Genomic DNA, 57,671 nt, shown 5'->3' with positions numbered 1-57,671 from the left:
GCGTCGGTTGGCGAACTCAAAGCCGCTGACTTCAACGACCGTGCAGCGCTTCAAAAAGGCGGCGAGTTTGAACTCATGGGCATTCGTCATAAAGAATACCCAATCCAAGGCATCCAATTCCACCCAGAATCCTTCGCAACAGAAGGCGGCAAAGACCTGATTAAAAACTTTTTGTTTCAGGTGTAAATCTTTCGATTTTAAAGGGTTGAATAGACAGCACTGAATCAATGAATAAAAAGAGCTGCTCGCTTTGCGACGGCTCTTTTTTGTTTAATTACGCTTTAAAAATATCTTGTCTCTTTTGAGAGACTAAACTATCCTTTATAAAAAACCATAATCGTGAGGTAAGGATGCCTGAGGTTGATGCGTTATTAGGACTCTCATTCTGTTTGTATTTCTTTGATAACAAACAACACAAGTTGCCACATTTACATGTGAAATACGGCGGTTTTGAATTAATTATTGCGATAGAAACAGGTGAATGTTTAGAGGGGTATTTACCCAATAAACAGAGGAAGAGAGCTGAAAACCATATTGCTAAATATAGAAAAGAATTTATGCAGATGTGGTGGAAAGCGGTGAACGGCAAGAACCCTGGGAAATTGGAGGATATATGTTAAAAATTATTGATGTGGATTGGCTTGATCATTGCGTTTTATCTTTATCTTTCAATGACGGATTTGAAGGTAAAGTCGACTTATCTGAACGTTTTTCTCAACCTCCTTTTTCTCAAGTGAAAGATATTAAGCGCTTTTCATTAACTCAAGAGGGTGCATTGAATTGGAGCGGTCACGAGCTGTCAGCGAGCCAATTGAAGTCAATGACACAAGGTGCTTATCAGGCAGAAGCGAAAAGTCTCATTCAAGTTGAGCAGATGGAAGAGGTTATCAAGCAAGCGTCTTGGGATTCTATGGTAGAAGGACGGCCAGATATCCTACAAGCAGCGATCCGTTCCTATGTGGAATTGTTTGGACACAGTGCTGTGATTGCGAGAGTCGGTATTAAAAGCCGAACCAGCGCTTATCGATCTTTAAAGCCTGAAACAAAACCTAACTTCGCCACCTTAGTGCAACTGGCTCACGCTGTGATAGAAATTGCTAAAGAGCGAGTTAATGATCCTTTAATCAATGTGGTAAAGAGCTGATTAATTTAGATAGGAACAATGCGAAGTTCTTTGGAGGTTTAAGTGACTATTCAGTTTTTTTATATTTTTTGACTATTGATTACTTCCAGAGGGTGCTTATAAAAATGTTCTGAAAAGGTTTTTATTAATGCTGCATTTTTGGTGTTTTTGATTAACTGGTTAACATCATTGTTATTTTTGAAATTTATAGTGTACTTACCTGTTTCTACACTTGCTTTTTGAAGTCTTTCTAGAGCATTTTTTTCAAACGTACCTGTAGTCCAAAATTCAAATATTAGGTCTTTATGCTTCCAATCTGGATGTGCTTGTATAAATGCTTTGAAGGTCGGGATTTGCTCGACAAGCCAATAATTGATTTCATCCAAAGTCACTCTTTTGGTTGGATTATATCCTTTTCCTTCAATGAATTTTATTGAGTCATTAGTGGTACAAATGACATCTGCTTCTTTGGCTCCGATAGTAGTTTGGCAAATTTGATTGAGTCTTACTTCACTATGAAATGCATTTCTCATTGCTTCAGCTATGATGTATTCAAAGAATGCACCACGTAACCTTCCAGCAGCACCTTCAATTTTTCCTAGTGAATTAAAAATCTTATCGACTTTTTCTGGAGAGATTGCGTGTAATGCTGCATTTGTAATTAATTGAATTAATTCAGATAAGCCTGCGTTAATATCCTTTCCAAAAAGTGTGGAGACTGTTGTTGGTGAGATTCCCTCAGATTTTAGTTTATTAAATGCATCTTGATGGAATGTATCGGCGACAAAAAAACAGAGCTGTTTACCGACTTTTTTAAGGCTTCGTAATGAGCTTAACTTTAATAAAAACGGTTGAATTCCAGCTAATGAGACTTCTTTCGTAAGAAGGATATCGCATGCAATAAATCCGGGATTCGGAGTATTGTCTTTTTTAAAAGTTACTAAGGGTGATAGATATGAAGGTCCAGCAAGATCCCAAGCAGTTGTGCTAATAATAGGGTTGTGATCGTTTGAACGAGCTTTAATTTGATTATATGAAGCAAATCCCATCTTCCGTAGCCAATCGCTAAAGGCCCTAAGAATTATATCTTCTGCCAATAACCTTGCTTTCATTTCTGGAATTATAGATTGAATATGGTTCACATGAAGGCCTAAGTAAATGCAAGGACCAACACCTTCGATAAAAATTTCTTTTAATAAGTTAGTGTCTTGAAGGCGTTTCAAAATGATAGAGGCAGATAGATGTTTTTGTTGTTTTATAGGGGAACCACAAGCAATCTCAAAATGGCTTCTAGGCATAATTCCATTTCGCTCATTTAATGCTTGCAGTGCATATCCATAAGCTGAATTTGTTCTGAGTAAGGCTTCTTCTAACCTCCGCCAAAAATGTCCTTTTCCAGATTGATCATTCAAATAAAGAAATTTAGCTCTCTTTGGAAAAGAAAGATCTAAGCGACGTACTTTCTTTCCTTCTCTAGATACTCGTTGGCGTGCAGCGTCAGTAGAAACCCCCTGGTTTTTGACTAAATGCTCTGATATTTCCGTGCTTAGGCTAGGGCCATTATCTATAAGGTATTTTTCCACTGAATTCTTCATGTCACACTGCGCTATATATACAAGATTAATATATATTCAACGCTCCTTTAAGAGCTTAAGAGTTATGCCTTAATACTAAAGGGTTGTAGAGGCTTCTACAAAGAGAAAATATGGAAATTGTCACGGTGGTGAAAATTATGAAATTAAAAATTTTAAAAGTGAGCCACTTAATTATCGTTTCTTCTGTTCTACGACAACATAACTTATCTTGTTTCGAACTCTAGCTTTGAAATCTTCCATTTGTGCATTGGCTTCTTCTTGAGTAACAAATTCTACCGCACCTTGATCCAAGCACTCAAAAGCGAGATTTACTTGCTCTGTTACCCACTCATCATGAGGCATGTGTTTTGCCTCTTCGTCGACTTTGAATTGGATTCTAGTGTCCATAGCTTCTACCTGAATGGTCGTTGTCACACAAATGTTAGTGCAGCTTAGTAGTTTCAACAAGTAGCAATAAAATGATTGAAGTTTCAGTATGTTTCGAGTGCTATCCTATTATGAAATTAGTAATAAAAAATTTGGTGCAATGTATGAGTAAAACACCTTCTAGTTCTGTTTTAGCGTTAAACCCAATGCCGCAAGAAGCCGTTTGGTGGCTGCCTCGGCATGAGCAAAAGCTTGCAGAGAAACAATCTATGCCTCGTGTGGATTTGGTGTTCTTAGGCGACTCTATTACTCATGCTTGGGAGAAAGAAGGCACATTAGTTTGGAATGAGTATTACGCAATGCGACATGCGTTGAATTTAGGTTTTGATGGGGACCGTACAGAAAACGTTTTGTGGCGATTAGAGCAAGGTGAAGTAGATGGTATTCAGCCGAAATTATTGGTGTTGTTAATAGGCACCAATAATTCAGGCCATCGACAAGACAAAGCAGAAGATACAGCGGAAGGTATTAAACAAATTTTGTCTGTGTTGGCTGAAAAATTGCCAGACACAAAAATATTGCTTCTGGCTATTTTTCCTCGTAGTGCAAAGCCAACGCAAAAACTACGATTGTTAAATAATGCGGTTAATCAGAAAATACAAAATTATGCAGACAGTGAGCGCGTGTTTTATCTGGATATTAATCATTGTTTTTTAGATGAGGAAGGACGATTAACCAGTAATGTGATGAATGATTTTCTCCACCCTAATGAAAGTCAATATAAAGTATGGGCGGAGGTAATCGAACCTCATATTAAAAGGTTGATGGCATAAAAGGAAAAGGTTGAGGTGATTTTAATAGGATAGCTTTTTAAAAAAAGTAAGTATAAATACGTAGTTGAGTGCGTATTATCCGTCGTCCTGTTCGGTATTCGTACGAATTGTTTACACTTTCAGTAAGAGAGACTATAAATCTTGCTTGATCTCGTTAAACAATATACGAACAGGATAATAAAAATGAAATCCTTAAAAATGACTACATTGGTTGCTGCCGCTGCAGTAACAATCAGTGCTCTTTCTATGCCAGCATTCGCTGCGGACCGAGTTTATAAACTGAAAATGGCCGAAACTTGGTCTTCTAATTTCCCTATCTTTGGTGATGCGCCACGTAACATGGCTAGTATTGCTGAAAAAATGTCTAACGGACGTTTAAAAATCACCATTGACTCTGCAAACAAACATAAAGCACCACTAGGTGTGTTTGATATGGTTCGCTCAGGTCAATACGACATGGGTCACTCTGCTTCTTACTACTGGAAGGGCAAGGTACCTAACACGCTTTATTTCACAACCATGCCATTTGGTATGACTACACCAGAACAGTACGCTTGGTTCTACGAAGGTGATGGTATGGAACTGATGCAAAAAGTGTATCAGCCATTTGGTTTGCTATCTTTCCCTGGTGGTAACACGGGTAATCAGATGGGCGGTTGGTTCCAAAAAGAAATCAACTCTCTTGATGATCTGCAAGGCCTGAAAATGCGTATTCCAGGTTTCGCTGGTGAAGTAATGGCGAAATTAGGCGCTAAGCCAACAAACATTGCATCTGGTGAGCTTTATACTGCACTTGAACGTCGCACTATTGATGCTCTAGAGTGGGTTGGACCATCACTTGATCTACGTATGGGCTTCCACAAAATTGCGCCTTACTACTACACTGGCTGGCATGAGCCTGCGACAGAGCTTCAGTTCCTTGTAAACGAACGTACTTGGAAAAAACTTCCTGATGATCTTCGTGAAATTCTTCGTGTTTCTATGAAGCTTGCTTCATATGACATGTACATCCAGTCTTACCACGAAAGTGCGAAAAACTGGGCGACGATGAAAACGGAATACCCAAATGTTCAAGTAAAAACCTTCCCACGTGAAGTATTGGTTGCAATGGAAAAAGCAAACCAAGAGTTACTTGATGAAAAAGCAGCTGAAGATCCTTTAGCAAAAGAGATTCTTGATTCTCAAGCAAGTTACATGAAACAAGCACGTGTTTGGACAAACATTTCTGACCGCGCATATCTTGATAGTGTTGACGATCTAGCGAAATAAGACCTCTACAGGGTGAGAGTATGCACAGGTGTGCGTCTCTTGCCCTTTGTCATTTCTAGGAGTTTGTTATGTTTTTACTGAGCCTAGAACGAGGTATTACTCGTTTCTCAAATCTACTCGGTGTTGTCTCCACAGTGTTATTTATTGGCCTATTGTTCAACGTGTTCTACGACGTGTTGATGCGCTATGTTTTTAACGATGTGTCTATTGGTATGCAAGAATTGGAATGGCACCTCTATGCAGCCATCTTCTTGTTAGGTATTCCTTATGGAATACAGCATGGCGGACATGTACGTGTGGATTTGATATACGAAAATCTACCTCTTAAAGGCAAAGCATGGATCGATCTACTAGGTTGTGTTTTTCTGTTGATACCTTTTACCTTGCTAGTCGGTTACTACGGTATTGGTTTTGCTCATGAAGCATATGCACTGGGTGAAACAAGTGGTGACCCAGGTGGTTTACCTTATCGTTGGATTATTAAAGCGGTGATTCCTTTTGCCTTTTTCTCTATGGCGATCAGTGGCTTAGGTATGATTATTCGCTCTATTAATGCGATACGTGGTGTGAGTGAGGAAGGTTTTTCTCATCCGCCTATTCAGCATTAATCCAAGTCATTATTTTAAGTTAGTAGGTCATTTATGATTGGCATTATCATGTTTTTTGTTGCTCTAGTAATGTTATTACTGGGCTTCCCCGTCGCTTTTACCTTTGGTGGTATTGCGTTGATCTTCGGTGTTTTTGCCGAAGGTTTCGATATGTTTGCTTTTATGCCGTTCCGTATACAAAGTTATATGGAAAACACTGTAATGATGGCGGTGCCGTTATTTATTTTCATGGGCATTGTTTTACAAAAAACCAAATTGGCTGAGCAGTTACTCGAGGCCATGGGCAAACTGTTTGGTGGTGTTCGCGGTGGTTTGGCTATTTCTACTATTCTAGTAGGTGCTTTATTGGCTGCATCGACTGGTGTGGTAGGTGCGAGTGTTGTGGCAATGGGGCTTATCTCTTTACCCGTTATGCTGAAATACAACTACGATAAATCATTAGCCTGCGGCACTATTTGTGCGTCAGGTACGTTAGGTCAGATTATTCCTCCGTCGATTATCCTAATCATTTTAGGTGACGTATTGGGTATTCCTGTTGGTGACCTTTTCCAAGCTGCTCTTATGCCTGGCATGGTTCTGATTGGCTGTTACATTGTTTATATCTTGATTGTTACTTTTATGAATCCTGAAATGGCACCAGCGATGCCGCAGGATGAAAGTGGTGAGACTCGTAGCGAACAGGTTATCAGCGCATTGAAAGCGATTATTCCGCCATTGGCATTAGTGTTAATCGTATTAGGTTCTATTTTTACCGGTATTGCTACGCCAACAGAATCTTCTGCATTAGGTGGTGTTGGTGCGATTATTCTTGCGTTGATCTACGGTCAGTTCAGCTGGAAAATGCTTTACGATAGTGGTTTAGAAGCCGTTAAAGTAACGGCAATGGTATTTGCAATCCTGATGGGGGCAACAGCCTTCTCTATGGCATTTAGTTATACCGGTGGCGATTACATTGTTGAAGAAGTGTTGTTGAACTTACCAGGTGAAAAATGGGGCTTCATCATTTTAGCTATGATTGCCATTCTGGTTTTAGGTTTCTTCATCGACTTCGTTGAAATTGCTTTCATTATTGTTCCTATTTTAGCGCCTGTTGCAGAAGCTTTGGGTATTAATATGGTGTGGTTTGCGATCTTGATTGCGATGAACCTACAAACATCATTCCTAACCCCGCCCTTTGGATTCAGTCTATTTTATCTCAAGGGTGTGGCACCAAAATCGGTTCGTACCACGGATATTTATAAAGGGGTTATGCCTTTTATCTTGATTCAGATTCTTGTGTTGGCCAGCATCATGATTTTTCCAACTTGGTACGGCATGGGTTAAAATACTCAGGTTAAAGCAGATTGATTCTACGATTAGGTTTACTTTAATTGTTAGTACTCATAATTTTAAAAGCGGACTTCTAGTCCGCTTTTTTTGTTTTTGTTCGTTTTCAGGTTAAAGTGACTCATTATTCTTCATATCATCAATAAAGAAGGTTTGCCGAGTGGGCTTAAAAAGTAAAATTATCTTATTAGCCGTAGCGCCTTTAATTGTCGCAACTACCATTATTATTTACTTGAGTTTACAGTCCGCCCGAGAATTAGCTGCGGAAGAGTTGGCAATTTATGAATACAATCTAGTAAACGCGAAAGAAAAAGCACTTAAAAATCACGTCAATATTGCCTTGTCTGCGATTAAGCCTGTGTTGGAAGACGATCAACTTGATGATGCTATTGCACAGGCTGAAGTAAAACGGATACTTGCAGGTTTACGTTATGACGACGATGGTTATTTTTTCGTCTATGAGATGTCTGGTGTCAACCTTGTGCATCCCACGCAACCCGATTTTGTTGGAAAAGACTTGTGGGCGTTCCAAGACCGTTCAGGTAACTATTTGATTCAGGGTCTGATTAATGCAGCTCAAGCTGGTGGTGGGTTTCATCGTTATGTTTGGGAAAAACCACCTCTGATGCGTTTAGAAGACAAACTTAGCTACGCCATTGCCATCGACCGGTGGAATTGGATGTTTGGTACAGGCTTGTATCTAGATGATGTTTATAAAGAGTTGGAGAAGACTCAAGCGACGATGAATGAAAATATTCAGCGTAGCTTTTTTAATGTCATGATAGTGGTCGTTATTACGGTTATTTTTGTGGTTTTGATTGGTTTAGCGATTAATCTTCATGAGCACAAACTAGCAGACTCGCGATTAAATTCCGTGGCCCAACGTTTTATGCGCTTGCAAGTAAACGAGCGTCGGGGGTTCTCCAGAGAGCTTCATGATGGCATCAACCAATCACTTGTCAGTTGTAAGTTTCGGATAGAGCTAGCAGGAAATAAATTGCGACGTAATGACAGTCATGAAGTTGTGCAAGATGAATTATTCAAAGCCAGCGATTTGATTAGTCAGACGATCAATGAAGTGAGGCAAATTTCTCATAATTTACGTCCTACTTTATTGGATGATTTAGGTTTAGACACGGCGATACGCTCCTTAATTGATCAGTTTTCGGAACGAACGGGTATTAAGGTTGAATATCAATCTGATGTGACAGGTGAAGTGGTAGATGAAGTCGAAATTAGTATTTATCGATTGACTCAAGAAGCTTTGACTAATATTGAGAAGCATGCAGAAGCTAGCGTCGTAAGGCTTATACTACAGAAAAAAATCAAAAGATTGAGTTTGAATGTCGAGATAATGGAAAAGGAATTTCTGATAATCCAGAACCTGGTATTGGTTTTATCAATATGCGAGAGCGATTGGAATTAATGGGCGGTGACTTTCATATTGCATCACAGAAGGGGCAGGGTACTTGGATTTATGCTGCTTTCCCCGTTTAATTTTCTTATTTAATAAAGGGTTAGCCCTTTTTATTGAAACATTAGAAAGAGTTTAGAATATGACTATTTTGCCTCCTTTGTTGCGAGTATTGCTCGTAGATGATCACACTCTAGTATTAGACGGTTTACAGGCTCGTTTGGAGTTAGAGGGAAACATCGACATAATTGGCACAGCGTCCAATGGTTTGGAGGCGCTTGAAAAAGCCAAAGAGCTTAATCCAGATCTGGTTTTGATGGATGTCTCCATGCCAGTTTTGAATGGTTTAGAAGCCACAAAACGTTTTAAAGCTGAGCAGCCTGAGATCAAAATTCTCATGCTTAGTATGCATAATGATAAAGAATACATCATGTCACTGATTCAATCAGGTGCAAATGGTTATGTCTTAAAGGACGTGTCCTCTGAAGAGTTAGTGCAAGCAATCAATACAGTACATCAAGGGGGCACTTATTTTAGTTCTGGGGCTTCCGATGCCTTGTTTGCTCAAGTCAATCCAACGGCGAAATGTGAAGAGTTAACTAAGCGAGAGATTGCTGTACTTACCCATGTTGCTACAGGCTTATCTAACAAAGAAATTGCTCATGCACTGGATATTAGTGTGAGAACAGTGGAAACCCATCGACAAAATATTAAAACCAAATTAGATATTCATACCTCTGCGGGTTTAGTGAAATACGCACTTGCCCATCAATTAGTTGAATAAAATAGGTTGTTGCCTCATTTGTAAGCACTTCTGACAATAAAAGGGTACAGTGAAGCCTACGACAATTTTGTCGTAGGCTTTTTTATAGGCCATTTTCTAAATATGGATTTCGTATGCGATTGTTAGTTGTTTCTTTTATTACTTTATTGTTTGGAGCTTCGCCTCTTTTCGCTGCAGATGATTGGTACCGTCCACCTGTTTCTGTCACTTGGCAATGGCAATTGGATGGTGTGATTAACGAAGGTTACGATGTTGATTTGTACAATATTGATTTATTTGATTCATCTGCTGAACTGATTCAGCGTTTACAGTCATCAGGTAAAAAAGTGATTTGTTATTTTTCTGCCGGTTCTTATGAGGATTGGCGTTCCGATGCTACTTCATTTGTTTCACAAGATTTAGGGAAAACTCTTAGCGGTTGGGACAATGAAAGATGGTTAGATATTCGTTCAAAAAATGTTCATAAGGTTATGTTTGGACGTTTAGACATGGCCGTACAAAAAGGTTGCGATGGTGTAGAACCTGATAATGTTGATGGTTATCGAACGAATACAGGCTTTTCCTTCCGAGCAAATGACCAATTAACTTTTAACCGATTACTGGCGGACGAAGCTCACAAAAGAGGTTTGGCAATTGGATTAAAGAACAACCTTGATCAGGCAAGATCCTTATCTGATCATTTTGATTTCGCGGTAAATGAGCAGTGTTTTGAATTTTCAGAATGTCGTACATTGTCTATTTTTATTAAAAAGGGCAAGCCAGTACTGAACGTTGAATATCGTAAAATCTATTTAGATGATCTGTCTGAAAGGGCAAGTATGTGTAAACAATCTTTAGCATTAGAGTTTAGTTCATTACTATTGCCTTCAGGCCTTAATGATGACTTTCGAGTGAGCTGTCAGCCTTAGGTTGGCTATTTTTTTTATTAATTGTTAGGAGAGCATCATGATTCCTGGGACTTATCCTTTATTTTGGCGAGATGCTTCTTTGCCTTATATCGAGCTTCGACAAGTTTTGGATGGTCGAGATGTCAGCTACGCACCACACTTTCATGAAACTTGGTCTATAGGTGCTATTCTTGACGGTGAAAGTGAGTTTCTGTGCGCTGATTGCTTACACACGGTCGAGCGCGGTACTTTGGTGATGATGAACCCAAACGTGGTTCATGCTTGTAATCCTAGCCAAGATTCGCCTTGGGCGTATTACATGATGCATCTAGATAAAGACTGGTTGGCGGCGTTATTACACGTAAAAAATATAAGAGATACGCCCCATTGGAAAAACAGCTCTCTGGATACTTTAGTTGATAAAATTTTTTATGACGAATTTATAACTTTGTGCGAAAACCTAATGTCTAAAGCATTGGAACCTGATGAGAAAGAGCAATTGTTGCAACGCTATTTTATTGATTTATTTGCTTATCTGGATAATACCACTGAATTCAATGAAACAGGTTTGTCCGCCAATAAGCTGTATAAGGTCGCAGATTATTTGAATAAAAACTGTTTAGAAGAAACATCCATCGACCTTATTAGTGCAAAATTTGGTTTTAGTACAGGGTATTTAGTGCGTGCATTTAAACGCCATTTTAATATGACGCCGCATGCGTATCGATTAAATCGACGGGTTCAATTAGGTCAACGGGCACTAAAAGAAGGACAAGCTATCGCCGAAGTTGCGCAAGCCATTGGCTTTAGTGATCAGGCGCATTTTCAGCGAGTTTTCAAAAAACGAGTGGCAGCCACGCCAGATCAATATCGTCGCTCTGTATCACATATGTAGACCAAAACGCTTAAATAAATCAGACCAGAATCATCACGCAACTCCCAGCCAGTAAAATGGCGAGTGTTTTATTCATTGCTCGCATTTTCGCTGGGCTCTGAAAATATTGCCCCAATAGAATCCCTATTCCAACCCAGACACCTAATGACAACCAACAGATAGGCAAATACAAACTGGCAAACAGCAAAACTTGATCTGTCGTGGCCTCTGGAATGTAAGCGGCAATACCAGACACGGACGCTAACCATGCTTTGGGGTTGAGCCATTGCATCATTACGCCTGTCATAAAAGTTGGTGCAGAGCTAGATGAATCCGCATCGAGATCGCCATTGTCCATAAACAGCTGATAACTTAAATAGAAAAGAAAGGCGATACCGAGCCACTGCAATACCAGCGTTAGCCAAGGTAATGCGCTGATGATATGTTGCAGACCAAGACCAATCATCAGAAAAAGAAAGATAAACCCAATGCTGGCACCAGAAACAAAACGTAAGCCTACTTTTGCGCCATAACGGGCACTGCCACTCAAAGAAAGCAGGTTAATCGGGCCCGGTGACAAAGACGCTGCCAAGGCAAATAAAGACATAGACGTAATTAAAGACAAAGTCATAATATGTTTCTCAGAAATTCAAACAGGCGCTTACTATCGTCTTTTAGTTATCCCGAGTATTGAACAAAATTGACCTTTTAATTATGACAAGGAATCACGTGAATCATTATCGTCTTTGATTACGATCTTTAATAGAGAGTGAAAAATGTCTAGCCCGAAGCAATAAAAAGCCCGTATTAGTGTTAGCTAAAAACGGGCTTTTTCAGTTTCGCTTTAACATTTACTTATTAAGTTGAGCGAGTAATTTCTCTGCAACGAGTTCTGAGCTTGCTGGGTTTTGTCCTGTAATCATCAGTCCATCTTGAACAGCGAAAGCGGCCCAATCCGCGGTGTTTTTGTAGTCTGCACCACGTTTTTTCATTTCATCTTCAAGTAAAAAAGGCACGATATCGGTTAATTGTACGGCAGCTTCTTCACTATTCGTAAAGCCTGTAACGGTTTTACCTTTAATAAAGTATTCGCCATTCACATCTTTAATGTTTAAGAAAGCGCTTGGTGCGTGGCAAACAGAAGAAATTGGTTTGTTGGCTTGTATAAAGCTTTCAATTAAAGCAATAGATTCTGCATTATCCGTAAGGTCCCAAAGCGGGCCGTGGCCGCCAGGATAGAAAACAGCATCAAAGTCATCATGCTTCATATCCGCTAGTTTATGAGTGTTAGCAATAATGTCTTGTGTTGCTTTGTCGTCATAGAAGCGAGTCGTTGCCTCTGTTTGTGCGTCAGGTGTTTCACTATTTGGGTCTATTGGTGCCTGTCCGCCTTTTGGCGTTGCCACGGTAACTTCTGCGCCAGCATCAATGAAAGCGTAATAAGGTGCAGCGAATTCTTCTACCCAAAAACCAGTTTTGTGGCCAGAGTTGCCCAAATCAGAATGTGATGTTAGAACAACTAGAATTTTATTTTTGCTCATGAGGAGCTCCTAATGAAATATGTCGAATGAATTAATTAACTTGTGATTAGTCTATAGAATTAAATTAATAAACGTAATTAGGAGGTATTTGACTTCATTGGTTTAATATTTGATACAATAGAAAGGATAAAAAATTTATTAGATACAGTGAGCTGTTGCTATGGAAGTTTCTTTTGAGCAGTTGAAAAGTATGGTTGTGTTCGCTCAAGTAGTGGATCAAGGCAGTTTAACCGCCGCGGCGAAAGTCATGGGTATTTCTCGCGGCGTAGTGAGCTACCATTTAAAAAAATTAGAAGAACACTTGGGAGTAAAACTACTCAACCGTACCACTCGCTCCTTGTCTTTAACTGAAACGGGAGAAGCCTATTATCAGCGATGTCGCACTATTGCTTATCAAGCTCATGAAGCAAATCAACAAATTGAAAAAGCCAAACAAGAGCCTGTAGGCAAATTAAAAATCACCTGCCCAGTGAATTTGGGCCTGCAAGTTATAGTGCCTGTACTGAATGAATTTCGTCGACTTTATCCACTAATAGAACTGAATGTCTCTTTGAGTGATGATGTTGTTAATATTATTAAAGAGGGTGTTGATCTTGCTATTCGTGGTGCACCATTATTAGATTCAGGGCTACAAGCCAGTAAACTCAAAACGTTTGAAACCTGTCTATGTGGTTCTCCTGATTATTTTCGTCGTCGTGGTCGTCCAACGCAACCTGAAGAATTGTATGATCATGATTGGGTCGTATATACACCAGCGGCGAATACAGTACATCTTTCTCAGGAATCTCGGTCTTTTAGTCTCTCTGTACATGGCAGTGTGAGTACGAATAATGCGGCGGCGCGAACCTTGTTTTTAGAAGGTGGCAATGGCATAGGAAAAATACCTATGTACGATGCGATATCACGTATTAAGAAAGGCAGCTTAGAACGTATTTTGGCGGACTATCATTGCACAGGAATTGATGTTTATGCTGTCTTTCCTCCAGGAACCGCAGAGTCAAAAAAACTACGTTTATTATTAGATTTTCTAAAAGAGTCTTTTTCGCGTTTGCATTAAAAACAAGAGCAAGATTTGATAGTGTGTCATTGTAAATGGCGGTGCTTTTTTATTCTGTAAATTTTCTCGATGAAAATAGGCAAATTCACTCATTAAAAGGAAAGTAATATGCTATCTCGTTTTGTATTAGGTTTGTGTTTTAGTTTCTTTATGTCAGCCTTGATGGCGGCACCTGTTAGTGCAATAGAAGATGAAGAACTGTCAGAAGATAAAAAATTGGCGCAAACTGTTTTCGAGTTAGAACGCAGCGTCGCGATCTTACAGCTTTCCAAAGCCAGCTTAGATGACTATCAAGTAATGAGTAAAAAAATGGCTCACATTGCTTCTCTAGAAGGCCGTGTCGATTTTTTGAGTAATGTGATCTTTTTATTGTGTGTGGCATTGATGATTTTCTTTTTCAATTACGACGTCAACAAAAGCGTTTGTTGTTACTTGAACGACATTCAAAACTTTAAGTAGGACTTTACCAAAGAGTTAGATGCTTTCTCCAGGTTCTATTTTAAAGGGTAAGTTAATGACTCTTTCTGTGACGGCATTACCTTTTAAACGAGATAATAAATGCTCAGCGGCCAAGCGACCGATTTCTTCTCGAGGCGTAATAACGGTGGCTAATAATGGCACCATAACTCTTGCTATATCGTGACCATGAAAGCCTGCAATGCCCATTTCTTCGGGAATTTTAATGCCAGCTTTTTGACAAGCATAGATAGCACCAATGGCTAAATCGTCATTAGTACAAAATACCCCATCTGTATCAGGTTGTTTTTCTAAGGCCTCTTTCATGAATTGCTCGCCTAATGAAAAAGACGAGGCGCTGTCTGTACTGATACAGAGTTCAGTTAGACCGTTATCCTGCATAGCTGCTCTGTAGCCTTGCAACCTTAACAGTGTTCTTTGGTCCATTCGGGCGGCAAAATAAACAATTTTAGAATGACCTTTTTTAATCATGCATTCTGTCATGGCATAAGCGGCTGCTTGGTTATCGATACCTATCGCTTGCTCAATTGGTGGTGATGTGGAATCCATGATTTCAATAACTGGAATACCAGCCACACTGAGCATTTTTCGAACCCTTTCAGTGTGGTAACTTTCTGAAATAATCAGACCGTCAACATTGTAAGAAAGTAAGGTGGCAATACGGGCTTCTTCGGCTTCTTGGCTGTAACCATAATGAGCCAACATGGTTTGGTAACCAGCAGGTTCTAATATGGATTCCACTCCGCGTATAACTTCGGCAAATACATGGTTGGTTAATGATGGCAGTAAGACGCCAATCGCGTGGCTTTTAGATTTAGATAAAATATCTGGTGCGCGATTAGGTATGTAGCCTAAATTATCTAAGGCTTCTTTGATCTTTATTCGTAGAGGAGGAGAGACTTGATCTGAATCCTTAAGGTAACGACTCACCGTCATTTTTGTCACGCCGACTAAATTTGCAACATCTTGTAGTGTGGGGCGTTTACTTTTTATAAGTGAGTTTTTCATACCTGAGCTTTTCATATCAAGAGACGTATCCATGAATTGTTACCTGTAACATTAGCATAAGCAATTCATGGCTAGAAATAAAAAAAGTAATTTAGCGTGATTGTATTCAAAGGCATAACAGCTTGTTATGCCTTTATTTCTTTAATCATTAGATAGAAACGAAAGAGCTTCGTTCAGAACCGCATCTGCATCTTGAGAGATATCAATAACAAATGCTTCTTCTTCTGTCGGCTCGATCAAGGTCGCAAACTGGCTTTCTAACATCTCACGACCGTTAAAATAATGCCCATCGCGTTTTTGGTGACGTTCCCAGATCGTATCAATACTGCCTTTTAAATAGATCATAGCAACATCATCCAGACCCTGACGGAGCATAGTTCGATATTCAGGTTTCAACCCAGAACAAGCAATGACAGCGGTTGGATTATCAATTAATAACCTGTTGAGTGCCGCTAACCAATCTTTGCGATCATCGTCTGTGAGTGGAATCCCTTGGCTCATTTTTGCTACATTGGCTTCACTATGAAAATCATCGCCATCAAAGAAACGATAGCCAAGTTTATCTGCGATATTTTTACCTATTAGTGACTTACCTGAGCCTGACACGCCCAGTACTACAATTTTTTTAATCATCTTCTTAAATCCTTATACCTTGCTGTTATCAGCAAGGTTGTATCGTTCAAAGAACTGCTTGAACGGCATTGTTGTTTGTTGCCTATTTCCACCAAAGCGCCAATTCTGGGAAGAATATAACCAAGGCGAGCACGACAACTTGAATGCCAATAAAAGGAAGCAAAGAGCTGAATATTTCACCTAAACTGATATCTTTGGGTGCAACAGATTTAAGATAAAAAGCCGCAGGGCCAAATGGCGGTGATAAGAAAGAAACCTGCATATTCAAACAGAACACCACACCAAACCAAATTGGGTCTAAGCCGAGTCCGACAATAATGGGTACAAAGATAGGCATGGTTAATAATGCGACGCCTACCCAATCTAAGAACATACCTAAGACAAGTAAGATAACCATCATGATCATAATGGTACCCATAACGCTGCCACCACTTAGAGCCAGAATGATTTCTTCAACAAAATCGATACCGCCCATAAGGTTGTAAACACCAACAAGAGCGGTTGCACCAATACCAATCCAGATGATCATGCCACATGTGCTCATGGTCGCTTTGGCACTGTCTTTGATCATAGAAAAATCAAGTTCGCCACGAATGGCCGCACTAATTAAGATACCGACTACGCCTAGAGCAGAAGCTTCTGTAACCGATGCGACACCTAAATAAATACTGCCAAGAACCGTCATAACAGTAAGTAGAGGAAAGAAAAGCGCTTTGAAATAGTTGATATCATCATCAGCGGCAAGTTCTTCTGCTGTTGGTAACGGCGCGTATTCTGGATGAATACGACATAGAATAAGTACGTAAGCCATGTAGGCAAAAGCTAATATAAAAGCAGGCAGGAACGCCGCTTTAAATAAATCACCAATAGAAACACTTGCCGTTAAACCATAGATAATTAATACGATGCTTGGTGGTAACATGGTGCCAAGTGCGCCACCTGCACAGGTCGTTCCGATTGCTAACTTGCGGTTATAACCAAGGCGTAACATTTGCGGTAACGCTAGAATGCCCAGTAGAACGGTTTCACCACCGATAACACCAGACATAGAGGCTAAAACAATCGCAACTAATAATGTTTGTACTGCAACACCGCCACGAAGCTTACGGCCGAATACCTTCATTGCATCGAACAGGTCACGGGCAATGCCAGATCTATCTAGGAGAGCCGCCATTAAGACAAACATAGGAACGGCGAGGAAAACATAACTGCCAACAAAACTGTATAAGCGACTGGTGATTAGTGGCAATGCGCCAACACCAAACCAACCAATAGCAAAAACCAGCGCAACAAGAGCGGTAACAAAAGCCAACTGCATACCAGTTAGCAATAATAGAATCATAGAACCGAGCATGAGTAGGCTGCCGTAGCCTATGCCCATAGCGGATAAATCAAACATCTTTGCGTTTCCTTAGGCCATTAATCTCTTGAATCAGATGCAGTAAAAACTGCACGAACATAATACTTAAGGTAAGAAAAATCATGCCTTTTACTAACGCTGGGAAAGCAGGGTTCCAAGCTGAACCAGATGTTTCTAAACGTATTTCACCGAATGGCGAGAACCAAGAATCTTGTACCATTTGATAAGCGGCCCAACTTAATAAGCCAGAAAAAATCAGCCCCATAATATGGTGGAAAACATTCAGCCAACGTCGAGTTTTGTCTGAAACCATATCGTAGATCAACACGACGCGAACATGTTTGTTAATCGACATCGCATAAATTCCACCGAAAACAAATAAACAGCCGCCAAGGAAAGAAGCGGTTTCATGTACCCAAATAGTGGGGGCATTGAATACATAGCGCATTAATACTTCATAAAAAGAAATCGCAACGGTAAGGATAAATAATAAACTCAAGGTGTTGCCAAGCTTATAAATGAAACGATCTAAAGCGTTTCTTGGCTCGTCTGAGTTATCAACAATAGGGGGATGAATGGTTTCTTTCATAATCGGATCCAATGAAAAGCAGGCGTGATATTACGCCTGCTTTGCGTGGCTTAATAAATCATCTTAGTTGTGTATTTACAACTTATAGAAGACCGTTTGTTTCTAGGTAGGTCGTAATTGAATCGTATACTTTTTGGGCATTTTTTGAACCCTTAGCAAACTCTTCCCATTGCGTACGAGCAATCGCACGGAATTTTTTACGTTCTTCAGCAGACCAGTCGTGGATAGTGATATTTGGATCAGCTTGAGCTGCTTTTACCGCGATTTGATCGGCAATATGCAATTGAGTTGTCATATCTTGAGCAAAATCACGTACGGATACCGTAAGGATTTCTTGGATATCTGCTGGTAACTTGTCCCATTTCTTTTGATTCATTGAAATGTCGATCAATGGTAGAGAATGGAAGCCAGGTTGTACAGGATGTGTCGCGATGTCATTCATGCCAGCTTTTTGGTTTGTGGAAAAAACCGTGTAATCCGCAGCATCAATAACGCCTTTGCTTAGGCCTGTGAATACTTCAGAACCTGGTAGGTTTACTGGAGCAGCACCTGCAGCGGCAAATACACGTTGAACTAAACCTTCTGGAGCACGAAGTTTCAAGCCTTTAAGATCTTCCACACCGTTCAATGGAACACGAGAAACAAAAGACTCAACGCCAGTGGTTGAACCACCGATGAATTTCACGCCATAAGGAGCGTAAAGTTCAGTCATTAGCTCGTAACCGCCACCATAGTTTACATATTGTAGAAGTTGTTGAGTGCTTGACCATGCGCCAACTGTATTACCAATTAATCCAAATGCGGGATCTTTACCGGAGAAAAATTCAGTCGCAGTGATATGACCATCTAGGATGCCCATTTTGATTCCATCAAGGGTTTCAGTATGTTTGAAAACACTGCCTACAGGAAGTAAATCGATATGAACACGACCACCAGTCATGGCTTCAACGCGTTCCGTCCACTCTTTTTGAACTTGGAAGTTTTTATCGCCCGCTGGATCAGAAGATTGGAACTTGAATTTATAATCTGCAGCGATAGCAGATGTAGAGAGTGCGCCAGCTAAAGTGGCAGTCAGAAGAACTGTACTAATCTTGCTCATAATTATGGCTTCCTGATGATTATTTTTTTTAGGAAAGAGTCTTGGTTTTGTCTGTATGTTACCGGTAACTCTTAATGCGAATGTTACCGGTAACTTTTCCTCTTAGTCAAGCATTTGATAGGGAATTAAATGAAAGATTTGATAGCCAATTGATATATAAAAGAATTTAACACAAGGTTGGAAAAACTAATTACGGCTGAAAGCAAATAAACGTCTTTGTTTGGCTTTAGACATTGGTCTAAGAAACGTTTTGTTATCTACAATAAAGGCGCACACTCTTTTATTGATTAGTCTTTTGTTGATTAGTGAAGAGAATAATAATATGGCTGCCATAGATATTCCTGAAGTCCACAAATTCATTACAACCATTCCTCCGTTTTCGAGCTTAGACTTGCCAGAAAGGACGCGCTTATTAACCGGCGTTTCTATGCTGTATGTTCGCCAAGGCCAAGTCCTATCATTGGAAAATGAAGCGGCAACAGTACATTTGATTCGTCGAGGGGCTTGTGAAATCCGTACGCCAAAAGGTGGACTGGTAGATCAAATTGCGGATGGTGAATGCTTTGGTGTATCGAGTGCCATGTCACAAAATCCTGATGGATTACAAGTTGTGGCTATGGAGGACAGCTTAGTTTATCGATTTGAAAAAGCTCATTTTTTAGAGGCATGCGAAAAAAGTGAAGCCTTTGGCCTTTTCTTTGAGCACACTCGTCACAATCGCTTGAAAAAGTTATCTCGCAGCCAGAACAATGAATTAGCCTCACCAGCATTACAACTTTCTACACCTATTGCGCATATCATGACGCGTCAGTTAATTTTGGCATCACCTAATGAAACGGTGCAAACCATCGCAATGCGTATGACAGAAGCTCGGGTTAGCTCGATTTTGGTGGTAGAGGGTTCCCGCTTATTGGGCATTGTAACAGATAGAGATTTACGCTCACGTATATTGGCATTAGGTGGTTCGTCAGACACTCTCGTCGCAGATGTGATGACAGCTTCGCCTGTGAGTTTGCCGCCGGAATCTCTGGTGATGCAGGCTCAGACCTTAATGAGTGAAAGTAATATTCACCATTTGCCAATTGTCGATGAGCAACAGAATGCTGTTGGCATGTTAACGGCTGCTGATTTATTGCGACATCAAGAACTTAGTCCGCTTTTATTAATCAATCAGATTCATCGTCAACAGAGTGTGGAAGCCTTGGCTCAGGCTTGTAAACAATGGCCGACCTTGATTATTAACTTGATTGTAACGGACATGAAACCTGCTGATATTGGCAAAGTATTGGCGACAGTCAGCGACAATTTAACGCGGCGCCTGATTGAGCTTGGGTTGGAAAAGTTTGGTCCGGCACCGATGGCTTTTCAATTTTTAGTGTTTGGTTCTCAAGCACGTAAAGATCAATCACTGGGCAGTGATCAAGACAATGGTTTGATGTTAGAGCGTGATCCTTCAGAAGAGGAAAGTGTCTATTTCGCTAACTTGTCTGAATTTGTTTGTCAGGGGCTAGGTTTGTGTGGGGTTCGATTGTGTCCCGGTAATATTATGGCGAGCAATCCCGAATGGCGAATGACAAATACTGGTTGGCAAAAAGCTTTTTCTAAGTGGATCAAAAGTAGTTCGCCCAGTGCTTTGCTTCATGCCAGTATCTTTTTCGATATTCGCTGTGTGTATGGCGACGAAGAAGCGGTAGATAGTTTAATTCAATCTATGCAGTTAGAAGTCAGTAAAAATAGTCTGTTTTTAGCCACATTAACGCGCAGCGCTTTGGTGACAAAACCGCCATTAGGTTTCTTTCGCCATTTCTTATTAGAGTCATCGGGTGAACACAAAAACCAATTAGATTTGAAGCATCAAGGCTTAGCACTTATTAATGACTTAGCAAGACTGTATGGCTTGTCATGTCAAACTTATCGAGTGGGAACCTTAGATCGCATCGAGCAGGCAATTCGTGAAAAACTGATCAGTGTTGATACGGCACGTAACCTGATGGACGCATGGGATCAGCTCAACGAATTACGTTTGGAAATTCAGAGTGCCCATTGGCAATCAACTGGAAAGGCGAGCGCTTATTTAGATCCTAAAAAATTAAGTTCACTAGAACGAAAACATCTGAAAACCACCTTTAGTATTATTAGCGATGTGCAAGACGTGGCTCAGCAACGCTTTTTAAGAGGTTACAGCTAGATGGTAATGGAACCGATGCAAAAGCTGATACACAAGGCGAAAGCGTGGCATTTGTCTCGTCAATCAACAAAACAAGATTGGGCTGATTGGAACTATTTAGTGTTAGATATTGAAACGTCTGGACTAGACGCTAAGCAAGATCATATCGTCAGCGTTGGCTGGGTTTGCATTCAAAATGGTGTGATTGAATTGGACAGCGCTCGTCATATCTTGCTTGAAAATGCAGAGGTTGGCGATAACGTTGGCATTCACATGATCATGGATTCTGACGTGGAGCGGGATGGTAAAAGACAAGAAAGTGTCTTGCGCTATCTACGGCATTTACTCAGAAACCGAATCTTAGTCATGCACCACGCGCCACTGGAATTAAGCTTTTTGAAACAATCATGGCAAACACTCGCTTTGCCTTCATTCTCGATAAATTGGTTAGATACCTTGGCGATTGAACGAACGAAAAATAACCGTTCCCAGCAGCCAATACAAGACGGCGGTTTTCGACTTGGAGCTTGTCGAGCGCGTTATGGATTACCAGAATATGAAGGCCACGATGCGTTAACCGACGCCTTAGCGACGGCTGAACTGTTACTCGCGCAGGTGGCTTATCAGGGAAGCTCTTGTCTACTGCACGACCTAAACCAAATGGGCGGCGGAAAAACCTGTTTTACACCGCGTTAAGTACCTCGCTCGTCTTGGCTGTAACGCACTGTTCCCTCCCATTTCTTCAAGGGGAGGGCTAGGGAGGGGTTCTGTCTGGCTCTTTTTGATCGGCCTTTAGACCGATCAGTCCTCCGTTCTGGGTTGCCAAAGCAAAACCATTCACTCGACACTATCGTTTGACCTCGCTCATCGGCTTTGCTTTGCCTTCAATAATGACGGTCTTGCTCGTTGGCACTGGTAGATAAATAAAAAGTCTTTTAGTATCAATATATAAGTGTTTTCAGCGTTGGGATAACTCGCTATGCATTATAAAACTGTTATACCTCAATCAAACTAGGGTTTTAAATGGAAGAAATTTTAGCTACATCGGAAAGTCTTAAAGAAGCCTTATCGTTAAGTGAAAGTATTATTAGTGATATTGAACTGAATACAGGTTCTCTAAGCAGTATTGCATTAAAAGCGAGCCGTCTTGCTCGTTTAATCGGTCATTTTGATCATCAAAAAATCTTTCTTTATGAAGTAAGCGGGTACCCAAAAACACCGAATGGCGTTGACTCCAAAACGTGGGCTCTTGCTGGAGTAGCTGGACGAATAAATAAACATAAAGATAATGAAGGTATACATGAAACAGCATCACTGGATTCACTTGAGCAGTTACATTTTGACCTAGAGGCTGCTAAGGATAGTTTAGCAGTGGCAAAAGATGCCGATGTAGCACTGACCTCAGCAAATCCAAATCAGTACCTTTCTGCACCATTAGGTAATAAAAGAGAAAGGGATTCGTTACGCCTCAGTATTAGTCAAAAATCTAAATTCATTGCTAAACGACGTGCATTTGTATACGAGTATGTGTCTTCAGTACATTATGAAATTAAATATTCAGCAATTTCCAATGACATTTTTTCTAGAATACGTTCAAAAGTAGACGAGAAAGTTGGCTCTTTGATTCCAGATTCAGTACAAAAATTTTCTGCTGTATATGAAAACCTTAGGTCTGAGAATACCGAAGATTGGTCAAATGCTGTGCATAGTTGTAGGCGAATTCTTCAAGATACAGCAGATGTACTGTATCCGGCTAGAGAGCCAAAAATATTAGAAGTTAATGGTAAAGAAAGAACAATTAAGCTTGGCCCCGACAACTACATAAATCGATTGATGGCATATGTAGAGGAAAACGTCACTTCGAAAAGGTTTGAAGAAATTGTTGGTTCTCATATGAAATACCTCGGAGAGCGGCTTGATTCAATTTTTCAAGCTGCGCAAAAAGGTTCCCATGATGTAATTTCAAGTCAGGATGAGGCCGATAGATATGTAATTTATACTTATCTTGTTGTTGGTGATATATTGCAGCTTAAAGCAGAAGTTGAGCAAGAAGAGGTCAATTTGGAACATTATAGTTAACTGAAGCGTAATAAGCCTCAATACACGAAAACTTCACTCGTTACACTTACAAAATCTTGGGTGAGCGAGGTGTTATGTGTTCTCGAAGAAAATAGAGGATTTATGAAATTTATAGTCGTGGATTGGTTTTTTGCTGTGCTATAAATCAGCCGAAAATGCAGATGCTAGGTGTCAGGAGATAAGTCTTTGGCTTTAACACAAATGCAGGTAATTCAATCTCTAGGCGAGTCGATGACTTGGCTTGAACGTGAGTTAAGTTGGGGTGTTCCTATTACAGAGTTGAGGCATTTGACAGGAAGAATTGGTGAACTTTATTCAGCTTTGATTACCAATGGTCAAATGGCAACTGAAGTAAATCAATCCGGGTATGATGTAGTAAGTGGAGACGGTGAAAGAGTCTCAGTCAAAACGACTGGACGTCTTGCTAATAATGGACAAGTTTCATTTAACTCAAATACACTCCACTGTGTTGACCGCGTTGTTGTGTTGCGGATTAACGTTGAAGAGATGCAAATCGAAACCTTGTTCGACGGAAGTGTTGAGCAAGCCAAATCGCTCATGTGTACTTCTGGCTCAAAGTACACACTTGCTTTGAGCAAACTAACTAAATCTGACCGCATCAATCGAGAGATTCCAAAAGTTAAAGAGGCTGTCTGGGACAACTTAACTATTGCTGAACGTGAGAATGGCTCAATAGAGGTTATTGAAAATGAATCTCCTCTTGTGCCAGCTAAACCACATCTTAGGAAAATGGCTAAAGCGCTTGGGGTCTCAATACTAAATAGCAATGGAAACTACTACAACACAAGGCAATTGGGAAGTTTACTCATCAGTGAACTGAATGCCTAATTAATGCCATCCCATCTCTCACCATCGAATTTATGATGACTAAGAGCTCCCTAACACAGCCCATTATTCCAACCATTCAGCTGTTGGAAGGAATCGGCTCATAACCCCAATCTTCTATTTTGGGTTCTGTCGCGAGTACTTTAGGTTGTTCTGACCAATGCAATAAACTCAGTTCGCCAGAAGTTGATTCGGTTAGCGCAGTGCAATGCTCGACCCAGTCGCCATCGTTACAGTAAAGGATGTCGTCTTTCATTCTAAATGAAGCAAAGTGAATATGGCCGCAAATATAACCGTCCACTTTTTGGTTCTTAGCTGATTTTAACGCCGCTGTTTCGAATCGTTCGATGAACTCTTTGGCTTTGCTAATGTGGCTTTTCAAATAGCCAGCGAGTGACCAATAAGGCAAACCAACAAACCGTCTGACGCCATTTATCCATTGGTTGAGTGACAACATGACGCCGTGAGCTCGGTCTCCGATGGCTAACATAAGGGGACTGATTTTTACCATCTGATCGAATTCATCACCGTGGCTAACATGGAAAGTTCGACCATCTGCGGTTTTATGGCGAGCATGCATTTTAATATCAATGCCAGATAAGTTTTGCCCTGCAAATTGGCGGAAGAAGGCGTCATGGTTGCCAGGGATGTAAATGACCTTGGTACCGGATTTCGCCATACTTAATACTTGCTCAACCACTTTTTGGTGAGTATCGACAAAATAAGCTTTATGGCGCATCTCTTGTAAATCAATAATATCGCCAACTAGATAAAGCGTGTCCGTTTGAATGCTTTTCAAGAAATCCAACAAATGAATCGCCTGACAGGCTTTTGTTCCTAGGTGAACATCAGAAATAAACACGGATCGAAACTTAGTTTGCATAAACACCTCGTTCGGGTTGTTGCTAGCGTAATCGGTCTGATTACTTCTAGATTAATCCGTGTTTATGACAAACTCATGCTTTCTTTATGACAGTTAGATAACAGAAAATTAAACCGTCATTTCGAGTTTTGATGTGACAAGGTAAGGCTGTAAATATAAATGATTACCGCCTTTTTGTTTCGCTGACTTTTTCGCTTGCGCAGCCATTTCAGCTACTTGGTGGTGATTTTTGCATTGTTTTGAATCGGGTTTAACAACGCCAATCGATAAGCTTAAAATCGGATGAAAGAGTGTTGTGCCTTGACGATTTTTTGTCCAAACACCACCTTCGTTTAGAATATCGTCAGAGTAAAAATCACGTATTCTGCTTGTGAACATAGTCAAGATTGTCTCGCATTGCTGCTGCCAATCTGAATCGCCAAAGATAACAACGAAATCGTCGCCACCAATATGACCGATAAAATTATTGTCTGGAAAAACAACATCTTTGATTAAGCTGCCAACCAGTTGAATGACTGCATCTCCTTTTGAATAACCAAAAAAATCATTAAAAGGTTTGAAGTCATTCAAATCAAAGTACGCCACATGAAAGCTGTCTTCTGCGATTAAGCGACGACTGACTTCTCGATGAATTGGGACGTTTCCTGGTAATAAGGTAAGAGGATTTGAATAGGTCGCATTTTGAATTTTTAATTCGGTAATGCGTTTTAAAAGATCTCTTAGATGGCCTGTGCCAATAAACTTGCCGTTACGAACAACAATGATTTCGTTGTTCAGCGTATCCGCTTCTTGATTGGTCATTAAAGTAGAAACACTGGAAAGACTGACGTTACTTTCAACAATAAGGACGTCGCTGTTTATTAGATGTGTGACTGGCTTGTGTTCGTAAAGTGCTCGACCATAGGGTGTAGAAAAAAGTTCATGAAGTTGATGGCGTCTGACTACGCCAACAGGCATTTGGTTGTCATTGAGTATGGTGATGGCAATAAGATCTTGATGCTTTTTAAAGTATGCCGAAGCTTCATCAAGAAGGCTGGTTTCATGTAGACATGGTGTTGTGCGGCAGAGTGTTTGTACGGTTTCGGAATGATCAACTTGAAATTGCGAGCGTCGCTGAGCTTGGTTAACCAAATAAGGGTGAGTCGTAAATACGGGGTTATCTGTTGGTCGCCCAAGAAAATAACCTTGACCAAAGGCGACTCCAATCTCAATCAACTGATCTAGTTCTTGTTGTGTTTCTATGCCTTCTGCAATCAATAGGCAATTTAAGCGTTGTGCGATGGTGAGAATAGAGCGTACGAATTCTCGTTTGATTTCATCTTTATCAATGTTTTTAATAAAGTGTTTATCTATTTTGACAATATCTGGCTGTAACTCTGACCAAAGTTGTAACCCAGAATAGCCAACACCAAGGTCATCAATTGCCACTTGGAATCCCATCTCTCGATAATGATCAACACTAGAGCGAGGTAAACCATTATGGTCGTAAGGATGTTGTTCTGATAATTCAATAACAATATTTTTTTGATCCAAACCAAGTTCGTTAAGGATAGACAAGGTCATACCTTTTTGGTGGTCTGGAGAAGCCAATAAAGAAGCACTCACGTTTAAAAATAATCGGCCTTTTAAAGCGAGCTCCGCAAATTTAGAAAGTGCTTTTTCACGACACAGTAGTTCAAGCTTATGCAGCTTTCCTTCCTGTTGAGCGAGAGTAAATAATGGATCAGGGGAGAATAGTTTGGAATCTTGAGGGCCTCGAGACAGGGCCTCATGACCATAAATTTGGCCGTTATTTAAGTCATAGATAGGTTGGAAGTAAGGTGTAATCAACCTATTGGCTAGAATTTTTTCAAGCAGTATCTTGTCATCAATATGAGTCATTTTATCTCGAATATTTGGCGATTGAAAATTAACTAAGATAGGAGTTTATGTCATATTTGTTACGTTATGATGACTAGATGAAGGACAAAAAAAGAGGTTTTATATTTTTAACGAAGAGTATTGTTGCTATGAAAAAATTACTGGGAAGTGTTTGAGCGGAATAATAAAGCGGTTTTTATGTGATTCGTAAAGGAACCCGTTACCGGATCGATTTTTTATTATAACTTCTCGATCATCGGGAACATTGGGTACTTTATTGCCATCAGGCTAATGACTATTACGCAGATTTTAATGTGCGAATAGTCAAGCTAGCGAAGAAGGATTTTACATTTGCTACGACTTTTTTAACTAGAGCTGCATAATATGCACGACGTAAAGCGTAAGCTTGTTCAACATAATAGTCAGTATCGAAGTTGCCTAATTCATCATATTTTAAATCGTTTTTCATGGTCTTTCTCCTAATAGATATGTCGTCTTTGACAACACATATAATAGGAGTTGACCAATCGATCGGCAAACGATCATATTTCAGCTAATAGGTTAGAAAAATTCATCAATCTTTTGGGTGAGGGTATTAATCTAAGCGAGTTAACCAAGTAAACATAGCTTCGATTGCTTGTGTTGACCAATTCTCAATAGCCTTAGCCTCGGCGTTTTGTTGGTTTTTCGCTATCCCTCTTGAGCTTACTGTCCATGATGCAATACGAACGCCTGACGGGCCTATTAGGTCTAATGTGCCACTTTCAAAAGCATAAAAACGACCAGATTGCGTTTCATTATTTCGGCTTGTTGTTGTTCTGATAGTAAACACAGAATTATTCTTTGGTGTTAAGCCGTATTTAGATAGGGCACTAGCAAGTTCGTTGGCTTGTTTTGTTTCGGATACATCAAAGCCATAGCTAAATAACGCTTGTCCAAGTTGTTGCTCTATGTCCTGAATGTCTTGTGCCGCTTTTCCTGCTGGGGAGCTTTGTGAGGAATAAAGGTCCAGATCATCAACGTAAGAAGTGCGTTGTGCAAAATAAGGAATTAGCTTCATGTAAGTTTGCCAATCTTCTGTGGCTGGTGGTTGGTTCACAGAAGTGCTTAATGATGCTGCTTGTTTACGAATAGTGTCATCTAATTCATTTAATTCGTTGGTCAATTTTGCAATGACGCGGGAACGGTTAATGGATTGTAAGGCATAGACGTAGTTCTTACCTGCAAAGCGCTTTTCATTAACGGCTTGTTCTAATTCGATAGGCGCAGTTGTGACTTGGGTGTATGCGGTTTGTCTTTTTAATACCTGCTCACCACTTTGACCTGATGTTACCTGTGTATCTTGCGTATTCGTTTGGCTGACTTGGGTTCGAAGCTGCTGAGCAATTTGGACGTTGCCATTTTGCTCTGCTTGAATAAAAGCCAAGGCGATATTTTCAATTCTGTCTGCGCTGCCAACACCATAAATGTGTGTGTTGCTTTTAGGTGGCGATGTTATCCAGCTTGGAATGTCATCCGTCTTTTCTGTTTTGGTATTTGAACCAATGCAGCCTGTTAAAGCGGATACTAAACCAATGGTCAGTACCCACTTTGACGTTTTTGAGCCTAATAGCAATTTGGAGCGCGAAGAAAATATCATAGTTAGAAGAAGCCTTTATCTGCTAATTTTTTGATTTTTTTCTGACCGTTCCAAACTTCGCGATTGGTTGTCATGTCGATTAATTTCAAATCCACTTGATAGAAACTAACGCGCTGGTCGCCATTGGAATCGACAATCGAGTTAATCGTTCCTGAAAGAGCAAAGCCTGCACCCTGTTCTAAACCAAACTGAGCAACTGTACCGGGTGCTGCATTCAATTCTTGTTCTTCACGTTCGTTACGAATCTCATCACGTTCTGCACCAGAAACAACAAAATCTACTTTACCTGCACGTAAAAGGCTGCGTTTGATGTCGTTGATAAAAGTGTCAACTGGAATGTGTTCAGACGACTTATTACGGATCGTTTGAACAATCACTGTTGGGTTGCCTTTCTGACTGAAGTTATAATCACGGAACCATGGGAAGGTAAGCATATCTCCCATCATTTCCTCTGCCACCAGGCGGGAATCTGTGTCGTTCCAACGATCAGACAAAGCGACTTCTTCATTGGCATCAAGTCGCTTTACGCTACCACTGGAGCAGGCTGTTAGTAATACAGCGACAAACAAGGTGAAAAAGCCTTTCCATAAAGGTGATTTGATTTTATTACTGTTCATAATATTTTCCTTACGTCCGTTTTGTCTGATGCTAAGCATTCAGTGTAATCAATTTAGCCGGGGTTGCGTAGATTCCACAGCTTAATTTTATTTGGCTCCAGATTAATTTTTCCTAGAGAGAATTGTTGTTTATTTACTTTGTAACTCGGATTGTATTCACCGGGTGGTAATGGTTCTCTTGTTAGTCTGATTTGAGCTGGGAGTGTTAACCAATTCCGTGTGTCTGCGGCAGAGGAAGCAAAAACAGCAACTTGGCCAATGAAGCTCAATAATAACGCAGTGCTTTCGTCTTGAATGTTCGAAGTAACTTGATAAGCCAACCAGCTACGTAAAAGCTCTCTTGTTAAACCCTCATATATGTCTCTTTGTGCTTGCGCTAACTGCTCTTGGAAAGCGATATCCGCTAAGGAGGTCATCCTCAAACTGCTTGCACTTGTGCTGCCACTGATTTGTAGTTTAGGTTGCTGGTTGTCTAATGTGTAGCGCTGATAATAAGGTACAGTAACGCGTATCGGCTGTTGGTTTAATAGATTATCAACCTTGAGTGCTTTTAGTTGCTGCCAAACTGCGGGGCCGAGAATAATGCGTTTAGTGAACACACCTGAGAAGGTTCCCCAAGCACCGCCAGCTTTATAATTGGCTATTAGGTTCAGCGGATTGATATCTGCATAGACCATGGTAAACCAACGAAATGCGTCATTATCTTCTACTCGTCCACCGCCATGAAGAGGCTCAAGTACTAAAGAGTAAGCACGAGAGTCAGGATAAAGTAATAGGGTCATCTCATTTTTGTCTGGAATAAAACCTTGATGCTCTAAAACAACCAATTCAGCGTCGCCATTATGGTATTGTTGTAGAGTATCTTGCATGGGGGAAGATAATTTCTGCGTGATTTTTCTTTGTATTTCATCCAGGCTGAAGCCGCCTTTTTGCATCATACGAATAACATCTAACCATGCTCGCTCTGCAGTGAGGCTCGATAATGCATACTGTTTTGCGTAACCAGCCTCATAGAGTTCAGCGGATTTTTGATAACTAATTCGAGCGTCATCGTATTCGCCATTCATTTCGTATTGTAGGCCTTCCATGTAACGGGCCCATGCATCATCACGATAAAGGAATTGGTCTGTGTCGCGTCCACCTGTGTAGAAATCACCTAGCCAACTAAGTGCTTTCATGTAAAAGGCTTGGTTTTCTTTCTCATCTAGGTCCTGATAACTCGGATTTTGAGCCCGGATTTCATTTAGCTTTACATCAATACGACGAACTTCCACAAGGGCGGCGTCATTGAGTTTAAGTCTTTCTGAGGCCGAAATTGCCTTTTCCGCAAGAGCTAGATAATTAAGGGATTTTAAATAACTTATATAGACTCGTTCGATGCCGTTGCCACGGTAATTACTTTGTCTTGGATTACTTAATAATGCCCATGAGCGATTAGAAAAACTGTCCTGAAAAAATGTATCACTTAGTCGATCTGCTTTTTCGAGGAGCTCATTGCTGCGCACAAAATCTCCTTGATTTTGTGCGAGAGCACCAATTTCTAAATAATAGAGAAGTTGATCCTGAGGGTTATCTAAAACAGCTTCTAATGTGTTCTCAGCCGCTTGCCAGTCGCCTTCTTTGGCCAAGGATAAACCTTCATCAATGCTTTGTTTATAGGTGGCACAGCCAGACAGAATGGCAACATTCAACCAAAGTAAAATCCATTTCACATTAAAATCCCTTGTCTAGAAACTGGTTAGCAAAAAGCACCGCCAGTAAAGCCAAACAGCCTAAATATAGAGCTAACCAGCGAGCTTTAAGGCAATATGGACAAGGTTTCTTTTTCTTTTTCATCATTCTTTCCATTCTGGCTGATGAGTGACTGGCTTGTTAGTATGCTACAAAAAAAAGGAGGCATACAGCCTCCCTTTTATCGTACTTGTGTTTTAGTACTTTTTACAATCAAACAATCTTTACTATTGTGTTGTTTCTGCAGCAGCTTGTTGTTTTTGTAGGCTTTCTATATAAAGCGCATCAAAATTAATTGGTGCTAACATCAGAGGAGCGAAGCTGCCCTTAGTCACAACTGCATCGATGTTTTCACGAGCATATGGGAAAATAGTAGCAGGGCAAAAAGCACCCAAAGCGTGATGTAATTGCTGGTCATCTAAACCAGAAATAACAAACAAACCACCTTGTTGAACTTGAACTAGGAATCCAGTTTCGCCATTGTTTTTAACGGTAACTGTAATTTCTAAAACCACTTCGTATACATTTTCACCAACTTGGCGGCTTTTGGTATTAAGTTCTAAGCCTACTTCTGGTTTCCACTCTTCTTGGAAAATCATAGGTGAGCGTGGAGATTCAAAAGAAATGTCTTTTAAGAAAATACGCTGCAAAGACAGTTGCGGTGCTTGAGCTTCTTGTGTTTCGGCTGCAGAGTTTACTTCAGTTGTATCAGACATTGTTGTTCCTTATCTTTATTTTAGAATACGATCTAGTAGAGAACTTTGCTCGTTGCTTCGTGAAAAAGCCTCTAGTTACTATTATTAAGCAAGCAATGCATCAAGTTTTTTTGAACGTTCCAGATCAAAAAGGTCATCACAGCCGCCAACATGCTGTTCGCCAATCCAGATTTGCGGTACAGAAGTTCGGCCGCTTTTTTTCGTCATCTCTTGGCGAAGTTTGTTATTGCCATCCACATTAATTTCATTGAATGCAATGTTTTTAGACGAAAGCAGTTGTTTTGCTCGAGTACAAAATGGGCAGTAATTACTTGAATAGATAGTTACAGTAGACATAATTTTTGTATTACCCTTTCACTAAAGGCAGGTTAGATGATTGCCACTCGGCAATGCCGCCTTGAAGTTTATATATGTTAGTGAAGCCTTCTTTTTTCAAGTCTTTTGCACTTGGGCCAGAAGTTATACCAGATTTACATACTAAAATGATTGGGGCGTCTTTGTGTTTCTCAAGACGATTTAGGTTTTCTTTCATTTTAGTTGCAGGAATGTTCATTGCACCTGTGATATGGCCGGTGCTGAATTCTTTCTCAGGACGGATGTCGACAACAATCGCATCTTCCGTATTGATTAACGTAGTAGCCGCAGAGGCTGTTAGTCCTGGCGCACCACCTTTACTTTCAACAAAAAGTAATGTCGCAAGAATCGCCATAAAAACAGCGACCATTTCCCAGTGATTTGTAGCAAATTCAATAAATTGGTTCATCATAATCTTAAAGCTCATATTTAAACTGTCCGCATTATACACGGCAAGAGGGAGCGGTACATACTCTCAGGTAAAGGTGACAAGGATATGATAGGGAGAAAATGAAAATTTAGATGAGAAAATAAAAAAACGAACTTCGAAAAGCTCGTTTTATGTCTGTCTGCTTCGATAGGTTCAGGTTTGGATATTGCTTACTTAGTACTACTGGTTGAATCAAAAATTTTGTCTGCGTTACCTTCAATAAAGCTATCAAATAAAGTGCCATTAGGTTGAACATGGCGACGGGCAAACTCGTAGAAACAACTCGGAATGGTTTTCTCTGTTCCATTTGCAAAGGTATAGACAATCTTATCTGCCATGGTAGAAGATTGTTCTAGGAAAGAGGCTGGAGTGCCTTTTACTAATCCTCCTACTTCGTTCAGGGCGTAACCTTCATTCTGCAATAGCGCGTTGACGGATTCTATGGTTGGGAATTTATTTAAATGATTTATGCTGACTGTAAAATGGTTTGCTTGTAAGCCCATGGTTGATAGCCATGCAGCGTATTCACTGTGTTCTGATAAAGTTAAGTACTCTTCTTCTGTCGGTGTTTCCCATAATTTACCGGCCCAAAAAACAGTAGGGTTTTGCACCGCGTCCACTGGAATTTGAGCGATAAACTTACCAATAATGTCTTGGCAGTTTTGAGGCAGTTCTTCGACTAACAACTCTGACAAAAATATCTTCGGGGAATCAGCATCGTTTTCGTGTTTATAACAACGGGCTTTTAGGTGTTTACTCTCAAAACGAAAAGCCCCATAGGCTTTATAACCTATGGCCTTTAGTTGAGGTTCTAGTTTTTCCAATGAGATGGGAGAATTATTGAAAGTACGAAATGCCACATGATCATTTAAGACAGTTTCTCCATGGCTCTCAAATAATTGTTGAATGCGTTTAGCCTGAGGCGTGATTTGAGTGTAACTGTTCCATAAAGCGCTAAAAAAATCAGAAGGTGTCATAAGAGTTCCTACATAAATCATCGACGGTAAAGATTACATTCACTCTAGTCTAATTATGATATGGGACGCAAAAGATATAAAAGCATTATGTGATTCGTAAAAAGCATGCGAGCGAAAATCTAAACCGAATGGTTATTTCCGTTGTTAGTCGTAAATAGCTGTTGTCTAGCAGCTAGAATTGTATTGATTAGATGGGCAGGAAAGCTGCGTTCTTTGTTGTGAGCTAATCCCACGACGCGTTTTAGCTTTACATCATTTAATGGTCTTAAACAAAGATCATTTCGGCCACGTGATGAATGCTCCGGTATTAATGAAATCCCTAACCCCGCCGCGACTAAATCAAGCGCATATTCTTCGGTTTTTACCTGTGCTCGGACATCCGTGGTGAGCTCTTGTTTCTGCATCAGATAATTCCATGATTCCAGGATGTCGCAAGGTGTACGTGATATGAAAGGTTGTTTGTCTATTTGTTTGAGAGACAAAGACGAGAAGTCAGCGAGCCAATGGTTTAGGGGCATAGCGATCACATAATCGTCTTCCCAAATAGGATAGAAAACGTCTTTTTCTGTGGTGTAGCGTTCACAGGTAAAGCGTAAGTCTGAACTTTCGGATTTATCGACCAGTTTTAAAGTTAAGCCAGGCACTTCGTCTAACAAGGTTTTAATTACCTGACTAATGAGTGCGCCAGATAAAAAGGGTGCTAATGAGATAGATAAGGCAATGGGAGCAGGGGAATCTATAAATAGGTTACGAATGTCACTTAGGTCAGTGACCATTTTGCAGGCATGAGGATAGAGTTGAGAACCACTGTCGGTGGGTGAAACGCCTTTGGAATGGCGTACAAACAGCTTAGTTCCCAGATGTTCCTCTAATTGTGCGACGGTAGTTGAAATAGAAGGTTGGGCCACAAAGCAGCGTTTGGCGGCGGCACTGAGGCTTCGTTCTTCGTAAACTGCAATGAAATAGCGTAATGACCGAATATCCATCTTTGCCTCTCTCTATACAAATGAACTTTCAATATACCTATAGGTTCATAGTGTTGGCTATAGGAAAAAACTAGACCACTGTCAGGAAATAGATATTTCTCATTGTGCTGTGAGCTGGTTATTGTGGAGGAAGTCGAAAATTATTTTCCAATTAATTAGAAAACATATTCAAAGAGGTTTCACATGTCATTAGCTTGCTTAGATACATTGGGCATTAATACTCTCAAACAGGGCGATACCTATTTCAGTGTTTTAACAGGTAATACAACAACTTTAGGCGAAGGCAGTACTTTTTCTGCGCACAGTCCTATTGATGGCGCCAAGTTGTCCACTTTTCATAACGCTACGGCCGCTCAACTTGATCAAGTGAGCGTTGAGTTAAAAGAAGCTTTTAAAGTATTACGTGCCATTCCAGCACCACGTCGTGGTGAATTAGTGCGTCGCATTGGAGATGAGGCTCGCAAATACAAGAATGAACTGGCGCAAGTGATTTCCCTTGAAGCCGGAAAAATCATGCCTGAAGCTTTAGGTGAAGTACAAGAATGGATTGATGTGTGTGACTTCGCTGTCGGTCAATCTCGTATGTTGCATGGTTTGTCTATTGTATCTGAGCGTCCAGGGCATCGCATGATGGAGCAATGGCAGCCGCTTGGCCCAGTTGCAGTTATCACGGCATTTAATTTTCCTATGGCTGTTTGGGCTTGGAATACTATGTTAGGTCTTGTTTGTGGTGACCCGGCTTTACTAAAACCATCTGAAAAAGCGCCACTGTGTGCTTTGGCTATGTACAAAATTGCACAAAATGTTATTGCCGATATGCCAGATATTCCTAAAGCGGCGGTTTCAGTGATGATTGGCGATCGTGATTTAGGTGAAGCAATTGCGGCTAGTGATACATTCCCATTGGTTTCTGCAACGGGTTCTACTGCAATGGGCCGTGCGGTTGCGAAAACCGTAGCTGGTCGATTGGGTCGTTCTTTGTTAGAGCTTGGCGGTAACAATGCCATGATCGTTTCTAAGTCTGCTGACCTTGACCTTGCTTTGCGTGCAATCGTTTTTTCTGCCGCAGGAACCGCGGGTCAACGTTGTACTACTTTGCGTCGTCTTATTACCCATGAAAGTGTAGTCGATGGTTTGGTTGCAAGTTTAGCGAAATCCTATGGTTCGCTTCGTGTAGGTGACCCATTAGTCGAAGGTAATCTAGTTGGGCCGTTAATCGACGAAAGAAGCTTTGACAACATGCAAGCGGCATTGAAAACCGCTCAGCAACAGGGTGGCGAAATCATTTGTGGCGGAGAACGCGTGACGGACAATGTGCCTGCTGGTGGTTTTTATGTGAAGCCTGCGATTGTACGCATTGCTCATGATGCTCCGATTGTACATCAGGAAACTTTTGCTCCAATCCTTTATGTATTGACGTACAGCACTTTTGAAGAGGCGATTGAAATTCAGAACGAAGTACCACAAGGCTTATCTTCTGCGGTATTCACAGAAAATATGCGAGAGGCGGAATTGTTTATGTCTCCAGTTGGTTCTGATTGTGGTATTGCTAACGTTAATATTGGTACATCAGGTGCAGAAATTGGTGGCGCATTTGGTGGTGAAAAAGAAACAGGTGGCGGTCGAGAGTCTGGTTCAGATGCATGGAGAAACTATATGCGTCGTACCACGAATACGGTGAATTACGGTGGTGACTTGCCATTGGCTCAAGGCATTGTTTTTGAATAAAACGTGTTCTAAATGTGTTGGATTCTGATAAATACCTCCCTTTGTACGGCTATTTTTAGCTATTTAGCCGTACGTTTTTATTCTGTCTTGTTTTGAAAGCGTTAAGTGTTGTCGCGTGAGAGGGTTTTGATATGCCTGAACAGTTATGTGATTCCTTGTGGCGAGCTAGTTCACCAGCAGCGCCTGAATTAACGCCGTTAGAAGGCTGTTTGTCTTTTGATATTGTCATTGTTGGTGCTGGTTTTACGGGGTTATCTGCGGCTTTACATATGGCCAAAATTGGGATATCCGTTGCGGTTATTGAAGCGCAAGAAGTGGGTTTTGGCGGTTCCGGTCGCAATGTAGGGTTGGCTAATGCAGGGTTGTGGCTTGAACCTGATCAGCTTGATAAAACCATTGGTGTGGAGGCCGGGAAAACGCTCTATGACGCTTTGGCGGTTGCGCCAGATTATGTCTTTGGTTTGATTGATGAGTACGGTATTGAGTGTGAAGCAACCCGTCATGGCACCTTGCATGCTGGTGTTGGTAAGTTAGGTTTGGCGCAATTAGAACGTCGTTACGAACAGATGGTTCGTCGTGGCGCCCCCGTTCAGCTGTTAAGTGCGGCAGACGCTCAGTCTCGAATCGGTTCAGAAAAATTCAATTCTGCGTTGTTCGATCCAAGAGCGGGGACCATTCAACCTTTGGCCTATGCAAGAGGTTTGGCTCGTGCTGCGCTAAAAGAAGGAGCGCGATTGTTCGACTACTCACCCGTGAATAAAATCGAGCCAACGCAAGATGGCTGGACGCTGTATACCGATAAAGGTGAGGTTCACGCCGGTAAGGTTATTTTGGCAACCAACGCCTACAGCGAGTACGGTATTAAAGATCAAGCGCGAAAATTTGTGCCTATTTTTTACTCTCAATTAGCAAGCAAACCACTGTCGGACAAACAACTTGCTAGTATATTGCCGAATAAAGAAGGTGTTTGGGATACCTGTACTGTGATGAGTTCTTTTCGTCTCGATAAACAAGGGCGTTTTGTTTTTGGTGGAATGGGAGACAAGGGGAATATTTTGTCTAATTGGGCGTCTCAACGAGTGAAAGAGATGTTTCCATCAATGGATAAAGTGGAGTGGGATTATTGTTGGACAGGTAAGATCGCTTACAGTGAAGATCATTTGCCCCATTGTCAGCAGTTGCAAAATGGTTTATTTAGTGTCGCCGGTTACAGTGGACGTGGAATCGGCCCTGGAACAGTGGTTGGGGCAGAACTGGCGCAATGGTTTGCAGGTCAGAGAGAAAGTTTATCTATTCCAACAACCCTGTTGCGGGACATTCCTTTTAGGGAATTAAAGAGAATGTGTTATGAAGTCGGTGCCCATACTTATCATCTTGGACAGCAAACCCATACACTAGGTTAATGTATTTGATTTATATGGTAATAAATGCATCTTTCTGGTGCATTTTAGCTTTAACAGGTTGGGAATGATGGCAATATAGGATAGAGTTATTGGCTTCTGTTTTTTGATTTATGAGCAACGTCCAGATGCGCCGTTATATCCCATCGTCTACTGCTTTAAAATGCTTTGAAGCGTCCGTTCGTCATTTAAGTTTTACTAAGGCGGCAGAAGAGTTACACCTTACCCAAAGTGCTGTTAGTCGTCAGATTCGTAATCTCGAAGAATTCTTGTCCCGTGATTTATTTATTCGATTAAATAAACGTTTAGTGTTGACTGGAACGGGTGCGGCTTATTACAAAGAAGTTGTGCCTTTGCTTGATGGTATGGAAAACGCGTGTTTACGCATGCTGCATCGAGAAGACGAAAAAACCACTTTAACCATTTCTGCTTTGCCTACACTTGCTTCATATTGGCTAATGCCTCATCTCGCCGAATTTCAACAGCTACACCCACAATTTCAGATTAAGGTTCGTTCTTTAGATGATGCCGCCAAAATTGACCCAGAAAACATTGATATCATTTTACATTATGGTGGGGACCATTGGCCTAGAGCCGTGTCTCATCAACTGATGCAAGAGAATGTCGTGGCGGTTTGCTCTCCAGCATTATTAGAACGTGTTGGTGGAAAAATAGAGCGAGAATGGCAAGCCGAAGATGTTACTTCTTTTCCTTTCCTACATTTATCTTCTCGTATTAATGCTTGGCCAGACTGGATGGTGTCACAAGGTTTGGAAAGCGGCTCCTTTGCAGGAGCTTCATTTGCGCATTTTCATATGGTTCTTGAAGCTGCTAAAAATGGTATGGGTCTTGCGATTTTGCCAACGGTTTTAGCTGCGCGCAGTTTGCAATCGGGAGAGCTGGTGGCTCCGTTTGGTAAGCAAGTATCAACCCCCCATGAATATCTTTTGTCGTATCCAGCAGATAAAGCAGATTTAGAACAAGTGGTTGTTTTTCGAGATTGGTTATTGGCCAAAACTAAAACGTCATAAGCAAAATTAATAGCCTGAATAGGCACGGACCCTGTAACAAAATTACAAGCCTGTGATAGTATCAAGTGATAATCATGATCAGTTTACGGGATAGATTAACATGAACAAAAAGACAACCGCGCTCTTCATCCTAGATGGATGGGGTTACAGTGAAACATCAACATCAAATGCTATTGCCGCAGCGAATACACCGAACTGGGATGCGCTTTGGAATAATAATCCTCATACCCTAATCAAAACATCAGGTTTGGCGGTTGGATTACCTGAAGGTCAAATGGGTAACTCTGAAGTAGGACACATGAATTTAGGTGCTGGCCGTGTGGTTTACCAAAACTTCACTCGTATAGGTAAAGCCATTGATGACGGTACCTTTTTTGAGAACGAAGCCTTAGTTAATGCTGTCGATAAAGCCGTTGCAGCTAATAAAGCGGTTCACATCTTAGGCTTGCTTTCTGATGGTGGTGTTCATAGTCATTATGAACAAATCATGGCAATGTGTGAATTGGCGGTAAAGCGTGGTGCGAAAGCTGTTTATGTTCATGGTTTTACGGATGGACGAGATACACCACCACGTTCTGCAAAAACACCGACTGCAGCGCTTGAAGCAAAATTTGCAGAGCTTGGCGTAGGTAAAATCGCAACATTAACTGGCCGTTATTATGCAATGGATCGTGATAACCGTTGGGATCGAGTACAAACTGCTTATGACGCAATTGTATTAGGTAAAGGACAGTTTCAAGCCAATACTGCAGAAGAAGCGATTCAAGCCGCTTACGACCGTGATGAGAATGACGAATTCGTTAAAGCCAGTGTGATTGGTGAACCAGTAGCATTACAGGATGGTGATGCCGTTATTTTTGCTAACTTCCGCCCTGATCGTGCTCGTCAATTAACAAGAGCTTTTACGGATCCAGAGTTTGATGGCTTTAAACGTGCTGCTTATCCAAAATTAGCCTCGTTTGTTACCTTCACTGAATTTGCTTCCGATATTGCCGCTGATGTGGCTTTCCCTCCAGTTGCTTTGAGTAACACGTTAGGTGAAGTGCTTGCGAAAGCAGGTAAAAAACAACTTCGTATTGCTGAGACTGAAAAGTACGCTCATGTGACGTTTTTCTTTAACGGTGGTGAAGAGTCTTTGTTTGAAGGTGAAGAGCGTGAATTGATTCCATCTCCAAATGTGGCTACTTACGATTTGAAACCCGAAATGAGTGCGCCAGAAGTAACAGATAAATTGGTTGAAGTGATCGAAGCAGGTAAATACGACACAATTATTTGTAACTTTGCTAATGGTGACATGGTTGGTCACAGTGGTATTTTTGAAGCTGCGGTAAAAGCGGTGGAAGCGGTGGATGCTTGCTTGGGGCGTATTGTTGAGGCATTAAAAGTGAATGGCGGTCAATGTTTGATTACAGCTGACCACGGTAACGTGGAGCAAATGTTAAGCGAAGACGGTTCGCAACCATTAACTTCCCATACAATTGGGCCAGTTCCCTTGGTATTACTAACTCCTACTCAAGGTTTAGGTATAAAAGAAGGTGCTTTGTGTGATCTCGCGCCAACTTTGTTAGATATGATGGGAATGGAAGTGCCGGCAGAAATGACTGGTGTAAGCTTGCTTACAAAGGCATGAGGTTAGGATGATTTTAATTTTCCGTTCTCTTCTTTTGTGCCTGTTCTTGTTGCCCAGTCTTGGTTGGTCAGCAGGAGCGCCACAAACGCCAGAAGAAGCCAAGCAGCAAATTCAAGCTTTGCAAAAAGATTTGAAAAAACTCAACGCTTGGCTGAAGGACGTTAAATCTGAACGATCTGATGTAGAAAAACAGCTTGAAGGACAAGATAAAGAAATTCAAAAGTTGTTAAGGAAAATCCAAGAAATTCAGGAGAGCTTAAAAAAGGAGAGAAGCAGCTTAGCTCGTTAAGGGTTCAGCAGCGCTCTCTTCAATTAAGTATTCAACAACAAAATGAACAAATAGCCGCCCAACTCAGGGCGGTTTATCGTTCCGGTGACGAAGAAAGTATTAAGCTATTATTAAATGGCGACAATTCAGAAGATTCGGAACGTCTAGTGCAATATAATCGCTATTTTTCGAATGCTAGACAGTCTTTAATTAATGGCTTTATTAATGAAGTCAGTGACTTAAATCTTGTCGAGAAAAGTATTAGAAGCCACAGAGCTCAGCAAGCTAGAGAAGAAGTATTATTGAAAGAAGAGCGAACACGCCTTGCGAGTCAACAAACGGCGCGTCGTACTTTGTTAGCCAAACTAGATAAAGATTTGGCTCAAGGTGATAAACGTTCTAAGCAATTGAAACAAGACCAACAGAATTTGCAGGAAATGCTACAGCGTTTAGAAGAAGTACTTGCTGATGTTCAAATTCCGGATCAAGACGTCCCTTTTTCTTCTCAACGAGGCAAGTTGGCTCGACCTCTTAAAACACTTTCAACATTACCTACTGCTGGTAGCGTTAATTTAGGGGGTGACATTGCGAGCAAAAGAAGGTGATCCCGTCCATGCAATTTATCAGGGCCGTGTCGTATTTTCTGATTGGTTACGTGGTTTCGGTTTCTTACTAATTGTTGATCATGGCGATGGCTATATGTCTTTGTATGGTTATAACCAAAGCTTATTAAAAGACGTAGGTGAATGGGTTACGGCAAATGATGTGGTCGCAATGGTTGGAAGTTCTGGCGGTAGGCCTGATCCTGCTTTATTCTTTGCAATTCGCCATAATGGTACGCCATTAAAACCGCTATCTTGGGTGGCCGGTTAATTTACATTACTTAAATAGTCACACCGAAAAGTGATAGGGACAAACATGATCAATGCTTTGCGTCGGAAAACACTTCTTTTAGTTATTACATTATTGGCGCAACCCGTTTTATCCGCAGAGGGTCAGGAGGAGGCGACTTTACCTACGGCTGAAATACAGTCTTTTGTCGAAATTTTTGAAACCATTCGTGAAGGTTATGTCGAAGTTTTATCAGATGAAGATATCGTAAAGAAAGCATTAAAAGGCATGGTGTCAGGTCTTGATCCACATTCTGAATATTTCACGAAAGATGAATTAACTGATTTCAATGAACTGACGTCAGGGAATTATGCTGGCATCGGTGTTGAGGTTGAATTAAGAGACGGCAATTTGATTATAGTTACACCAGTTGATGGCTCAGCGGCTTCAGATGCGGGAATTTTACCAGGTGATGTAATTATTAGAATAGACAGTACCTTAATCACCGGTCTTGGAATGCAAGACATTGTTATGCTGATGCGTGGTGAGGCTGGTACAAAAGTGGTATTAGACATTGAACGAGATGGCGAAGTTAAACATTACGAATTAACGCGACGTTTGGTTGAAGAAGAAAGTGTGTCTAAAAAATGGTTGGATGGCAATATTGCTTATTTTCGTATTAGTCAGTTCCAAGGCGATAGTGCTGTGGAGTTTTACAAAGCCATTGATGAGCTTAAAGAAGAGCATCAAATAAATGGTGTTGTGTTAGATCTACGCAATAACCCTGGTGGTGTACTACAGAGTGCTGTGGGTATTGTCGATGCTTTTATTGATGAAGGCATGATTGTTTATACAAGTGGGCGTCATGAAATTTCAAAAAGTCAGTTCCATGCCTCAGAAGACAATACTCAACTTGCTGAGGTTCCAGTTGTAGTGCTTGTTAATGAAGGCTCTGCTTCGGCTTCTGAAATTGTTGCTGGGGCATTACAAGATCATGAACGTGCGGTTGTTTTAGGCACAGAGACCTTTGGTAAAGGTTCTGTGCAAACTGTGGTTCCTTTATCTAATGGCGATGCTGTGAAACTAACAACGGCACTATATTACACTCCAAATGGACGTTCTATCCAAGCACAGGGCATTACACCTGATCTTATTATTCCTCAGGCCACGCTTACTTTTGATAAAGGCCAATTTTTTGTTAAAGAAGCAGAATTGAAAGGGCATTTGGGTAATGGGACTGGTGGAGAAGAACGAACCAGTGCGGATGTGAAAGTAGACATTAGTGAATTGGCAAAAACTGACTTCCAGCTATTTCAAGCGGTGAGTATTCTAAAAACCTTGCCTAAATTAACCCAAAAGTATTAAAAGAGTTTGTTAATAGATATGTTTTCTAAGATTAAAGTTGGGTTTAATTTAAGTAAAAATGTTCTAGGGATGTGTGTATTTATATCAGGTCTATTTGTAGTGAGTTTGTCTGCATCAGCGGATGAAACAAATAGTATTCTTGAAATATATGAAAATGTATTAATTACTCAACAAAGCACCTTACAAGATACGGAGCTGGATGTTAATAAGGGTGCTCCCTTGTCTGAGAGTTTAGGCCCTATTATAGGTGAGAGGGCTTCATTATCAAAGGCGCCGTTGCCTCAATTAACCACGGATTCTTCTGAGTTATCTAATCCATCTGAATTGTTGGTTCATCCTATATTAGAGGTAAATGATCCTTGGGTTCCAGCCATAGTTCCATTCTTAGATTCATTGCCGAGTCATGACTCCGTTCCTGAATCTGAGAAAGAGCATGAGTCAAAGTCAGAGCCAAATAAAAAAGAAAATGTCCCCGCGAACATATTAGCTGTTGATGTACACCCAAAAATGGCGCAAATCGCTATTTTGATCGATGATCTAGGATACAACCGACGTGGAATGGAGTCTGCTTTAGCACTGCCAACTGAAGTTGCATTAGCTATTTTGCCTGAAACCCCTTTTGCTCATCAAACAGCACTGACCGCTCAAAAACAAAAACGTATTACCCTGTTGCACGCACCAATGGAGAATCAACGTGAGTTGAAGCTGGGCCCGGGTGGCTTGTATGCAAATATGACAGAGCATGAGTTAAAAGCAACGCTACGAAATGATTTAGATGGATTGCCTGGAATACAAGGTGTTAATAATCATATGGGGAGCCTATTAACGACAAAAACGGATTCAATGAAATGGGTGATGGAAGTTTTAAAAGGGCGTTCACTTTTCTTTATTGATAGTTTAACCAGTCCCAAAAGCGTTGCTGAAAAAACAGCTCAAGAGCATGGTTTGAAAACAGTCAGTCGTGATGTATTCTTAGATAACATTCGTACTGAACAAGCCATTGATAAGCAATTCTCTCGTTTGCTTAAATTAGCACGACGACACGGAAGTGTCTTGGCGATAGGGCATCCGTATCCTGAAACCATGGCTTACCTTAAAAAGCGTCTAAAAGACCTGGAAAAGGATGGTGTCCGTCTTGTTCCTTTATCTAAAATTCTTCTTTCTCCTTCTGCTGCATCAAACATTCATAAGTAATCACCATTTTGGCTTTATTTAGTGAAAAGCTCTGTATAAATAGAGCTTATGAGTGATTTATTTTGAGTTTTTAAATCAAATCAGAATTTAAATTCTGTTATTTTCACTTTTACAGCGCACCACTATTGACCAAACTTTAATCTGATACTAATGTGTAGCCTTGTAGTGGTGCACATTTCTTGAATATTTAGGTGTCACCTCCATAATTTATGCCTTTTTTAAAAGAGGTGTATTGATTGGAACACTTCTTGCTTTTGAATAATAACGATAAAACACAAAACGAGTAGAGGCTTTTCTTATGTCAAATACGGTTGTTAAAAGAACATTACTTTCTCTTGCTGTTGCAGGTGCTGCGACACTGGCTCAGGCTGACGTTGTAATCGGTGTTGCGGGTCCTCATACAGGTGCTTATGCAGCATTTGGCGAGCAATTATGGAAAGGGGCTGAGAAAGCAGCCGCTGATATTAATGCCAGCGGTGGTATTAATGGTGAAATGATCAAATTGGTTAAAGCAGATGATGCTTGTGAACCAAAACAAGCGGTTTCTGTTGCTAACCGTTTAGTTGATTCTGATGGCGCTGCTGCGGTTATCGGTCACTTCTGTTCTTCTTCTTCAATTCCTGCATCAAGAATTTATGAAGAGGCTGGTGTTCTAATGGTTACACCTGCTTCAACTAACCCGACATTGACTGACCAAGGTCTGCCAAACGTTTTCCGTGTGTGTGGTCGTGATGACCAGCAAGGTGATGTTGCTGCAAATTATATTGTTGATCAGCTTGGTGCTAAGCGCGTTGCTGTTATTCATGATAAAGACACTTATGGTAAAGGTCTTGCTGACGCTACCAAAGCAACTCTTAACGCCTACGGTGTGAAAGAAGTAATGTACGAAGGTTTGACTCGTGGTGAGAAAGACTTTAACGCTTTGATCACAAAAATCCGTTCAGTAGATGCAGACGTTGTTTACTTCGGTGGCCTTCATTCAGAAGCGGGTCCACTAGTTCGTCAGTTACGTGAACAAGGTTCTAAAGCAATCTTCATCTCTGGTGACGGTATCGTATCGGATGAGTTTGTTTCTGTTGCTGGTTCACCTGCATACGTAGATGGCGTGTTGATGACATTTGGTGCGCCACCATCTTCTTACCCTTCTGGTAAAAAAGTAATCAAAGAATTCCGTGATAGTGGTTATGAGCCAGAAGGCTACACACTTTACTCTTACACAGCGATGCAAGTTGCTGTTGCTGCATTGTCTAATAATGACTTAGACCCAATCGCAGGTGCTGAGTGGTTAAAAACTCATTCTGTAGATACTGTAATGGGTAAGAAAAACTTTGATGATAAAGGCGATTTAACTGTTTCCGATTACGTTATGTATGAGTGGAACGACCAAGGTAAATACAGCCAAGTAAACTAATTTCTATTTAGTTTAATCTACATGCCTGTTGATATAAGGATTGTATCAATGGGCATGCTTCCAATTATAAAAAATTCCCACGAGGTCTTACGATGGATATCGTTCTCCAGCAGTTGGTAAACGGTCTTACCCTTGGTTCCGTTTACGGGCTAATTGCAATCGGTTATACCATGGTATACGGCATTATCGGCATGATTAACTTTGCCCATGGTGATGTTTACATGGTTTCCGCTTATATCACTGCTATTGCAATTGCTCTTCTTACATTTTTCGGTATCGAATCTTTTCCAATCATCATTGTAGGCACGTTATTCTTAACTGTTGCTGTGACAGGTGCTTATGGTTGGGTTATTGAACGTATTGCGTACCGTCCTTTACGAAACTCTAGTCGCTTATCTGTTCTGATCTCGGCGATTGGTATGTCTCTTATTTTGCAAAACTATGTACAGCTTAGTCAGGGGGCCAACCAACAAGGTGTGCCAACTCTTTTGACTGGTGCTATCCGCTTTACCGTGGGTGATGGTTTTGTACAAATTACTTATATGAAGTTACTCATTTTACTTATCTCTCTTCTTGGGATGGGTGTTCTGACTTATGTTATTCAAAAAACAAAGTTGGGTCGTATGTGTCGTGCAACACAGCAAGACCGAAAAATGGCCTCAATTTTAGGAATAGACACAGATAAAGTTATTTCTACTGTTTTTGTTATTGGCGCCATGATGGCGGCCCTAGCGGGTGTGCTTATTACACTCGATTATGGTGCATTTGATTTCTATGTTGGTTTTATCATTGGTATCAAAGCATTCACTGCAGCAGTATTGGGTGGCATTGGTTCTTTGCCGGGTGCTATGTTGGGTGGATTGATTCTTGGTTTATCTGAAGCCTTGTTTGCTGGGTTAATTAGCTCTGACTATAAAGATGTTTTCTCATTCTCTTTGTTAGTGCTCATTTTAATTATTCGCCCAAGTGGCCTTCTCGGCAAACCTGAAGTGGAGAAAGTATAAATGAGCCAAACGACAGGAATAGATTTTAAGAAAAGTAGTATTGATGCTTTAGTAGCTGGTTTTTTGGCTCTCATCTTATTTGGCCCTATTGTTGGGGTGTTACTTGATGGTTATGGCTTTAATGCTGAATTTGGTCGAGTGGCTTGGATGGTCGCGATTGTTGTTGTTGGTCGATTTGTTATGTCCTGCTTTTTTCAGACCGAAAAAGGCGTGGCAATGTCGTTCAAATATGCCAATCATGATGAAGGCGCAAAGGTTCTTTCTCCTGATCATAAATCGAAAATGATATGGATTATTCCATTGGTCATTGTGGTTGGTCTTTTAGTACCTTTCATTGCTTCTAAATACGTTCTTACTGTAGTTATTTTAGGTTTGATATACGTACTATTGGGTCTTGGGCTCAATATCGTTGTGGGCTTGGCTGGTCTTTTAGATTTGGGTTTCGTAGGCTTTTATGCCATAGGGGCTTATGGCTTAGCATTAGGTTATGAGAATTTAGGTCTGGGTTTCTGGTCTATGTTACCGATAGCTGCCATTCTAGCGGCTTTTGCAGGCGCTATTTTAGGTTTCCCTGTATTGCGAATGCACGGCGATTATTTAGCCATTGTGACATTAGGCTTCGGTGAAATCATTCGTTTGATTCTAACCAATTGGGCTTCTTTTACTCATGGTCCTAACGGCGTTTCTGCACCATTACCAACCTTGTTTGGTTTGGAGTTTAAGCGACGATCCAGGGATGGCGAGACTTTCCACGAATTCTTCAACTTACCGTATGATTCCGCTTATAAATATATGTTTATTTATTTAGTACTATTTGCGGTGGTATGGGCTGTCCTTTTCATTAAGCATCGTTTGGTAAAAATGCCGATTGGCCGTGCTTGGGAAGCTTTGCGTGAAGATGAAATAGCTTGTCGTTCACTTGGATTGAACCATGTGTTAGTTAAGCTTTCTGCCTTTATGTTGGGTGCTTCAACTGGTGGTTTAGCTGGTGTGTTTTTTGCGACATATCAAGGTTTTGTTAACCCATCCTCTTTTACCTTCTTTGAATCGGCTTTGATCTTGGCCATTGTGGTGCTTGGTGGTATGGGGTCGACCCTCGGGGTTGTGATAGCTGCCTTTTGTTTAACCGTACTGCCTGAAGTATTAAGAGAGTTCGCAGAATATCGTGTATTGATGTTTGGTATTTTGATGGTTGTGATGATGATTTGGAAACCTCGCGGTATTGTTCGTGTAACGCGAACAGGTTTCACAGCGAGAAAAGGGGTCGTGAAATGAGCCAAGAACATATTTTAAAAGTTGAAAACTTGGTAATGCATTTTGGTGGTATTAAAGCCCTGAATGATGTGACCTTTGATATAAAACGCGGTTCGGTATCGGCTTTAATTGGGCCGAATGGTGCAGGTAAAACGACGGTATTTAACTGTCTTACTGGTTTTTATAAAGCGACTGGCGGAAAAATTATGCTGTCTGCTGCAGGGAAAGAAACCAGTATTATTAAAGTACTTGGTGAACCTTTCCAATTAACCGATTTCTTTTCTCCGTTAGCATTTATAAATCGGCTTAAATACAAAATGTTTGGTGGCTCACATTTGGTAAACCGTGCTGGTTTGTCACGAACTTTCCAAAACATTCGTTTGTTTAAAGAAATGTCTGTTGTTGAGAATCTATTAGTTGCTCAACATATGCGAGTTAACCGCAGTATGATTGCAGGTATCTTGAATACTAAGGCATATCAAAGAGCGGAAGAAGAAGCATTGGAGCGTGTTTTCTATTGGTTGGGCGTTGTAGATCTTGAGGACTCTGCGAACCGTTTAGCTGGTGAGCTTTCCTACGGCCAGCAGCGTCGTTTAGAAATTGCTCGTGCAATGTGTACCAATCCAGAGATTGTTTGTCTGGATGAGCCTGCGGCAGGTTTGAACCCTTCAGAAACCGAAGCTCTGACTAAGATGATTCGTGTATTACGTGATGAACATAACACCACTGTTTTGTTGATAGAGCATGACATGGGCATGGTGATGGATATCTCTGACTATATCGTCGTATTGGATCATGGCGAGGTAATTGCTGAGGGTGGTCCTGAAGATATTAAAAGTAATCCGAAAGTGGTTGCTGCTTATCTTGGTGCGGAAGAAGGTGAGGAGGTAACACTATGACTACTTTGATGGAATTTAAAGACGTAGACGTTCATTACGGGCCAATTCAAGCATTGAAAAAAGTGTCATTGTCGATCAATGAAGGTGAAATTGTTACCTTAATTGGTGCAAATGGCGCAGGTAAATCAACCCTGTTGATGTCTATTTTTGGGCAACCACGCATTTCTTCTGGGCAGATTATTTATCGCGGTGAAGATATCTCACAAAAGTCGGCTCACTATGTTGCCTCGAATGGGCTTGCTCAATCGCCGGAAGGGCGGCGTATTTTTCCTAGTATGTCTGTGGAAGAAAATTTACTGATGGGGACCATTCCTATTGGTATGGAGCATGCTGAAGAAGATATGCAAAGAATGTTTGAGCTTTTCCCGCGCTTATTGGAGCGTCGTAATCAAAGAGCTTCCACTATGTCTGGTGGTGAGCAACAAATGCTTGCGATTGCACGAGCTTTGATGAGTCGTCCAAAATTGCTTTTATTGGATGAGCCTAGTTTGGGTCTTGCTCCGATTATTGTTAAACAAATCTTCCAGATTCTTAAAGATGTTGCTAGCACTGGAATGACAATCTTCCTTGTTGAGCAAAATGCGAACCATGCTTTGAAGCTAGCAGATCGTGGCTATGTAATGGTGAATGGTGAGATTCGTATGACAGGAACCGGTGATGAGCTATTGGTTAACCCTGAAGTGCGTGAAGCCTATTTGGGTGGTCATTAGTCTAGAGAGTTGTTAGGGCTGAAGCTTTTTTATTGAAAGTATATAAAGCGATATCTTGTTTATACACAGAACGAGATATCGTTTTTTTTATTTATGTGAATAAGTCTGGGGGTTCTACACAGGTAAATAATAAAGACAGAGCATTACAAAAATGAGCTGCTAACTTAAAGTATCGGCTCTGAATTTAATTATTAGGCCCTGAAGAGTGTATCAGTAAGAATATCTCGAACTTGTGAAGGTTGAGATGCTTGCCCTAAAGGGGCGTCATAAATGGCATCGATCTTATCGCCGAAGTAAGTGTCCACTTCATCGATACTTAATGCTGGTGAAAGACCAGCGGGGTTTGCTGATGTTGACACAATTACGCCTTTAAAGGCCTTGCAAAGACGTTGTACGGGAGCATGTTGTGATAGGCGTATTGCTACGCTTTTGTGGTCACCTCTGACCCAGCTTGGGGTAATTTGAGTATCAGGTATAACCCATGAAGTGGGTATTTTATTTTCACTGATAAGACGCTGTGAAGCATTATCATCCAGTGATGCCAGCCAAGGTTCTAATTCTTCTTTCTCGCCTGCAACAAGAATAAGTCCTTTGTATTCAGGGCGTGATTTGAGCGCTAAAATTCGCCTTACAGCTTTTTCATTGTAAGGGTCGCAGCCTAATCCCCAAACGGCTTCTGTTGGATAAGCAATAACACCACCTTGTTGTAGAATATGGGCAAGATCTGATTCGGAAGTAATAAGACGCATAGGAAATGTTTAGCTGCTACTAGAAAAATAAAAGGAAATGGATTGTAACGAGATTTGAGAAGTGGGGCTAGTAGATGATATTGGCTGAATGAATCATTCAGCCAATATGAAGAAATACTTTATGCACAACAATAATTAAATTAATAAAAATAAGTTAATAATAGTGTGTTTATTTCATTGAATTGATTTTTTCTTTGATCTCAGCAATCTTACTGTTGACCACTTTTTCTAAGTGTTCAAGTTCTTTTACTAAATCATCTTTTGATGCTTTCGTTTCATTCTGTTTACCAACAATTTGTTCAAGCTCTTCCATTGCTCGTAAAACAATAAGAGAAGGTTCTTGCACTTGTCGATAAGTTTGTTGACCACCGTCAGCAAGTACGGTTTTTGTTGCACGGCCAAATTTGAACTTTTTACTTTTAGGGAGTAAAGAGCCCTTTTCGCGGCGGTAATAAATTTTCAATACATCATGACCGTTTTCATAACGTAACGTAAATTTTTCAATGTCCTGTATGCTTGTGATACCCATGGACTGAAGTGTTGGATGCATAACTGTTTTCCCGTTTATTAATAATGAATTAATAGACTTCAATTAGTAGGGGATTGCTGCCCTAAATGCAAGCCAAAAGTAAGAGAAAGTTGAGATAGTGCAGTTAAGTAATAAATAGACTTACCTGCACTGTATTTTCTACTTGCTAAGATTAATCTTCATCTTGCTCAGCGTGATCGATATTTAACTCTTTGATTTTACGAGTTAATGTATTTCGGCCCCAACCTAACAAAAGAGATGCGTCCCGACGACGACCACCAGTGTGTGCCAGCGCTGTTTCTATCATTATGCGTTCAAACTTAGGAACGGCTTGATCAAGTATGCCTTTTTGACCCGATGCTAGTGTGCTGTCTACCCAATTTTTCAGAGCTTCTTCCCAGGATGCAAAAGGCTGCTCATGGGGAACCGCCGCGAGTAATTCAGGTGGTAAATCTTCTACCAATACTTCACGGCCAGATGCCATGACGATCAACCATCGACAGGTATTCTCTAATTGGCGAACATTACCAGGCCACTCAAGTTGAGTGAGGTAATTTTCAGTTTCTTTCGTCAAAATTTTCGGTTCAACGGCAAGTTCATCCGCCGCCCGACTTAAGAAGTGACGAGCCAATTTTGGAATGTCTTCGCGACGTTCTGCCAATTTAGGTAAGTGAATACGGATTACGTTTAGACGGTGAAATAAATCTTCACGGAAAGAGCCCTTTTGAACCAAATTTTCTAAGTTCTGGTGAGTCGCTGCAATGATGCGAACATCTACTTTTACCGCTGTATGCCCGCCAACTCGATAAAACTCACCGTCGGCTAATACGCGCAATAGACGGGTTTGAGTTTCCGCCGGCATGTCGCCAATTTCATCTAAGAAAAGTGTTCCGCCATTAGCTTGCTCAAAGCGTCCTCGGCGTTGAGTGTTGGCGCCAGTGAAGGCGCCTTTTTCATGGCCAAATAATTCAGACTCAATTAAATCATGGGGAATGGCCGCCATGTTTAAAGCAATAAAAGGGTTGGCGGCGCGAGGGCTATGGGTATGCAATGCTTGTGCAACAAGCTCTTTACCTGTGCCTGATTCGCCATTAATCAATACAGTAATGTTTGAATTGGCAAGTCGACCAATCGCGCGAAAAACCTCCTGCATTGCTGGTGCTTCACCGATAATTTCTTTGTCTACTTCTGGCTCAGTGGTTTCTTCCACCATATCTTCGGTGCTTGGTCGAGCGTTTTTATGGTGCAGCATAGCTCGCTTAACTAGGTTGACGGCTTCTTCCACATCAAATGGCTTAGGCAAATATTCAAAAGCGCCGCCTTGATATGATGCCACCGCACTTTCTAAATCGGAATGTGCTGTCATGATAATAACAGGCAAATAAGGGTGATCTGTTTGTAGCTTTTCTAATAGCTCTAAACCATCCATACCTGGCATGCGAATGTCGCTGATAATGGCACTCGGTTGCTCTTTATCAAGCATGCTCACGAGGTTTTCAGCAGAATCAAACAAACGACATTGAATGCCTTCTTGTTCTAGAGTTTTTTCTAATACCCAGCGAATAGATCTATCGTCGTCTACAATCCATACCGTTTCTTCTGGTGTCATGAGTGTTTCTCCTGTTCTTGGACTGTCGTCTCAATGGGGATTAATATGTTGAATTCGGTTTTTTTAGGGTAGCTATTACACTCAATAATTCCGTGATGTTGGTGTATGACGGATTGAGCGATGGATAGCCCTAAGCCTGTTCCATCTGCACGACCACTTACCATAGGGTAGAAGAGTGTTTTCAAAAGTGCATCAGGGATACCTGGTCCATTATCAATAATGCTGATTTTGCAAACTAGGCGATGCCTTTTTGAACCTATGGTAAATTGTCGTAATGTGCGAGTGACCATACGTATGGTTTTATTTTTGTTGCTCTCGTCTTCTATAAGAGCCTGCATCGCATTTCTAGTGATATTGAGCAATGCTTGTATGAGCTGAGATTCGTCACCAATTAAATCTGGAATACTTGGGTCATAATCTCGAACTAATTTAATTTGGTTGTCAGTTTCTACTGAAATAAGCTGTCTTACGCGTTCGATTACTTTATGTATGTTTAATGGTTTAATTTTCGGAAGCTGTCTGGGCCCTAATAGACGATCTACTAAGTCACGTAGGCGATCGGATTCTTCGATGATGACTTGAGTGTAGTCATTCAGTGCTTCGTCAGTAAAAGCACGACTAATTAACTGTGCAGCACCACGAATTCCGCCTAATGGGTTTTTAATTTCATGGGCCAGACCTCGTACCAATTCTTTACTTGATTCATGATTGGCTATTATCTCGTCTTCTTGCGAGATACGTTTCATTCGATCACGTGGGTACAATTCTATAATGATGCTTTCTGTATCATTGGACATACCCATAACCGGTGTAACGGTATAGTCACAAAAAAGTTTTTTACCATTACTGCGTTCAATTTCAGCCTCTCGTTTTGTAAACGGATGACCTGATTCAATTGCTGAATATAGAGCTTGGATGCTGTCTTCGTTTTCACGAAAAGCGGCACCCAGATCATTGCCATAAATTCGACGGCGACTGACCGCAAGTAACATTTCAGCGGCTGGGTTTAAATATTCAATTTCAAGCTTCTCATTCAATTGAAGAACAGCGGTTGATAAGTGGTCGATTAATAAGCTATACACTGCATGCTCCTCTCTGATGACCCTGCTTTTATTGTTTCGTATTTTGATGGTTGCAAAAAGCGAACCAACATTGGGCACAATGAAATGGTTTGTTTACTAAGGTTTTTAGTGTAAATAAAAAACCTCACGCACAATTATAGTGCATCATTTCGCGATCGTTTTTTTTAGTGCAAAAAAAGCCCCGATCAATTTCGGGGCTTTCGATTTCATTTAGCGATTTAAATATTAAACGCTGTAGTAAAGTTCGAATTCAAGTGGTGTTGTTGTCATTGCAACACGCTGAGCTTCACCTGCTTTAAGTTCGATGTAAGCATCGATCATGTCATCAGAGAATACGCCACCTTGAGTTAAGAATGCACGATCTTCGTCTAGACACTTAAGGGCTTCTTCAAGGCTAGCGGCAACTTGTGGAATTGCAGCAGCTTCTTCAGCAGGAAGGTCATACAAATCTTTATCTGCAGCATCGCCAGGGTGAATCTTGTTTTTGATACCATCAAGGCCGGCCATTAACATAGCTGCGAAAGCTAGGTATGGGTTAGCGGTTGGATCAGGGAAACGAGCTTCAATACGCTTACCTTTAGGGCTAGCTACGTATGGAATACGAATAGAAGCAGAACGGTTACGAGCTGAATAAGCTAGCATAACTGGTGCTTCAAAACCTGGAACAAGACGCTTGTAAGAGTTAGTTGATGCGTTTGTGAAAGCATTCAACGCCTTAGCGTGCTTGATGATACCACCGATGTAGTAAAGTGCCATTTCAGATAGGCCCGCATACTGATCACCAGCGAATTGGTTTTCACCGTTTTTCCAGAAAGATTGGTGTACATGCATACCAGAACCGTTATCACCAACGATTGGTTTAGGCATGAATGTCGCTGTTTTGCCGTAAGCATGAGCAACGTTATGTACACAATACTTAAGGATTTGAACTTCATCTGCTTTTTTAACTAGCGTGTTAAATTTAGCGCCGATTTCGTTTTGGCCTGCTGTTGCAACTTCATGGTGATGCACTTCAATTACTAAGCCCATCGTTTCCATTGCACCACACATCGCGCCACGAAGATCGTGATGAGAGTCTACTGGTGGAACTGGAAAGTAACCGCCTTTAACGAAAGGACGGTGGCCCATGTTGCCGCCTTCAATTTTCTTGTTAGAAGACCAAGCTGCTTCTTCTGCATTGATTTCTACAGAGCTGCCAGACATGTCTGTTTTCCAGCGAACATCATCAAAGATGAAGAATTCAGGCTCTGGACCAAAGAATGCAGTATCGCCAAGACCTGTTGATTTAAGAAACTCTTCTGCGCGTAAAGCAACAGAGCGTGGGTCACGATCATAGCCTTGCATAGTAGAAGGTTCGATGATGTTACAACGAACAATGATTGTCGCTTCTTCAGTAAAAGGATCGATGATTGCGGTATCGTCCTGTGGCATCATGATCATGTCTGATTCATTAATGCCTTTCCAGCCAGCGATTGATGAACCATCAAACATCTGACCAGTTTCAAAAAATTCTTCGTCTACCGTAATAGCTGGAATAGATACGTGTTGTTCTTTACCTTTAAAATCAGTAAAGCGAAGGTCAACCCACTTCGCGTCATGCTCAGCAATCAAGGCAAGGGTCTTGTTTGACATAGTTGTTCTCCAGTCGTAGTTAAAGCGAAAATATATTTTCGTTTGAGGCGCTTCAATATAAAGCGCAGTTTCAGAAAGATAAAGCATAACTTGTGCCAGAATTTTGTGCGGAGCAATAAAGTGTTAAATAACAGTAAGATAGGTTTTTTGTTTTAAAATATGCACTTAATAGTTGCTTCTAAGTTAGCAGTAAAAAACACAAATGCACCTTTTGTGTGCGTTTGGTGTTTATTTTGTTCTTTTTTGGTGCGAATTTAGCGTTTTCGTATCTAGCGCCTTTTCTTTATACTATGCGCCTTTTTCCAACCTCCGGTATGTATTGCAACCTCTATGAAATTTATCGTTAAGTTTTTTGCAGAAATCACAATTAAAAGTCGCCCAGTCAGAAAAGCCTTTATTAAACAGCTTAGACATAACATTAAACTGGTTTTGAAAAAGTATGATGTTGATGTCACCGTTGCGGGTAATTGGGATTTTATTGAAATACTTTCTGAACGGGATGATTTGCGAGAAGACTTTACCGAGGCGTTATCCAATATAGCAGGTATTGCTCACTTTCAGTTCGTACGGGAATTTCCTCTTGTTGATCTTGACGATATCGTTGAGCAAGCTATTACCTCTTATGGTGATGCTATAAAAGATGCAGTGTTTGCTGTACGCGTTAAGCGTGTTGGACATCATGATTTTACGTCTGTTGAAGCAGAGCGACATATAGGTGGTTGTCTTAAAGCTCGATGTGGTGCTTTGGCTGTTCGATTAAAAAATCCAGAAGTGCTCGTTCCTATCGACATTCGAGATAGTCGTGTATGGATGATCGAACAGCGTGTAGAAGGATTAGGTGGTTATCCGCTAGGTTCACAAGATCCTGTTTTGTCACTGATGTCGGGTGGCTATGATTCGACAGTTAGTTCTTATTTAACTATGAGTCGCGGATTAAAAACGCATTTTTGTTTTTTTAATCTAGGTGGCGATGCTCACGAAATAGGTGTGAAGCAAGTTTCTCATTATATTTGGGAAAAATATGGTTCTGCACTGAATGTAAAATTCATCACTGTGCCTTTTGAAGCGGTTGTTGGTGAGATTCTAACGAAAGTGGATAATGCCGAAATGGGCGTTATTTTAAAACGTATGATGTTGCGAGCGGCTTCTCAGCTTATGGGCGAAGTCGGAGCAAAGGCCTTGGTAACAGGTGAAAGTGTTGCTCAGGTATCAAGCCAAACGCTAATTAACTTAAAAGTCATTGATCAAGTCACTGAAGAGTTAGTGATTCGACCTTTGATCACGACGAACAAACAAGAAATTATTGATAAAGCCATTGATATTGGTACCGCACCTTTTGCTGCAAGTATGCCAGAGTTCTGTGGTGTTATTTCGGTGAAGCCAACAACACGAGCAAAAATGCACCGTGTTGAGAAGCAAGAATCTAATTTCGACTTCGAAGTGTTAGAAACTGCCATTGCTAACGCGAATATCATGTCGATCCAAAATGTCATGGATGATGTTGCTAAACAATATCAAGGTGAAGTGCCGGTGGTTCGTATGCCCGTTGGGGATGAAATCATTATTGACATCCGTCATCCAGATGAAGCGAGTAATCGTCCTCTTAAAGTGAGTGGGCGCCCTGTTAAGGTTATTCCTTTCTTTGCTCTAGAAACCACTTGGTCTGAACTGGATCCAAAAACTATGCACCTTCTTTATTGTGGTAAAGGTGTGATGAGTCGAATGCATGCTTCCTACTTGCTGGGTAAGGGGTATGAGAATATAGGTATTTATTTACCTTAATAAGAAATTAAAAACAGTCGTATTTCTGTAGTAAATGAATGCTACTGTTTTGAAGTGAGTGTTATTTATTACTCGGTTGATCTATTTTTGTGGTTTTTTTTACTCACTTTAATGGGATAATTATCAATATAAGAGTACAATTGCGCCAATTTTACCCCGCACCAAGATCCGAGACGCTTGAAGAGCATACCCGCCCGAGTCAAGCGGCGGTATATCTTTTTGCTCAAATCAAATGCAGAGAATTATAAATGTCTAATGATATTAGTAAGTTACGCAATATTGCCATCATTGCGCACGTTGACCATGGTAAAACTACCCTAGTCGACAAGCTATTAAGCCAGTCTGGCACGTTAGATCGTAAAGATGAAGGTTCTGAACGAATCATGGATTCTAACGATCAAGAAAAAGAACGTGGTATTACCATATTGGCGAAAAATACGTCAATTAAATGGAATGATTACCGCATCAACATCGTAGACACACCTGGACACGCCGATTTCGGTGGTGAAGTGGAACGTGTACTTTCTATGGTTGATTGCGTATGTCTATTGGTTGATGCGGTTGACGGTCCTATGCCGCAAACACGTTTCGTAACCTCTAAAGCATTTGAGCAAGGTTTGCGTCCTATTGTTGTTATCAACAAAGTTGACCGTCCTGGCGCTCGTCCTGATTGGGTTATGGATCAAGTATTTGATCTTTTTGATAACCTTGGTGCAACGGAAGAACAATTAGACTTCCCAGTTATTTATGCTTCTGCAATTAATGGTCAAGCTGGTACTGATCCAGATAACCTAGCAGATGACATGACACCTCTTTACCAAATGATCGTTGATAGCGTACCTGTACCTGACGTTGATCCAGAAGGTACCTTCCAAATGCAGGTTTCTGCATTGGATTACGATAGCTACGTTGGCGTTATCGGTGTTGGCCGTATCACACGTGGTAGCTTGTCTCCTAACCAGCAAGTGATCGTAAAATCAGCGGATGGCAAAGAGCGTAAAGGTAAAGTATTAAACGTTAAGGGCTACCATGGTCTAGCACGTGTTGATACTGATAAAGCCACAGCTGGTGATATCGTTTGTATCAATGGTATTGACGGTTTAAGTATCTCTGATACCTTGTGTGATCCTACTTGTGTTGAAGCACTTCCAGCATTGTCTGTTGATGAACCAACAGTAAGCATGACGTTCATCGTTAATGACTCTCCGTTTGCTGGTAAAGAAGGTAAATTTGTTACAACTCGTAACATTAAAGACCGTCTTGACCAAGAGCTTATTCACAACGTAGCACTTCGTGTGCGTCAAGGTGATACGCCTGATAAATTCATCGTTTCTGGTCGTGGTGAGCTTCACCTTTCAGTATTGATCGAAACAATGCGTCGTGAAGGCTTCGAAATGGGTGTATCTCGTCCTGAAGTAGTTACTAAAGAAATTGA

The 57,671-nt window shown here is 40.9% G+C and carries 59 protein-coding genes (2 of these 59 cut by a window edge); 34 read left to right on the top strand and 25 right to left on the bottom strand.

Annotated features, from left to right (window positions below; genetic code table 11):
• The 3 genes from AC0L3Y_RS03820 to dhiA form a co-directional block, all read left to right on the top strand.
• Positions 1–186: the 3' portion of an anthranilate synthase component II gene (locus AC0L3Y_RS03820; RefSeq protein WP_473468998.1), read on the top strand. Its footprint begins 477 nt before the window's first position; 186 of the gene's 663 nt are visible here — the last part of the coding sequence; its start codon lies off the left edge, out of view; the stop codon is at positions 184–186.
• Between the two features lie 164 nt (positions 187–350).
• Positions 351–620: a type II toxin-antitoxin system toxin DhiT gene (gene dhiT / locus AC0L3Y_RS03815; RefSeq protein WP_473468996.1), complete on the top strand. Its 270-nt coding sequence runs from the start codon at positions 351–353 to the stop codon at positions 618–620.
• A complete protein-coding gene (dhiA, locus tag AC0L3Y_RS03810) occupies positions 614–1,144 on the top strand; it encodes a type II toxin-antitoxin system antitoxin DhiA (protein WP_473468994.1) in 531 nt (176 codons plus the stop codon). The genes dhiT and dhiA overlap by 7 nt, the downstream gene beginning before the upstream one ends.
• A gap of 59 nt (positions 1,145–1,203) precedes the next feature.
• On the opposite strand, the gene AC0L3Y_RS03805 is transcribed toward dhiA, so the two are convergent.
• Together AC0L3Y_RS03805 and AC0L3Y_RS03800 are read right to left on the bottom strand one after the other, a co-directional pair.
• Complete coding sequence (locus AC0L3Y_RS03805; protein WP_473468991.1) at positions 1,204–2,718, bottom strand: hypothetical protein; 1,515 nt, start codon at positions 2,716–2,718, stop codon at positions 1,204–1,206.
• A 171-nt stretch (positions 2,719–2,889) separates the two neighbouring features.
• A complete protein-coding gene (locus AC0L3Y_RS03800; protein ID WP_473468989.1) occupies positions 2,890–3,105 on the bottom strand; it encodes a hypothetical protein in 216 nt (71 codons plus the stop codon).
• Between the two features lie 143 nt (positions 3,106–3,248).
• Here AC0L3Y_RS03800 and AC0L3Y_RS03795 point away from each other — a divergent pair, with 143 nt between their 5' ends.
• From AC0L3Y_RS03795 to AC0L3Y_RS03755, 9 genes are all read left to right on the top strand, one after another.
• Positions 3,249–3,917 carry a platelet-activating factor acetylhydrolase IB subunit gene (locus AC0L3Y_RS03795; RefSeq protein ID WP_473468987.1) on the top strand — a complete coding sequence of 223 codons (669 nt, stop codon included), beginning with the start codon at positions 3,249–3,251 and terminating at the stop codon, positions 3,915–3,917.
• Between the two features lie 183 nt (positions 3,918–4,100).
• Positions 4,101–5,186 (top strand): TRAP transporter substrate-binding protein, encoded by a 1,086-nt coding sequence (locus AC0L3Y_RS03790; RefSeq protein ID WP_473468984.1) that lies wholly within the window; start codon positions 4,101–4,103, stop codon positions 5,184–5,186.
• Between the two features lie 68 nt (positions 5,187–5,254).
• Positions 5,255–5,794, top strand: a complete 540-nt coding sequence (locus AC0L3Y_RS03785; protein ID WP_473468982.1) for a TRAP transporter small permease subunit — start codon at positions 5,255–5,257, stop codon at positions 5,792–5,794.
• Between the two features lie 33 nt (positions 5,795–5,827).
• Positions 5,828–7,117: a TRAP transporter large permease gene (locus AC0L3Y_RS03780; protein ID WP_473468979.1), complete on the top strand. Its 1,290-nt coding sequence runs from the start codon at positions 5,828–5,830 to the stop codon at positions 7,115–7,117.
• A gap of 163 nt (positions 7,118–7,280) precedes the next feature.
• Positions 7,281–8,546, top strand: a complete 1,266-nt coding sequence (locus AC0L3Y_RS03775) for a cache domain-containing protein (protein WP_473468977.1) — start codon at positions 7,281–7,283, stop codon at positions 8,544–8,546.
• Positions 8,486–8,617 (top strand): hypothetical protein, encoded by a 132-nt coding sequence (locus tag AC0L3Y_RS03770; RefSeq protein WP_473470581.1) that lies wholly within the window; start codon positions 8,486–8,488, stop codon positions 8,615–8,617. Before AC0L3Y_RS03775 ends, AC0L3Y_RS03770 begins: the two co-directional genes overlap by 61 nt.
• Before the next feature lie 59 nt (positions 8,618–8,676).
• Positions 8,677–9,318 (top strand): response regulator, encoded by a 642-nt coding sequence (locus AC0L3Y_RS03765; protein ID WP_473468974.1) that lies wholly within the window; start codon positions 8,677–8,679, stop codon positions 9,316–9,318.
• 113 nt (positions 9,319–9,431) lie between these two features.
• Positions 9,432–10,226, top strand: coding sequence for an endo alpha-1,4 polygalactosaminidase (locus AC0L3Y_RS03760; protein ID WP_473468971.1), 795 nt, complete (start codon positions 9,432–9,434; stop codon positions 10,224–10,226).
• A gap of 37 nt (positions 10,227–10,263) precedes the next feature.
• Entirely contained in the window at positions 10,264–11,100 is an 837-nt protein-coding gene (locus AC0L3Y_RS03755) for an AraC family transcriptional regulator (protein ID WP_473468969.1), read from the top strand.
• A 19-nt stretch (positions 11,101–11,119) separates the two neighbouring features.
• Here AC0L3Y_RS03755 and AC0L3Y_RS03750 read toward each other — a convergent pair whose 3' ends face one another.
• Positions 11,120–11,710 carry a LysE family translocator gene (locus tag AC0L3Y_RS03750; protein WP_473468966.1) on the bottom strand — a complete coding sequence of 197 codons (591 nt, stop codon included), beginning with the start codon at positions 11,708–11,710 and terminating at the stop codon, positions 11,120–11,122.
• Between the two features lie 220 nt (positions 11,711–11,930).
• Positions 11,931–12,620, bottom strand: a complete 690-nt coding sequence (locus AC0L3Y_RS03745) for a type 1 glutamine amidotransferase domain-containing protein (protein WP_473468962.1) — start codon at positions 12,618–12,620, stop codon at positions 11,931–11,933.
• 160 nt (positions 12,621–12,780) lie between these two features.
• On the opposite strand from AC0L3Y_RS03745, the gene AC0L3Y_RS03740 reads away from it, so the two are divergent.
• The gene (locus tag AC0L3Y_RS03740; protein ID WP_473468959.1) at positions 12,781–13,677 is read left to right on the top strand and encodes a LysR family transcriptional regulator; all 897 of its coding nucleotides are present in this window, start codon (positions 12,781–12,783) and stop codon (positions 13,675–13,677) included.
• 108 nt (positions 13,678–13,785) lie between these two features.
• Positions 13,786–14,136: a hypothetical protein gene (locus AC0L3Y_RS03735; protein ID WP_473468956.1), complete on the top strand. Its 351-nt coding sequence runs from the start codon at positions 13,786–13,788 to the stop codon at positions 14,134–14,136.
• A 15-nt stretch (positions 14,137–14,151) separates the two neighbouring features.
• Here the strand turns inward: AC0L3Y_RS03735 and gntR are convergent, their stop codons facing one another.
• The 5 genes from gntR to AC0L3Y_RS03710 form a co-directional block, all read right to left on the bottom strand.
• Complete coding sequence (gene gntR / locus AC0L3Y_RS03730) at positions 14,152–15,195, bottom strand: gluconate operon transcriptional repressor GntR (RefSeq protein ID WP_473468953.1); 1,044 nt, start codon at positions 15,193–15,195, stop codon at positions 14,152–14,154.
• Positions 15,196–15,303: 108 nt separating this feature from the next.
• The gene (locus AC0L3Y_RS03725) at positions 15,304–15,795 is read right to left on the bottom strand and encodes a gluconokinase (protein ID WP_473468950.1); all 492 of its coding nucleotides are present in this window, start codon (positions 15,793–15,795) and stop codon (positions 15,304–15,306) included.
• Between the two features lie 82 nt (positions 15,796–15,877).
• The gene (locus AC0L3Y_RS03720; RefSeq protein ID WP_473468948.1) at positions 15,878–17,194 is read right to left on the bottom strand and encodes a TRAP transporter large permease; all 1,317 of its coding nucleotides are present in this window, start codon (positions 17,192–17,194) and stop codon (positions 15,878–15,880) included.
• On the bottom strand, positions 17,187–17,744 hold the full coding sequence (locus AC0L3Y_RS03715; protein ID WP_473468945.1) for a TRAP transporter small permease subunit: 558 nt from the start codon (positions 17,742–17,744) through the stop codon (positions 17,187–17,189). The genes AC0L3Y_RS03720 and AC0L3Y_RS03715 overlap by 8 nt, the downstream gene beginning before the upstream one ends.
• Positions 17,745–17,826: 82 nt before the next feature.
• On the bottom strand, positions 17,827–18,843 hold the full coding sequence (locus tag AC0L3Y_RS03710) for a TRAP transporter substrate-binding protein (protein ID WP_473468941.1): 1,017 nt from the start codon (positions 18,841–18,843) through the stop codon (positions 17,827–17,829).
• Between the two features lie 322 nt (positions 18,844–19,165).
• Between AC0L3Y_RS03710 and AC0L3Y_RS03705 the strand changes: the two genes are divergently transcribed.
• From AC0L3Y_RS03705 to AC0L3Y_RS03690, 4 genes are all read left to right on the top strand, one after another.
• Entirely contained in the window at positions 19,166–21,031 is a 1,866-nt protein-coding gene (locus AC0L3Y_RS03705) for a DUF294 nucleotidyltransferase-like domain-containing protein (RefSeq protein WP_473468938.1), read from the top strand.
• A gap of 15 nt (positions 21,032–21,046) precedes the next feature.
• Positions 21,047–21,706 carry a 3'-5' exonuclease gene (locus AC0L3Y_RS03700; protein ID WP_473468936.1) on the top strand — a complete coding sequence of 220 codons (660 nt, stop codon included), beginning with the start codon at positions 21,047–21,049 and terminating at the stop codon, positions 21,704–21,706.
• Positions 21,707–22,033: 327 nt separating this feature from the next.
• A complete protein-coding gene (locus AC0L3Y_RS03695) occupies positions 22,034–23,089 on the top strand; it encodes an AbiTii domain-containing protein (protein WP_473468933.1) in 1,056 nt (351 codons plus the stop codon).
• A 186-nt stretch (positions 23,090–23,275) separates the two neighbouring features.
• Positions 23,276–23,938 carry a DUF6998 domain-containing protein gene (locus tag AC0L3Y_RS03690; protein WP_473468930.1) on the top strand — a complete coding sequence of 221 codons (663 nt, stop codon included), beginning with the start codon at positions 23,276–23,278 and terminating at the stop codon, positions 23,936–23,938.
• 76 nt (positions 23,939–24,014) lie between these two features.
• Here AC0L3Y_RS03690 and AC0L3Y_RS03685 read toward each other — a convergent pair whose 3' ends face one another.
• From AC0L3Y_RS03685 to AC0L3Y_RS03635, 11 genes are all read right to left on the bottom strand, one after another.
• Positions 24,015–24,818, bottom strand: a complete 804-nt coding sequence (locus tag AC0L3Y_RS03685) for a UDP-2,3-diacylglucosamine diphosphatase (RefSeq protein WP_473468927.1) — start codon at positions 24,816–24,818, stop codon at positions 24,015–24,017.
• Positions 24,819–24,926: 108 nt separating this feature from the next.
• A complete protein-coding gene (locus AC0L3Y_RS03680; RefSeq protein ID WP_473468925.1) occupies positions 24,927–26,699 on the bottom strand; it encodes an EAL domain-containing protein in 1,773 nt (590 codons plus the stop codon).
• 277 nt (positions 26,700–26,976) lie between these two features.
• Positions 26,977–27,147, bottom strand: coding sequence for an RSP_7527 family protein (locus AC0L3Y_RS03675; RefSeq protein ID WP_473468923.1), 171 nt, complete (start codon positions 27,145–27,147; stop codon positions 26,977–26,979).
• A 126-nt stretch (positions 27,148–27,273) separates the two neighbouring features.
• The gene (locus AC0L3Y_RS03670) at positions 27,274–28,317 is read right to left on the bottom strand and encodes an LPP20 family lipoprotein (protein WP_473468921.1); all 1,044 of its coding nucleotides are present in this window, start codon (positions 28,315–28,317) and stop codon (positions 27,274–27,276) included.
• A 2-nt stretch (positions 28,318–28,319) separates the two neighbouring features.
• On the bottom strand, positions 28,320–28,934 hold the full coding sequence (locus AC0L3Y_RS03665) for a penicillin-binding protein activator LpoB (RefSeq protein ID WP_473468918.1): 615 nt from the start codon (positions 28,932–28,934) through the stop codon (positions 28,320–28,322).
• Positions 28,935–28,987: 53 nt separating this feature from the next.
• Positions 28,988–30,646 (bottom strand): COG3014 family protein, encoded by a 1,659-nt coding sequence (locus tag AC0L3Y_RS03660; protein ID WP_473468916.1) that lies wholly within the window; start codon positions 30,644–30,646, stop codon positions 28,988–28,990.
• A 246-nt stretch (positions 30,647–30,892) separates the two neighbouring features.
• On the bottom strand, positions 30,893–31,381 hold the full coding sequence (gene secB, locus AC0L3Y_RS03655; protein WP_473468912.1) for a protein-export chaperone SecB: 489 nt from the start codon (positions 31,379–31,381) through the stop codon (positions 30,893–30,895).
• Between the two features lie 84 nt (positions 31,382–31,465).
• Entirely contained in the window at positions 31,466–31,717 is a 252-nt protein-coding gene (gene grxC / locus AC0L3Y_RS03650; RefSeq protein WP_473468910.1) for a glutaredoxin 3, read from the bottom strand.
• Positions 31,718–31,727: 10 nt separating this feature from the next.
• Positions 31,728–32,162 carry a rhodanese-like domain-containing protein gene (locus AC0L3Y_RS03645; protein WP_473468907.1) on the bottom strand — a complete coding sequence of 145 codons (435 nt, stop codon included), beginning with the start codon at positions 32,160–32,162 and terminating at the stop codon, positions 31,728–31,730.
• 173 nt (positions 32,163–32,335) lie between these two features.
• Complete coding sequence (locus AC0L3Y_RS03640) at positions 32,336–33,142, bottom strand: 2-oxoadipate dioxygenase/decarboxylase family protein (protein WP_473468903.1); 807 nt, start codon at positions 33,140–33,142, stop codon at positions 32,336–32,338.
• A 119-nt stretch (positions 33,143–33,261) separates the two neighbouring features.
• Positions 33,262–34,128 carry a LysR family transcriptional regulator gene (locus AC0L3Y_RS03635; protein ID WP_473468900.1) on the bottom strand — a complete coding sequence of 289 codons (867 nt, stop codon included), beginning with the start codon at positions 34,126–34,128 and terminating at the stop codon, positions 33,262–33,264.
• A gap of 183 nt (positions 34,129–34,311) precedes the next feature.
• Between AC0L3Y_RS03635 and amaB the strand changes: the two genes are divergently transcribed.
• The 14 genes from amaB to AC0L3Y_RS03565 all read left to right on the top strand — a co-directional run bounded on the left by amaB (position 34,312) and on the right by AC0L3Y_RS03565 (position 48,853).
• On the top strand, positions 34,312–35,856 hold the full coding sequence (gene amaB / locus AC0L3Y_RS03630; RefSeq protein WP_473468896.1) for an L-piperidine-6-carboxylate dehydrogenase: 1,545 nt from the start codon (positions 34,312–34,314) through the stop codon (positions 35,854–35,856).
• A gap of 131 nt (positions 35,857–35,987) precedes the next feature.
• Complete coding sequence (locus tag AC0L3Y_RS03625) at positions 35,988–37,259, top strand: NAD(P)/FAD-dependent oxidoreductase (protein ID WP_473468893.1); 1,272 nt, start codon at positions 35,988–35,990, stop codon at positions 37,257–37,259.
• 125 nt (positions 37,260–37,384) lie between these two features.
• Positions 37,385–38,287, top strand: a complete 903-nt coding sequence (locus AC0L3Y_RS03620) for a LysR substrate-binding domain-containing protein (RefSeq protein WP_473468890.1) — start codon at positions 37,385–37,387, stop codon at positions 38,285–38,287.
• Between the two features lie 100 nt (positions 38,288–38,387).
• Positions 38,388–39,917: a 2,3-bisphosphoglycerate-independent phosphoglycerate mutase gene (gene gpmI / locus AC0L3Y_RS03615; protein ID WP_473468888.1), complete on the top strand. Its 1,530-nt coding sequence runs from the start codon at positions 38,388–38,390 to the stop codon at positions 39,915–39,917.
• Positions 39,918–39,924: 7 nt separating this feature from the next.
• Positions 39,925–40,206, top strand: coding sequence for a hypothetical protein (locus AC0L3Y_RS03610; RefSeq protein WP_473468885.1), 282 nt, complete (start codon positions 39,925–39,927; stop codon positions 40,204–40,206).
• 146 nt (positions 40,207–40,352) lie between these two features.
• A complete protein-coding gene (locus AC0L3Y_RS03605; RefSeq protein ID WP_473468881.1) occupies positions 40,353–40,790 on the top strand; it encodes a hypothetical protein in 438 nt (145 codons plus the stop codon).
• Complete coding sequence (locus AC0L3Y_RS03600; protein ID WP_473468878.1) at positions 40,771–41,058, top strand: murein hydrolase activator EnvC family protein; 288 nt, start codon at positions 40,771–40,773, stop codon at positions 41,056–41,058. The genes AC0L3Y_RS03605 and AC0L3Y_RS03600 overlap by 20 nt, the downstream gene beginning before the upstream one ends.
• Before the next feature lie 45 nt (positions 41,059–41,103).
• Complete coding sequence (locus tag AC0L3Y_RS03595; protein WP_473468876.1) at positions 41,104–42,381, top strand: S41 family peptidase; 1,278 nt, start codon at positions 41,104–41,106, stop codon at positions 42,379–42,381.
• A gap of 18 nt (positions 42,382–42,399) precedes the next feature.
• A complete protein-coding gene (locus AC0L3Y_RS03590) occupies positions 42,400–43,575 on the top strand; it encodes a divergent polysaccharide deacetylase family protein (protein ID WP_473468873.1) in 1,176 nt (391 codons plus the stop codon).
• Positions 43,576–43,873: 298 nt separating this feature from the next.
• Entirely contained in the window at positions 43,874–44,986 is a 1,113-nt protein-coding gene (locus AC0L3Y_RS03585) for a branched-chain amino acid ABC transporter substrate-binding protein (RefSeq protein ID WP_473468869.1), read from the top strand.
• A gap of 92 nt (positions 44,987–45,078) precedes the next feature.
• Positions 45,079–45,990: an ABC transporter permease subunit gene (locus AC0L3Y_RS03580; RefSeq protein ID WP_473468866.1), complete on the top strand. Its 912-nt coding sequence runs from the start codon at positions 45,079–45,081 to the stop codon at positions 45,988–45,990.
• Positions 45,991–47,265 (top strand): high-affinity branched-chain amino acid ABC transporter permease LivM, encoded by a 1,275-nt coding sequence (gene livM, locus AC0L3Y_RS03575; RefSeq protein WP_473468863.1) that lies wholly within the window; start codon positions 45,991–45,993, stop codon positions 47,263–47,265.
• Positions 47,262–48,143: an ABC transporter ATP-binding protein gene (locus AC0L3Y_RS03570; RefSeq protein WP_473468860.1), complete on the top strand. Its 882-nt coding sequence runs from the start codon at positions 47,262–47,264 to the stop codon at positions 48,141–48,143. The genes livM and AC0L3Y_RS03570 overlap by 4 nt, the downstream gene beginning before the upstream one ends.
• Complete coding sequence (locus AC0L3Y_RS03565) at positions 48,140–48,853, top strand: ABC transporter ATP-binding protein (protein WP_473468858.1); 714 nt, start codon at positions 48,140–48,142, stop codon at positions 48,851–48,853. Before AC0L3Y_RS03570 ends, AC0L3Y_RS03565 begins: the two co-directional genes overlap by 4 nt.
• Positions 48,854–49,044: 191 nt before the next feature.
• Here AC0L3Y_RS03565 and tsaC read toward each other — a convergent pair whose 3' ends face one another.
• The 5 genes from tsaC to glnA form a co-directional block, all read right to left on the bottom strand.
• Positions 49,045–49,602: an L-threonylcarbamoyladenylate synthase type 1 TsaC gene (tsaC, locus tag AC0L3Y_RS03560; RefSeq protein WP_473468855.1), complete on the bottom strand. Its 558-nt coding sequence runs from the start codon at positions 49,600–49,602 to the stop codon at positions 49,045–49,047.
• Between the two features lie 169 nt (positions 49,603–49,771).
• Positions 49,772–50,152 carry a DUF3461 family protein gene (locus AC0L3Y_RS03555; RefSeq protein ID WP_473468852.1) on the bottom strand — a complete coding sequence of 127 codons (381 nt, stop codon included), beginning with the start codon at positions 50,150–50,152 and terminating at the stop codon, positions 49,772–49,774.
• 151 nt (positions 50,153–50,303) lie between these two features.
• Complete coding sequence (ntrC, locus tag AC0L3Y_RS03550) at positions 50,304–51,740, bottom strand: nitrogen regulation protein NR(I) (RefSeq protein WP_473468850.1); 1,437 nt, start codon at positions 51,738–51,740, stop codon at positions 50,304–50,306.
• Positions 51,737–52,822 (bottom strand): nitrogen regulation protein NR(II), encoded by a 1,086-nt coding sequence (gene glnL / locus AC0L3Y_RS03545; RefSeq protein WP_473468847.1) that lies wholly within the window; start codon positions 52,820–52,822, stop codon positions 51,737–51,739. Before glnL ends, ntrC begins: the two co-directional genes overlap by 4 nt.
• A gap of 225 nt (positions 52,823–53,047) precedes the next feature.
• Entirely contained in the window at positions 53,048–54,454 is a 1,407-nt protein-coding gene (gene glnA / locus AC0L3Y_RS03540; protein WP_473468841.1) for a glutamate--ammonia ligase, read from the bottom strand.
• Between the two features lie 330 nt (positions 54,455–54,784).
• Between glnA and thiI the strand changes: the two genes are divergently transcribed.
• Both thiI and typA read left to right on the top strand, forming a co-directional pair.
• Positions 54,785–56,236 (top strand): tRNA uracil 4-sulfurtransferase ThiI, encoded by a 1,452-nt coding sequence (gene thiI, locus AC0L3Y_RS03535; protein WP_473468837.1) that lies wholly within the window; start codon positions 54,785–54,787, stop codon positions 56,234–56,236.
• 248 nt (positions 56,237–56,484) lie between these two features.
• A protein-coding gene (gene typA, locus AC0L3Y_RS03530; RefSeq protein ID WP_473468834.1) for a translational GTPase TypA crosses the window boundary here: on the top strand, positions 56,485–57,671 show its 5' portion. 634 nt of this gene lie beyond the right edge of the window; 1,187 of the gene's 1,821 nt are visible here — the first part of the coding sequence; its start codon is at positions 56,485–56,487; its stop codon lies beyond the right edge, outside the window.

This window comes from Marinomonas sp. GJ51-14 (assembly GCF_055808695.1).
This window is presented reverse-complemented; position numbering and strand designations above follow the sequence as displayed.

Bases quoted from the DNA above. Each gene is read 5' to 3' on its own strand.
- dhiT (WP_473468996.1), top strand. From the start codon at position 351: ATGCCTGAGGTTGATGCGTTATTAGGACTCTCATTCTGTTTGTATTTC.
- dhiA (WP_473468994.1), top strand. From the start codon at position 614: ATGTTAAAAATTATTGATGTGGATTGGCTTGATCATTGCGTTTTATCT.
- AC0L3Y_RS03805 (WP_473468991.1), bottom strand. From the start codon at position 2,718: ATGAAGAATTCAGTGGAAAAATACCTTATAGATAATGGCCCTAGCCTA.
- AC0L3Y_RS03800 (WP_473468989.1), bottom strand. From the start codon at position 3,105: ATGGACACTAGAATCCAATTCAAAGTCGACGAAGAGGCAAAACACATG.
- AC0L3Y_RS03795 (WP_473468987.1), top strand. From the start codon at position 3,249: ATGAGTAAAACACCTTCTAGTTCTGTTTTAGCGTTAAACCCAATGCCG.
- AC0L3Y_RS03790 (WP_473468984.1), top strand. From the start codon at position 4,101: ATGAAATCCTTAAAAATGACTACATTGGTTGCTGCCGCTGCAGTAACA.
- AC0L3Y_RS03785 (WP_473468982.1), top strand. From the start codon at position 5,255: ATGTTTTTACTGAGCCTAGAACGAGGTATTACTCGTTTCTCAAATCTA.
- AC0L3Y_RS03780 (WP_473468979.1), top strand. From the start codon at position 5,828: ATGATTGGCATTATCATGTTTTTTGTTGCTCTAGTAATGTTATTACTG.
- AC0L3Y_RS03765 (WP_473468974.1), top strand. From the start codon at position 8,677: ATGACTATTTTGCCTCCTTTGTTGCGAGTATTGCTCGTAGATGATCAC.
- AC0L3Y_RS03760 (WP_473468971.1), top strand. From the start codon at position 9,432: ATGCGATTGTTAGTTGTTTCTTTTATTACTTTATTGTTTGGAGCTTCG.
- AC0L3Y_RS03755 (WP_473468969.1), top strand. From the start codon at position 10,264: ATGATTCCTGGGACTTATCCTTTATTTTGGCGAGATGCTTCTTTGCCT.
- AC0L3Y_RS03750 (WP_473468966.1), bottom strand. From the start codon at position 11,710: ATGACTTTGTCTTTAATTACGTCTATGTCTTTATTTGCCTTGGCAGCG.
- AC0L3Y_RS03745 (WP_473468962.1), bottom strand. From the start codon at position 12,620: ATGAGCAAAAATAAAATTCTAGTTGTTCTAACATCACATTCTGATTTG.
- AC0L3Y_RS03740 (WP_473468959.1), top strand. From the start codon at position 12,781: ATGGAAGTTTCTTTTGAGCAGTTGAAAAGTATGGTTGTGTTCGCTCAA.
- AC0L3Y_RS03735 (WP_473468956.1), top strand. From the start codon at position 13,786: ATGCTATCTCGTTTTGTATTAGGTTTGTGTTTTAGTTTCTTTATGTCA.
- gntR (WP_473468953.1), bottom strand. From the start codon at position 15,195: ATGGATACGTCTCTTGATATGAAAAGCTCAGGTATGAAAAACTCACTT.
- AC0L3Y_RS03725 (WP_473468950.1), bottom strand. From the start codon at position 15,795: ATGATTAAAAAAATTGTAGTACTGGGCGTGTCAGGCTCAGGTAAGTCA.
- AC0L3Y_RS03720 (WP_473468948.1), bottom strand. From the start codon at position 17,194: ATGTTTGATTTATCCGCTATGGGCATAGGCTACGGCAGCCTACTCATG.
- AC0L3Y_RS03715 (WP_473468945.1), bottom strand. From the start codon at position 17,744: ATGAAAGAAACCATTCATCCCCCTATTGTTGATAACTCAGACGAGCCA.
- AC0L3Y_RS03710 (WP_473468941.1), bottom strand. From the start codon at position 18,843: ATGAGCAAGATTAGTACAGTTCTTCTGACTGCCACTTTAGCTGGCGCA.
- AC0L3Y_RS03705 (WP_473468938.1), top strand. From the start codon at position 19,166: ATGGCTGCCATAGATATTCCTGAAGTCCACAAATTCATTACAACCATT.
- AC0L3Y_RS03700 (WP_473468936.1), top strand. From the start codon at position 21,047: ATGCAAAAGCTGATACACAAGGCGAAAGCGTGGCATTTGTCTCGTCAA.
- AC0L3Y_RS03695 (WP_473468933.1), top strand. From the start codon at position 22,034: ATGGAAGAAATTTTAGCTACATCGGAAAGTCTTAAAGAAGCCTTATCG.
- AC0L3Y_RS03685 (WP_473468927.1), bottom strand. From the start codon at position 24,818: ATGCAAACTAAGTTTCGATCCGTGTTTATTTCTGATGTTCACCTAGGA.
- AC0L3Y_RS03680 (WP_473468925.1), bottom strand. From the start codon at position 26,699: ATGACTCATATTGATGACAAGATACTGCTTGAAAAAATTCTAGCCAAT.
- AC0L3Y_RS03675 (WP_473468923.1), bottom strand. From the start codon at position 27,147: ATGAAAAACGATTTAAAATATGATGAATTAGGCAACTTCGATACTGAC.
- AC0L3Y_RS03670 (WP_473468921.1), bottom strand. From the start codon at position 28,317: ATGATATTTTCTTCGCGCTCCAAATTGCTATTAGGCTCAAAAACGTCA.
- AC0L3Y_RS03665 (WP_473468918.1), bottom strand. From the start codon at position 28,934: ATGAACAGTAATAAAATCAAATCACCTTTATGGAAAGGCTTTTTCACC.
- secB (WP_473468912.1), bottom strand. From the start codon at position 31,381: ATGTCTGATACAACTGAAGTAAACTCTGCAGCCGAAACACAAGAAGCT.
- grxC (WP_473468910.1), bottom strand. From the start codon at position 31,717: ATGTCTACTGTAACTATCTATTCAAGTAATTACTGCCCATTTTGTACT.
- AC0L3Y_RS03645 (WP_473468907.1), bottom strand. From the start codon at position 32,162: ATGAGCTTTAAGATTATGATGAACCAATTTATTGAATTTGCTACAAAT.
- AC0L3Y_RS03640 (WP_473468903.1), bottom strand. From the start codon at position 33,142: ATGACACCTTCTGATTTTTTTAGCGCTTTATGGAACAGTTACACTCAA.
- AC0L3Y_RS03635 (WP_473468900.1), bottom strand. From the start codon at position 34,128: ATGGATATTCGGTCATTACGCTATTTCATTGCAGTTTACGAAGAACGA.
- amaB (WP_473468896.1), top strand. From the start codon at position 34,312: ATGTCATTAGCTTGCTTAGATACATTGGGCATTAATACTCTCAAACAG.
- AC0L3Y_RS03625 (WP_473468893.1), top strand. From the start codon at position 35,988: ATGCCTGAACAGTTATGTGATTCCTTGTGGCGAGCTAGTTCACCAGCA.
- AC0L3Y_RS03620 (WP_473468890.1), top strand. From the start codon at position 37,385: ATGCGCCGTTATATCCCATCGTCTACTGCTTTAAAATGCTTTGAAGCG.
- gpmI (WP_473468888.1), top strand. From the start codon at position 38,388: ATGAACAAAAAGACAACCGCGCTCTTCATCCTAGATGGATGGGGTTAC.
- AC0L3Y_RS03610 (WP_473468885.1), top strand. From the start codon at position 39,925: ATGATTTTAATTTTCCGTTCTCTTCTTTTGTGCCTGTTCTTGTTGCCC.
- AC0L3Y_RS03595 (WP_473468876.1), top strand. From the start codon at position 41,104: ATGATCAATGCTTTGCGTCGGAAAACACTTCTTTTAGTTATTACATTA.
- AC0L3Y_RS03590 (WP_473468873.1), top strand. From the start codon at position 42,400: ATGTTTTCTAAGATTAAAGTTGGGTTTAATTTAAGTAAAAATGTTCTA.
- AC0L3Y_RS03585 (WP_473468869.1), top strand. From the start codon at position 43,874: ATGTCAAATACGGTTGTTAAAAGAACATTACTTTCTCTTGCTGTTGCA.
- AC0L3Y_RS03580 (WP_473468866.1), top strand. From the start codon at position 45,079: ATGGATATCGTTCTCCAGCAGTTGGTAAACGGTCTTACCCTTGGTTCC.
- livM (WP_473468863.1), top strand. From the start codon at position 45,991: ATGAGCCAAACGACAGGAATAGATTTTAAGAAAAGTAGTATTGATGCT.
- AC0L3Y_RS03570 (WP_473468860.1), top strand. From the start codon at position 47,262: ATGAGCCAAGAACATATTTTAAAAGTTGAAAACTTGGTAATGCATTTT.
- AC0L3Y_RS03565 (WP_473468858.1), top strand. From the start codon at position 48,140: ATGACTACTTTGATGGAATTTAAAGACGTAGACGTTCATTACGGGCCA.
- tsaC (WP_473468855.1), bottom strand. From the start codon at position 49,602: ATGCGTCTTATTACTTCCGAATCAGATCTTGCCCATATTCTACAACAA.
- AC0L3Y_RS03555 (WP_473468852.1), bottom strand. From the start codon at position 50,152: ATGCATCCAACACTTCAGTCCATGGGTATCACAAGCATACAGGACATT.
- ntrC (WP_473468850.1), bottom strand. From the start codon at position 51,740: ATGACACCAGAAGAAACGGTATGGATTGTAGACGACGATAGATCTATT.
- glnA (WP_473468841.1), bottom strand. From the start codon at position 54,454: ATGTCAAACAAGACCCTTGCCTTGATTGCTGAGCATGACGCGAAGTGG.
- thiI (WP_473468837.1), top strand. From the start codon at position 54,785: ATGAAATTTATCGTTAAGTTTTTTGCAGAAATCACAATTAAAAGTCGC.